Origin of the sequence: Kitasatospora aureofaciens (genome assembly GCF_019192735.1) — a bacterium.
Classification (GTDB): Bacteria; Actinomycetota; Actinomycetes; order Streptomycetales; family Streptomycetaceae; genus Kitasatospora; species Kitasatospora aureofaciens_A.
Genome location: NZ_JAHTKP010000009.1, coordinates 1 through 56,205, shown reverse-complemented (window position 1 = coordinate 56,205; position 56,205 = coordinate 1). Strand labels below are relative to the sequence as shown.

General features: G+C 72.1%; 53 protein-coding genes and 1 riboswitch (1 of these 54 only partly in view). Of the genes, 21 read left to right on the top strand and 32 right to left on the bottom strand.

The genetic code is table 11. The features are described from left to right. From KV557_RS12165 to KV557_RS12150, 4 genes are all read right to left on the bottom strand, one after another. Positions 1-279, bottom strand: the 5' portion of a protein-coding gene (locus tag KV557_RS12165) for an ROK family glucokinase (RefSeq protein ID WP_218199867.1). It extends 828 nt beyond the left edge of the window; 279 of the gene's 1,107 nt are visible here — the first part of the coding sequence; it begins with the start codon at positions 277-279; its stop codon lies off the left edge, out of view. Further along, positions 276-1,166, bottom strand: a complete 891-nt coding sequence (locus KV557_RS12160; protein WP_256177290.1) for an ATP-binding cassette domain-containing protein — start codon at positions 1,164-1,166, stop codon at positions 276-278. Before KV557_RS12160 ends, KV557_RS12165 begins: the two co-directional genes overlap by 4 nt. After that, positions 1,163-2,152 carry an ABC transporter permease gene (locus tag KV557_RS12155; RefSeq protein ID WP_256177311.1) on the bottom strand — a complete coding sequence of 330 codons (990 nt, stop codon included), beginning with the start codon at positions 2,150-2,152 and terminating at the stop codon, positions 1,163-1,165. The genes KV557_RS12160 and KV557_RS12155 overlap by 4 nt, the downstream gene beginning before the upstream one ends. A 68-nt stretch (positions 2,153-2,220) precedes the next feature. Continuing rightward, positions 2,221-3,249 carry a substrate-binding domain-containing protein gene (locus KV557_RS12150; protein ID WP_218199865.1) on the bottom strand — a complete coding sequence of 343 codons (1,029 nt, stop codon included), beginning with the start codon at positions 3,247-3,249 and terminating at the stop codon, positions 2,221-2,223. A 309-nt stretch (positions 3,250-3,558) separates the two neighbouring features. Between KV557_RS12150 and KV557_RS12145 the strand changes: the two genes are divergently transcribed. Next, positions 3,559-4,692: an alpha/beta hydrolase gene (locus KV557_RS12145; RefSeq protein ID WP_218199864.1), complete on the top strand. Its 1,134-nt coding sequence runs from the start codon at positions 3,559-3,561 to the stop codon at positions 4,690-4,692. Between the two features lie 96 nt (positions 4,693-4,788). Here the strand turns inward: KV557_RS12145 and KV557_RS12140 are convergent, their stop codons facing one another. After that, positions 4,789-6,381 (bottom strand): PucR family transcriptional regulator, encoded by a 1,593-nt coding sequence (locus tag KV557_RS12140; protein WP_218199863.1) that lies wholly within the window; start codon positions 6,379-6,381, stop codon positions 4,789-4,791. A gap of 458 nt (positions 6,382-6,839) precedes the next feature. Between KV557_RS12140 and KV557_RS12135 the strand changes: the two genes are divergently transcribed. The 5 genes from KV557_RS12135 (at position 6,840) to KV557_RS12115 (ending at position 13,740) form a co-directional block, all read left to right on the top strand. Beyond that, positions 6,840-7,727: an FAD binding domain-containing protein gene (locus tag KV557_RS12135; RefSeq protein ID WP_218199862.1), complete on the top strand. Its 888-nt coding sequence runs from the start codon at positions 6,840-6,842 to the stop codon at positions 7,725-7,727. Next, the gene (locus KV557_RS12130; protein WP_218199861.1) at positions 7,724-8,212 is read left to right on the top strand and encodes a (2Fe-2S)-binding protein; all 489 of its coding nucleotides are present in this window, start codon (positions 7,724-7,726) and stop codon (positions 8,210-8,212) included. The genes KV557_RS12135 and KV557_RS12130 overlap by 4 nt, the downstream gene beginning before the upstream one ends. Then, positions 8,209-10,581, top strand: coding sequence for a xanthine dehydrogenase subunit D (gene pucD, locus KV557_RS12125; protein WP_218199860.1), 2,373 nt, complete (start codon positions 8,209-8,211; stop codon positions 10,579-10,581). Before KV557_RS12130 ends, pucD begins: the two co-directional genes overlap by 4 nt. 322 nt (positions 10,582-10,903) lie before the next feature. Next, positions 10,904-12,385, top strand: a complete 1,482-nt coding sequence (locus KV557_RS12120) for an NCS2 family permease (RefSeq protein WP_218199859.1) — start codon at positions 10,904-10,906, stop codon at positions 12,383-12,385. Positions 12,386-12,546: 161 nt separating this feature from the next. Beyond that, positions 12,547-13,740: an XdhC family protein gene (locus KV557_RS12115; protein ID WP_218199858.1), complete on the top strand. Its 1,194-nt coding sequence runs from the start codon at positions 12,547-12,549 to the stop codon at positions 13,738-13,740. A gap of 4 nt (positions 13,741-13,744) precedes the next feature. Here KV557_RS12115 and KV557_RS12110 read toward each other — a convergent pair whose 3' ends face one another. Continuing rightward, positions 13,745-14,365: a LysE family translocator gene (locus KV557_RS12110; protein ID WP_218199857.1), complete on the bottom strand. Its 621-nt coding sequence runs from the start codon at positions 14,363-14,365 to the stop codon at positions 13,745-13,747. 51 nt (positions 14,366-14,416) lie between these two features. On the opposite strand from KV557_RS12110, the gene KV557_RS12105 reads away from it, so the two are divergent. Continuing rightward, complete coding sequence (locus KV557_RS12105) at positions 14,417-14,596, top strand: hypothetical protein (RefSeq protein ID WP_218199856.1); 180 nt, start codon at positions 14,417-14,419, stop codon at positions 14,594-14,596. A 23-nt stretch (positions 14,597-14,619) separates the two neighbouring features. Here KV557_RS12105 and KV557_RS12100 read toward each other — a convergent pair whose 3' ends face one another. The 6 genes from KV557_RS12100 to KV557_RS12075 form a co-directional block, all read right to left on the bottom strand. Continuing rightward, positions 14,620-16,401, bottom strand: coding sequence for an SDR family oxidoreductase (locus KV557_RS12100; RefSeq protein ID WP_218199855.1), 1,782 nt, complete (start codon positions 16,399-16,401; stop codon positions 14,620-14,622). Further along, on the bottom strand, positions 16,398-17,300 hold the full coding sequence (locus KV557_RS12095) for a M24 family metallopeptidase (RefSeq protein ID WP_218199854.1): 903 nt from the start codon (positions 17,298-17,300) through the stop codon (positions 16,398-16,400). Before KV557_RS12095 ends, KV557_RS12100 begins: the two co-directional genes overlap by 4 nt. 12 nt (positions 17,301-17,312) lie before the next feature. Beyond that, positions 17,313-18,398 (bottom strand): PDR/VanB family oxidoreductase, encoded by a 1,086-nt coding sequence (locus KV557_RS12090; RefSeq protein WP_218199853.1) that lies wholly within the window; start codon positions 18,396-18,398, stop codon positions 17,313-17,315. Positions 18,399-18,519: 121 nt separating this feature from the next. Further along, positions 18,520-19,440: a metal-dependent hydrolase gene (locus KV557_RS12085; RefSeq protein ID WP_218199852.1), complete on the bottom strand. Its 921-nt coding sequence runs from the start codon at positions 19,438-19,440 to the stop codon at positions 18,520-18,522. 303 nt (positions 19,441-19,743) lie between these two features. Further along, positions 19,744-20,502, bottom strand: coding sequence for a DUF2637 domain-containing protein (locus KV557_RS12080; protein ID WP_218199851.1), 759 nt, complete (start codon positions 20,500-20,502; stop codon positions 19,744-19,746). A 69-nt stretch (positions 20,503-20,571) separates the two neighbouring features. Then, the gene (locus KV557_RS12075; protein WP_218199850.1) at positions 20,572-20,763 is read right to left on the bottom strand and encodes a hypothetical protein; all 192 of its coding nucleotides are present in this window, start codon (positions 20,761-20,763) and stop codon (positions 20,572-20,574) included. 544 nt (positions 20,764-21,307) lie between these two features. Between KV557_RS12075 and KV557_RS12070 the strand changes: the two genes are divergently transcribed. Then, positions 21,308-22,558, top strand: a complete 1,251-nt coding sequence (locus tag KV557_RS12070) for a Mu transposase domain-containing protein (RefSeq protein WP_218199849.1) — start codon at positions 21,308-21,310, stop codon at positions 22,556-22,558. 123 nt (positions 22,559-22,681) lie between these two features. Here the strand turns inward: KV557_RS12070 and KV557_RS12065 are convergent, their stop codons facing one another. The 7 genes from KV557_RS12065 to KV557_RS12035 form a co-directional block, all read right to left on the bottom strand. Beyond that, positions 22,682-23,461, bottom strand: a complete 780-nt coding sequence (locus KV557_RS12065; protein WP_218199848.1) for an IclR family transcriptional regulator — start codon at positions 23,459-23,461, stop codon at positions 22,682-22,684. 247 nt (positions 23,462-23,708) lie between these two features. Then, a complete protein-coding gene (locus tag KV557_RS12060) occupies positions 23,709-25,169 on the bottom strand; it encodes a catalase (protein ID WP_218199847.1) in 1,461 nt (486 codons plus the stop codon). Positions 25,170-25,224: 55 nt separating this feature from the next. Next, complete coding sequence (alc, locus tag KV557_RS12055) at positions 25,225-26,484, bottom strand: allantoicase (protein WP_218199846.1); 1,260 nt, start codon at positions 26,482-26,484, stop codon at positions 25,225-25,227. Further along, a complete protein-coding gene (gene allB, locus KV557_RS12050; protein ID WP_218199845.1) occupies positions 26,481-27,962 on the bottom strand; it encodes an allantoinase AllB in 1,482 nt (493 codons plus the stop codon). Before allB ends, alc begins: the two co-directional genes overlap by 4 nt. A gap of 168 nt (positions 27,963-28,130) precedes the next feature. After that, positions 28,131-29,273, bottom strand: coding sequence for a glycerate kinase (locus KV557_RS12045; RefSeq protein WP_218199844.1), 1,143 nt, complete (start codon positions 29,271-29,273; stop codon positions 28,131-28,133). Between the two features lie 411 nt (positions 29,274-29,684). Next, positions 29,685-30,572, bottom strand: a complete 888-nt coding sequence (locus KV557_RS12040; RefSeq protein WP_218199843.1) for a 2-hydroxy-3-oxopropionate reductase — start codon at positions 30,570-30,572, stop codon at positions 29,685-29,687. 50 nt (positions 30,573-30,622) lie between these two features. Further along, positions 30,623-31,468, bottom strand: a complete 846-nt coding sequence (locus KV557_RS12035; protein WP_218199842.1) for a hydroxypyruvate isomerase family protein — start codon at positions 31,466-31,468, stop codon at positions 30,623-30,625. A 213-nt stretch (positions 31,469-31,681) separates the two neighbouring features. Between KV557_RS12035 and KV557_RS12030 the strand changes: the two genes are divergently transcribed. The 7 genes from KV557_RS12030 (at position 31,682) to KV557_RS12000 (ending at position 37,684) form a co-directional block, all read left to right on the top strand. After that, the gene (locus KV557_RS12030) at positions 31,682-31,927 is read left to right on the top strand and encodes a thiamine-binding protein (RefSeq protein ID WP_218199992.1); all 246 of its coding nucleotides are present in this window, start codon (positions 31,682-31,684) and stop codon (positions 31,925-31,927) included. Further along, the gene (locus KV557_RS12025) at positions 31,924-32,304 is read left to right on the top strand and encodes a helix-turn-helix domain-containing protein (protein WP_218199841.1); all 381 of its coding nucleotides are present in this window, start codon (positions 31,924-31,926) and stop codon (positions 32,302-32,304) included. The genes KV557_RS12030 and KV557_RS12025 overlap by 4 nt, the downstream gene beginning before the upstream one ends. Positions 32,305-32,551: 247 nt before the next feature. Beyond that, positions 32,552-33,055, top strand: a complete 504-nt coding sequence (gene uraD, locus KV557_RS12020; protein WP_218199840.1) for a 2-oxo-4-hydroxy-4-carboxy-5-ureidoimidazoline decarboxylase — start codon at positions 32,552-32,554, stop codon at positions 33,053-33,055. 115 nt (positions 33,056-33,170) lie between these two features. Beyond that, positions 33,171-33,506: a hydroxyisourate hydrolase gene (uraH, locus tag KV557_RS12015; RefSeq protein ID WP_218199839.1), complete on the top strand. Its 336-nt coding sequence runs from the start codon at positions 33,171-33,173 to the stop codon at positions 33,504-33,506. 31 nt (positions 33,507-33,537) lie between these two features. After that, complete coding sequence (pucL, locus tag KV557_RS12010) at positions 33,538-34,458, top strand: factor-independent urate hydroxylase (RefSeq protein ID WP_218199838.1); 921 nt, start codon at positions 33,538-33,540, stop codon at positions 34,456-34,458. Positions 34,459-34,737: 279 nt separating this feature from the next. After that, positions 34,738-36,216, top strand: a complete 1,479-nt coding sequence (locus KV557_RS12005) for a nucleobase:cation symporter-2 family protein (RefSeq protein ID WP_218199837.1) — start codon at positions 34,738-34,740, stop codon at positions 36,214-36,216. Between the two features lie 82 nt (positions 36,217-36,298). Next, positions 36,299-37,684, top strand: coding sequence for an 8-oxoguanine deaminase (locus tag KV557_RS12000; protein WP_218199836.1), 1,386 nt, complete (start codon positions 36,299-36,301; stop codon positions 37,682-37,684). Positions 37,685-37,955: 271 nt separating this feature from the next. Here KV557_RS12000 and KV557_RS11995 read toward each other — a convergent pair whose 3' ends face one another. After that, positions 37,956-38,342 (bottom strand): allophanate hydrolase-related protein, encoded by a 387-nt coding sequence (locus KV557_RS11995; RefSeq protein ID WP_218199835.1) that lies wholly within the window; start codon positions 38,340-38,342, stop codon positions 37,956-37,958. A gap of 184 nt (positions 38,343-38,526) precedes the next feature. Further along, the gene (gene aceB / locus KV557_RS11990) at positions 38,527-40,179 is read right to left on the bottom strand and encodes a malate synthase A (RefSeq protein WP_218199834.1); all 1,653 of its coding nucleotides are present in this window, start codon (positions 40,177-40,179) and stop codon (positions 38,527-38,529) included. A 189-nt stretch (positions 40,180-40,368) separates the two neighbouring features. Between aceB and KV557_RS11985 the strand changes: the two genes are divergently transcribed. Both KV557_RS11985 and KV557_RS11980 read left to right on the top strand, forming a co-directional pair. After that, positions 40,369-41,166, top strand: coding sequence for an IclR family transcriptional regulator (locus tag KV557_RS11985; protein WP_218199833.1), 798 nt, complete (start codon positions 40,369-40,371; stop codon positions 41,164-41,166). 184 nt (positions 41,167-41,350) lie between these two features. Beyond that, the gene (locus tag KV557_RS11980) at positions 41,351-41,956 is read left to right on the top strand and encodes a hypothetical protein (RefSeq protein WP_218199832.1); all 606 of its coding nucleotides are present in this window, start codon (positions 41,351-41,353) and stop codon (positions 41,954-41,956) included. A 33-nt stretch (positions 41,957-41,989) separates the two neighbouring features. On the opposite strand, the gene KV557_RS11975 is transcribed toward KV557_RS11980, so the two are convergent. Further along, on the bottom strand, positions 41,990-43,282 hold the full coding sequence (locus KV557_RS11975) for a glycoside hydrolase family 16 protein (RefSeq protein WP_256177288.1): 1,293 nt from the start codon (positions 43,280-43,282) through the stop codon (positions 41,990-41,992). A gap of 1 nt (position 43,283) precedes the next feature. Then, a riboswitch (cyclic di-AMP (ydaO/yuaA leader) is annotated at positions 43,284-43,453 on the bottom strand. 397 nt (positions 43,454-43,850) lie between these two features. Here KV557_RS11975 and KV557_RS11970 point away from each other — a divergent pair. Beyond that, on the top strand, positions 43,851-44,180 hold the full coding sequence (locus tag KV557_RS11970) for a MoaF-related domain-containing protein (RefSeq protein WP_218199831.1): 330 nt from the start codon (positions 43,851-43,853) through the stop codon (positions 44,178-44,180). Positions 44,181-44,227: 47 nt separating this feature from the next. Here the strand turns inward: KV557_RS11970 and KV557_RS11965 are convergent, their stop codons facing one another. Continuing rightward, positions 44,228-45,376: an alpha/beta hydrolase gene (locus KV557_RS11965; protein ID WP_218199830.1), complete on the bottom strand. Its 1,149-nt coding sequence runs from the start codon at positions 45,374-45,376 to the stop codon at positions 44,228-44,230. Positions 45,377-45,756: 380 nt separating this feature from the next. Between KV557_RS11965 and KV557_RS11960 the strand changes: the two genes are divergently transcribed. Further along, positions 45,757-46,686 carry an FHA domain-containing protein gene (locus KV557_RS11960; RefSeq protein ID WP_218199829.1) on the top strand — a complete coding sequence of 310 codons (930 nt, stop codon included), beginning with the start codon at positions 45,757-45,759 and terminating at the stop codon, positions 46,684-46,686. 40 nt (positions 46,687-46,726) lie between these two features. Continuing rightward, positions 46,727-47,119, top strand: coding sequence for a hypothetical protein (locus KV557_RS11955; RefSeq protein ID WP_218199828.1), 393 nt, complete (start codon positions 46,727-46,729; stop codon positions 47,117-47,119). A 36-nt stretch (positions 47,120-47,155) separates the two neighbouring features. Here KV557_RS11955 and KV557_RS11950 read toward each other — a convergent pair whose 3' ends face one another. The 5 genes from KV557_RS11950 to KV557_RS11930 form a co-directional block, all read right to left on the bottom strand. After that, positions 47,156-47,815: a Pr6Pr family membrane protein gene (locus KV557_RS11950; protein WP_218199827.1), complete on the bottom strand. Its 660-nt coding sequence runs from the start codon at positions 47,813-47,815 to the stop codon at positions 47,156-47,158. Between the two features lie 99 nt (positions 47,816-47,914). Further along, positions 47,915-48,880 (bottom strand): phosphotriesterase, encoded by a 966-nt coding sequence (locus tag KV557_RS11945; RefSeq protein ID WP_218199826.1) that lies wholly within the window; start codon positions 48,878-48,880, stop codon positions 47,915-47,917. Next, a complete protein-coding gene (locus tag KV557_RS11940) occupies positions 48,877-49,359 on the bottom strand; it encodes a carboxymuconolactone decarboxylase family protein (RefSeq protein ID WP_256177287.1) in 483 nt (160 codons plus the stop codon). Before KV557_RS11940 ends, KV557_RS11945 begins: the two co-directional genes overlap by 4 nt. A 17-nt stretch (positions 49,360-49,376) precedes the next feature. Further along, positions 49,377-49,973, bottom strand: a complete 597-nt coding sequence (locus KV557_RS11935; RefSeq protein WP_218199825.1) for a DUF4865 family protein — start codon at positions 49,971-49,973, stop codon at positions 49,377-49,379. Between the two features lie 154 nt (positions 49,974-50,127). Continuing rightward, on the bottom strand, positions 50,128-50,706 hold the full coding sequence (locus KV557_RS11930; protein ID WP_218199824.1) for a TetR/AcrR family transcriptional regulator: 579 nt from the start codon (positions 50,704-50,706) through the stop codon (positions 50,128-50,130). A gap of 283 nt (positions 50,707-50,989) precedes the next feature. Here KV557_RS11930 and KV557_RS11925 point away from each other — a divergent pair, with 283 nt between their 5' ends. Beyond that, positions 50,990-51,979: an aldo/keto reductase gene (locus KV557_RS11925; protein WP_218199823.1), complete on the top strand. Its 990-nt coding sequence runs from the start codon at positions 50,990-50,992 to the stop codon at positions 51,977-51,979. Between the two features lie 156 nt (positions 51,980-52,135). Here the strand turns inward: KV557_RS11925 and KV557_RS11920 are convergent, their stop codons facing one another. The 4 genes from KV557_RS11920 to KV557_RS11905 form a co-directional block, all read right to left on the bottom strand. Next, positions 52,136-52,861, bottom strand: coding sequence for a winged helix-turn-helix domain-containing protein (locus tag KV557_RS11920; protein ID WP_256177286.1), 726 nt, complete (start codon positions 52,859-52,861; stop codon positions 52,136-52,138). Between the two features lie 854 nt (positions 52,862-53,715). Beyond that, positions 53,716-54,264: a GTP-binding protein gene (locus KV557_RS11915; protein WP_218199988.1), complete on the bottom strand. Its 549-nt coding sequence runs from the start codon at positions 54,262-54,264 to the stop codon at positions 53,716-53,718. A gap of 121 nt (positions 54,265-54,385) precedes the next feature. Continuing rightward, positions 54,386-54,922, bottom strand: a complete 537-nt coding sequence (locus tag KV557_RS44845) for a DUF742 domain-containing protein (protein ID WP_218199822.1) — start codon at positions 54,920-54,922, stop codon at positions 54,386-54,388. Between the two features lie 8 nt (positions 54,923-54,930). Next, positions 54,931-55,350 carry a roadblock/LC7 domain-containing protein gene (locus KV557_RS11905; protein ID WP_218199821.1) on the bottom strand — a complete coding sequence of 140 codons (420 nt, stop codon included), beginning with the start codon at positions 55,348-55,350 and terminating at the stop codon, positions 54,931-54,933. Between the last annotated feature and the right edge of the window lie 855 nt (positions 55,351-56,205).

Genomic DNA, 56,205 nt, shown 5'->3' with positions numbered 1-56,205 from the left:
GTGCCGGTCGGCCAGCTCCAGCACCAGCTCGACGATGACGTCCTCGACGACCTGGGCGCTCTTGCTCTTGTGAGGAGTGTCGGTGCGCAGCTTCTCCAGCACCTTGCCCTCGCCGTCGACGACGCCGGCGACGACCTTGGTGCCGCCGATGTCGACACCGATGGTGGGCAGCCGCAGTATCCCGGCGGGCAGGGCGCGGCGGCGGCGCTCGGCGCGCGGGCCGAGGCCGAGCAAGGTGGGCAGGACGGCCGGCCGGGTGCTGCCTTGGGGGCTGGTCACGGCTGCGGACGCTCCTCACGGGGTTCGGCGGTGGTGGTCGGTCCGGTGACGGCCGGACCGGTGACGGCCGGACCGGTGACGGCCGGCCGGGCGAGCTCGTGCGAGAGTTCGGCGAGGTCGGAGCCGCCGGCCATCTCGGTGGTGAGCTGTTCCAGGCCGATCTCGTCGCGCGGGTGGCTGCCGGCCATCCGGCCCCGCTTGAGCAGGGTGAAGTGGTCGCCGACCAGGTACGCGTGGTGCGGGTTGTGGGTGATCAGGACGACCCCGAGCCCGGCGTCGCGGGCGGCGGTGACGTACTTGAGCACCACGCCGGACTGCTTGACGCCGAGCGCGGCGGTGGGCTCGTCCAGGATGAGCACCCTGGCGCCGAAGTGGACGGCCCGGGCGATCGCCACGCACTGGCGCTGGCCGCCGGAGAGGGTGCCGATCGGCCGGTCGACGTCGTGCAGGTCGATGCCCATCCGGGCGAGCGCCTCGCGGGTGGTGGCGCGCATGGCGTCGGCGTCCAGGCGCAGCCCGCCCCAGCGGCGGTGGCCCTGCTCGGAGCCGAGGAAGAAGTTCCGCCAGACCGGCATCAACGGGACGACGGCGAGGTCCTGGTAGACGGTGGCGATGCCGCGGTCGAGGGCCTGGCGCGGGGAGTCGAACCGGACCTCCTCGCCGCCGACGGTGTAGCTGCCCTCGTCGTGGTGGTGCAGCCCGGAGATGATCTTGATCAGCGTCGACTTGCCGGCACCGTTGTCGCCCAGCACGCAGCTGATCTCACCGGCCCGCAGGGTCAGCGAGACGTCCTGCAGGGCACGGACGGTGCCGTAGCTCTTGCCGACGCCCTCTAGGGCGAGCAGTTCGTTGTTCATCGCGTCGTTGTTCATCGCGTCGTTGTTCATCGCGGCCCCCGCTCGGCCCGGCGCTTGACGAAGGCGTTCAGCAGGGCGGCGAGCAGCAGCATCGCGCCGAGGAAGAACTTGAACCAGTCCGGGTTCCACTGGGCGTAGATGATCCCCTTGCTGGCCATGCCGAAGATCAGCGCGCCGAGCGCGGAACCGACCACCGAGCCGTAGCCGCCGGTGATCAGGCAGCCGCCGATGACGGCCGCGACGATGTAGATCAGCTCGTTGCCGACGCCCTCGCCGGACTGCACGGTGTCGAAGGAGAACAGCAGGTGCTGGCCGAGCACCCAGGCGCCGAAGCCCACGCCGAGGTAGAGCGCGGTCTTCGTCCGCGCGACCGGGACGCCGACGGCCCGCGCCGCCGCCGCGTCGCCGCCGACGGCGAAGATCCAGTTGCCGAAGCGGGTGCGCAGCAGCACCCAGGTGCCGACGGCGAGCAGGCCGAGCCACCACCAGACGGTGGCCTTGATGGTCAGCCCGCCGACGGTGACCTCCGAGGCGAACAGCCAGCGGCAGGAGGCGAATCCCTGCATGTCCGAGATCGGCTTGGTGGAGACGGTGCCCGAAACGAGCTTGGTGACGCCGAGGTTGGCGCCGGTCAGCATCAGGAAGGTGCCGAGGGTGACGATGAAGCTGGGCAGCCTGGTGCGGCCGAGCATCCAGCCGTTGAACCAGCCGACCGCCAACGTGACGGCGAGCGAGACGACGACGCCGACCCAGGTCACCGCGGTGAACTGGTAGGAGACCATCGACGAGGTCAGCGCGGCGGTGGTGACCAGCACCCCGGCCGACAGGTCGAACTCGCCGCCGATCATCAGCAGCGAGACCGGCACGGCCATGATCCCGATGGTGGACGCGGCGTAGAGCACGGTGCCCAGCGAGGAGACCCGCAGGAAGGGTTCGGCGACGGCCGCGAAGACCAGGAAGACGACGGCGGCCGCGATCAGGGCGCCGAGTTCGGGCCGGGCCAGGAGCCGGCGCAGGGCGGCCGGCCGGTCCTGGACGAGGGCGTCCTGGACGAGGGCGTCCTGGGCGAGGAGGTCGGGGGTGCTCACCTGGTCCCCCTCGCGACGTACTCGGCGAGGGCGTCGGCGTTGTCCTTGGTGAGGATCTGCGGACCGGTCGCCACCGGCTTGCCGCCGCCGAGCATGTCGAGGTTGGAGCGGTGGAGCCAGAGCAGGTCGACGCCCTCGTAGCCCTGGAGGTAGGGCTGCTGGTCGACGGCGAAGCCGACGCTGCCGGACTTCAGCCCGGCGACCACCTGCGGTCCCAGGTCGAAGGTGTCGAGCTCGATCGCGCGGTGGGCGTCCTGGACGGCCTGGAGCCCGGTGGCCGCCATCGGGCCGGAGAGGGTGAGCACGGTGTCGATGGCCGGGTCGGCTTGGAGCTTGGCGGAGATCGCGGCCCGGGCGTCGGGCATGTTGACGCCGTCCACGTAGACCACCTGGAAGGCGCCGCCGGCCAGTCCGGAGCCAGCCTGGGCGCCGGAGCAGCGCTGCTCCTGGCCGACGTTGCCCTGCTCGTGGATGACGCAGAGCACGTTCTTGCGGCCGCGGTTCGCCAGTTCGGTCCCGGCCGCCTGGCCGGCGGTGGTCTCGTCCTGGCCGATGTGGGTGAGCGCGCCGAACTTGGCGGAGTACTCCTGGCCGGAGTTGATCGTGATCACGGGGATGCCGGCGGCCTTGGCCTTGCCGAGGACATCGGCCATGGCGTCGCCCTTGGCGAGGGTGACCAGCAGGCCGTCGACCTTCTGGTCGATGGCGGCCTGGACGAGCTGGACCTGGTTCTGGGTCTGCGCGTCGTTGGAGTACAGGAAGGTGATGTTGTCCTTGGCGGCGGCCTGCTCGGCGCCCTTGCGCACGCCGTCCCAGAAGGCGTCGCCGGCGCCGGCGTGGGTCACCATCGCGACCTTCCAGCGCGGAGTGGTGACGGCGCGGCCGCCGGCGGCCGCGGCCTTGGCGCGGGCCTCCTCGGCGCGTCTGCCTCCGGTACTGCTGCAGCCGGCCACGGCGACCACCATCGCCAGGGCAGCGAGGGCGGGCCGGAACCGGCGGGACGGGCGAAAGCGGGTTGTGCTCATCCCATGATTCTCTCTGCACGGGTGGCGCGGACTTGCACCGCCTCGCCCGGCGGCGGGGGCGGCGCGGACGGTAAGGTGCCTCGGGGGACCTTCCTGAACGTTCGCTGGACACCCCGTCCGGATGACGGCCGTCCGGGTGGCACACTAGGCGCCGACCCGAAAGCGGAACAGCACGGAAACGTGATGTTCCTCTCAGGTTCCGCACAGATTCGGACGGCAACCGATCGCCGGTTCATTGCCGTCCAATGCCATTGGAGTGCGCGCGGGCGAGTGGGGCCCGGGCGGCTTGCGATCCGGATACGAGAACACATGCAACTGACAGGTACGCCCTTCTTCCTCCTCACGGTCCTCCTCGTACCGGTGTCCATCGCGGTCGCGCTGGTCCTCTGGAGCAAGGTGCGCGGGCCGCAGCCGGTGCAGATCCTGTCCCGGCTGGTCATGATCGTGTTCTGCCAGATCACGGCCGTCCTGATGGTCTTCGTGATGGTGAACAACGCGAACCTGATCTACGGCAACTGGGACGACCTGCTGGGCACCGGTGACCACGTCCGCGCGGTGCCCACCGTGCCGAAGGACGACCAGCCGGCCGGGGAGGGCAAGCCGGGCAGCGGGGACGCCAAGGCCCCGGCCAAGGTGCTGCAGCAGTTCGGCGGTGTGGGCGACCCGGCCGTGCCGGGCGACGTCCAGAAGACCGACCTCAAGGGCCAGGTGTCCGGCGTCGACGGCGAGGTGCTGGTCTGGCTGCCGCCGCAGTACAACGACCCGGCGTTCAAGGACAAGAAGTTCCCGGTCGTCGAGCTGATCCCGGGCTACCCGGGCTCGTCCTCCACCTGGTACGGCACCCTCAAGGTGTCCGAGCAGCTGAAGCCGCTGATGCAGCAGGGCAAGGTCGCCCCGTTCATCCTGGTCTCGCCGCGCACCCTGCTGCTCGGCAACCACCAGGACGCCGGCTGCACCGACATCCCCGGCAAGGTCAACGCCGACGCCTGGGTCACCCGGGACGTGCCGCAGATGATCCTGGACAACTTCCGCGCCGACCCGTCCGCGGACCGCTGGGCGATCGCCGGCTACTCGGCCGGCGCGCACTGCGCGGCCAAGCTGTCGCTCGCCCACCCGAACCGCTACCGCGCGGCGATCAGCCTCTCCGGCTACAACGACCCGGCGGCCGAGAAGGACTCGCTGGTCGGCAGGGACGCCAAGCTGCGCGAGGCCAACAACCCGATCACCATCCTGAAGACCGCCCAGCAGCCGCCCAAGGTCGCGATGTACATCAGCGGCAAGAAGGGCGACGGCCTGGAGGACGCGCAGGCGCTCGCCGCCGCGGCCAAGGCCCCGACCACCATCCAGGTCCAGGAGACCACCGGGCCGCACTCCACCGAGCTGTGGAAGGGCATGGTGCCGAGCATCTTCGAGTGGCTGACCGGGATCATCCCGGCGCAGTAGCCCGACCGCGGAAAGGGCCCGCCGCGGACGTCCGCGGCGGGCCCTTTGGCGTATCTCTTGGGCGGATCCGTGAGGCGTGCCCGTCAGGCGTATCCGTCAGGCCAGTTCGAGGGCCAGGTAGAAGTCCACCCGGTCCTCCAGGCGGGACAGGTCGCGGCCGGTCAACTCCTCGATCCGGCCGATCCGGTACCGCAACGTGTTGACGTGGACGTGCAGCTGCGCAGCGCAGCGCGTCCACGAGCCGTCCGAGCGCAGGAACGCCTCCAGGGTGCGGACCAGGTCCGCCTGGTGCTCGATGTCGTAGCCGATCACCTTGTCCAGCAGGCGGCTGCGGAACGCCCGGCGCACCTCGTCCGGGACGGCCGCCAGCAGCAGCACGTGCGAGGCCAGCTCCTCGGGGCCGGCCACGCAGACCCGGCCGACCCGGGCGGCGGCGATCCGGCGGGCGTGCCGGGCCTCCTCCAGGGCGCCGCGCAGGCCGCCGGCCTCGGCGGCGGGGGCGGAGACGCCGAGGGTGATCCGGCCCTCCGAGCCGAGCCCGGCCTCCAGCGGGGCGAGCAGGTCGCGCAGGGTGTCGGCGGGCACCGCGCTCTCCATCGCGGGCATCACCACGACCGCGCCGGTGCCGGCCCCGGCGACCAGGGCGCGGTCGGTGGTGCCGCCGAGGGCCTCCTCCAGGACGGCCCGCACCGCGCCCTCGGGCAACCCGGTGCCCTCGGCGCTGAGCACCAGCCAGGAGCCCTCCGGGGCCTGCGGCTTGGGCTCGGGGCTCTCGTAGCGGGCAGCCATCGCCGAGGAGGCGTACAGGGTGCGGCTGATCTCGGCCGGGTCGACGTCCCGCCGGAGCCGGTCCAGCAGCTCGTCGGCGAGGCGGCGGCGCAGCCGGCGGCCCTCGTCCCGGCGCTGGCGCTCGGCGGCGACCAGGCGGGCCAGGTTCTCGGCGAGCTGCTGGCGCTTGGTGGTCCACTCGGTGACGTCGCCGGCCACCGCGAGCATCCAGTCGGCGAGCGGCGCCTCGTGGTCGGCGGAGGCGGGGGCGGGCAGCAGGGAGTACGCGCCGACGGCCAGCCGGGCCCGGTGCGGGGGGCGGCGGCGCTGGCGCTGGGCGGCGAGGTGGGCGCGGACCAGCTGGTCGCGGTCCTCGGCGGCGAGCCGCTCGGCGGGCCCGGCGATCACCGAGCCGGTGGGGGTGAGCACCCAGCAGTCGAGGTCGAGGTCGCCGCCGAGCAGGTCCAGGACGGCGTCCAGCCCGCCACCGCCGGCCGCCGAGACCAGCAGCCGGTGCCGGTCGACCAGGGCGGCCAGGTCGGCGGCGCGGTCGGCGGAGACCTGGCGGCCGATGAACTCGGTGACGGTGCCGAAGGCGATGTCGTCGGGGACGGCCAGCAGGGGCATCCGGTGCCGGCGGCAGGCCTCGACGAGGTCCTCGGGCACCGGGCCGACCTCGGCCTCGCCGGCCGCCAGGGCGACCGCGCCGCCGGCCGCGATGGTCCGCACGAACCGCTCGGAGTCGGCCGGGCCGGTGCGCCAGAGCATGCCGGTGAGCACCAGCTCGCCGCCGTGCAGGTACCGGCCGGGGTCGTGCAGGTCCGTGGTCATGACGCCGCTGACCTGCCGGTCCAGCTCGTCCTCGGCCGCGAGCAGGCGCAGTCGCGGGGCGCCGGGGGCGAGCAGGTCACGGACACGCATCCGCGGACTCCTAACGGGGGCTGGGGTGGGGCTGGGGGTGAGGGTGGGGCTGGGCGGGGGCCTGGGGTGGGGCCCGAACACGCGGCCGGGGGTGACAGTGTGCCCGAACATCTGTGCTCGGTGTTACGCACCAGCGGACGGCCGGGTCACAGGGCCGTAGCTCGGGAATCACGGCCGGATTACGGTCGTAGGTAGCGCCCGGTGAACAGCTGGGCTGCGAGATTGTCCTCCTTAGAGGAACGTACAGGATGCCGGGCGGGAGCACAGCCGGGGCTTCATGCCATCGGTGACTCCCAGTGGGCCCGGTCACAGCGGTTCACTGGCCACACGCCGCCGGACACAGCCCGGTGACCGGGATCCGACGCCGAGGCGACGACACGGTAGGCAGGTCCCGAACAACCGGGTTCCGGGCACTGTGCCCACCCGTCCGACCGGCGACGACTTGAGGAGACACCCGCATGGAGTTCCTTCGGCCCGCTACCTGGGACGAGGCACTCGCGGCGAAGGCTGAGTATCCGACCGCGCTGCCCATCTCGGGCGGTACGGACGTCATGGTCGAGATGAACTTCGACGTGCACCGGCCATCCGCGATTCTCGACCTGAACCGCATCACCGAGCTCACGGAATGGACGAACGACGGCAGCGTCGTGCGGCTCGGCGCCTCGGTCCCGTACGCCCGGATCATCGACGAGCTGTCCGGGCCGCTGCCCGGGCTGGCGCTGGCGGCCCACACCGTCGGCTCCCCGCAGATCCGCAACCGCGGCGGCGTCGGCGGCAACCTCGGCGGCGCCTCCCCGGCCGGCGACGCGCACCCCGCGCTGCTCGCGGCCGGCCGCGACGTGTTCGTCGAGGCGGCCTCGGTGCGCGGGACCCGGATGATCCCTATCGACGAGTTCTACGTCGGCGTGAAGCGCAACAGCCTGGCGGCCGACGAGCTGATCCGGGCCGTGCACATCCCGGTGGCGGACGGCCCCCAGCAGTTCTCCAAGATCGGCACCCGCAACGCGATGGTGATCGCGGTCTGCGCCTTCGGTTTCGCCCTTCACCCGAAGAACGGCACCGTCGGCACCGGTATCGGTTCGGCTGCCCCCACGCCGCGCCGCGCCGTCGAGGCCGAGGAGTACCTGCAGGGCGTGCTCGCCGAGCGCGGGCTCTGGGAGTCCGGCGACCTGCTGGGCGCCGAGGTGATCCAGAAGTTCGGCGAGCTGGTGAAGGCCGCGGCCTCCCCGATCGACGACGTGCGCGGCACCGCCGACTACCGGCGCCACTCGCTGGCCGTGATGGCCCGCCGCACCCTCACCTGGTGTTGGAACGACTACAGCAAGCAGATCAGGAGCGCGGCATGAGGGTCACTTTCACCGCCAACGGCAAGCCGGTCGAGGCGGACGACGTCTGGGAGGGCGAGAGCCTCCTGTACGTGCTGCGCGAGCGGGTCGGCCTCCCGGGCTCGAAGAACGCCTGCGAGCAGGGCGAGTGCGGCTCCTGCACGGTCTACCTGGACGGCGTGCCGGTCTGCTCCTGCCTGGTCGCGGCCGGCCAGGTGCAGGACCGCGAGGTGCGCACCGTCGAGGGCCTGACCGACGAGAACGGCGAGCTGGGCCTCGTCCAGCAGGCGTTCATCGACGCCGGCGCCGTCCAGTGCGGCTTCTGCACCCCCGGCCTGCTGGTGCAGACCGACGCCCTGCTGGAAAGCGACGCCCAGCCGAGCGACAACGACATCCGCGAGGCGCTGTCGGGCAACCTGTGCCGCTGCACCGGCTACGAGAAGATCATGGACGCGGTGCGGCTGGCGTCCGCCCGCAAGTGCGCCGGGAAGGCGGAGTCCGAATGAGTACTCGTACCATCCAGGGCCAGAAGAACCTGCAGAACATCAACCAGGCGTCCAAGGACGGCATCGGCGGCTCGCCGCTGCGCCCGGACGGCAACCTGAAGGTCAAGGGCGAGTTCGCGTACTCGTCCGACATGTGGCACGAGGACATGCTCTGGGGTATGGCGCTGCGCTCGCCGCACCCCCGGGCCAACATCCTCTCCGTGGACATCTCCGAGGCGCTCAAGGTGCCCGGCGTCTACGCGGTGCTCACCCACGAGGACATCCCCGGCTCGAAGTACTACGGCCTGGAGATCCAGGACCAGCCGGCCCTGGCGATCGACAAGGTCCGCTACCACGGCGAGGCGATCGCGCTGGTCGCCGCCGACCACCCGGAGACGGCCCGCCGCGCGGTGAAGAAGATCAAGGTCGAGTACGAGGTGCTCACCCCGATCGTCACCGAGGAGCAGTGCCTCGACCCCGAGACCCACGGCTACGTGCACGAGCCGCACGAGTACAAGTCGCACGGGTACGGCAACATCTGCCACGAGCAGAAGCTGGTCTCCGGCCTCGGCGTGACCGACGAGGTGCGCGCGCTCGCGGACGTCATCGTCAGCGGCGACTACGAGGTCGGCATGCAGGACCAGGCCTTCCTCGGCCCCGAGTCCGGCCTCGCCGTACCCGCCGAGGACGGCGGCATCGACCTGTACATCGCCACCCAGTGGCTGCACGTCGACCGCCAGCAGATGGCCCCGGTGCTGGACCTGCCCGAGGAGAAGGTCCGGCTCACCCTGGCCGGCGTCGGCGGCGCCTTCGGCGGCCGCGAGGACCTGTCGATGCAGATCCACGCCTGCCTGCTGGCCCAGCACACCGGCAAGCCGGTCAAGATCGTCTACTCCCGCGACGAGTCCTTCTTCGGCCACGTGCACCGCCACCCGGCGAAGATGCACTACGAGCACGGCGCCACCCGCGACGGCAAGCTCGTCTTCGCCGACTGCCGGATCGTGCTGGACGGCGGCGCGTACGCCTCCGCCTCGCCGGCCGTCGTCGGCAACGCGGCCTCGCTCGGCCACGGCCCGTACGTGATCCCGAACGTCAAGATGCACGCCATCGCGCTCTACAGCAACAACCCGTCCTGCGGCGCGATGCGCGGCTTCGGTGCCGTGCAGGCCGCGTTCGGCTACGAGACGCAGATGGACAGGCTGGCCGCCGCCCTCGGCATGGACCCGGTCGAGCTGCGGCAGCTCAACGCCATGGCGGAGGGCGACTTCATGCCCACCGGCCAGCAGATCGACTCGCCCGCCCCGGTCGCCGAACTGCTGCAGCGCGTCAAGGACATGCCGCTGCCGCCGCCGCTGGACACCGAGCACCTGGACGTGCGCCAGATCCCCGGCGCGCTGTCCAACACCTCGCACGGTGAGGGCATCGTGCGCGGCGTCGGCTACTCGGTCGGCATCAAGAACGTCGGCTTCTCCGAGGGCTTCGACGACTACTCCACCGCCCGGGTGCGCCTGGAGGTGATCGGCGGCGAGCCGGTCGCCATGGTGCACACCGCGATGGCGGAGGTCGGCCAGGGCGGCGTCACCGTGCACGCCCAGATCGCCCGCACCGAGCTCGGCGTCGAGCAGGTCACCATCCACCCGGCCAACACCGAGGTGGGGTCGGCCGGTTCGACCTCCGCGTCCCGGCAGACCTACATGACCGGCGGTGCGGTCAAGCTGGCCGCCGAGGCCGTCAAGCGGGCGCTGATCGAGAAGGGCCGGCGCCGCTACGGCTGGACCCACCACGACATCACGCTGGTCGGCGGCAAGGTCGTCTCCGAGAGCGCCGGCCCGCTGGTCTCCATGGTCGACCTGCTCGGCGACGAGGCCATCGACCTCACCCGCGAGCACCACCACCGCCCGACCGTCCCGTTCGACAAGGAGACCGGACAGGGCTTCGGCCACGTCCAGTACACCTTCTGCGCCAACCGCGCGGTGGTCGACGTCGACGTCGAGCTCGGCCTGGTCAAGGTGGTCGAGCTGACCGCCGTCCAGGACGTCGGCAAGGCGCTCAACCCGCTTTCCGTCGTCGGCCAGATCCAGGGCGGCTGCACCCAGGCGCTCGGCCTCGCCGTGATGGAGGAGATCATCGTCCGGGACGGAAAGGTGCGCAACGCCTCCTTCACCGACTACCTGATCCCCACCATCCTCGACACCCCGCCGATCCCGGTGGAGATCCTCGAACTGCCCGACCCCCACGCCCCGTACGGGCTGCGCGGGGTCGGCGAGGCCCCGACCGTCTCGGCGACGCCGTCGATCGTGGCCGCCATCCGCAACGCCACCGGTCTCGCGCTCAACCGGATCCCGGTCCGGCCCGAGCACCTGACCACCGAGCGGCCCGGGGAGCTGTAGACCCCGGACGGCAAGACCTCCCCGGGGCGGCGACCGTCTTCCCCGCCGCCCCGGGGCAGCACCACCCCCCACCCGCACCACCTGCCCCACCCACCCCCTCGCAGTAACAGGCAACTCCCATGCACCACCTGCCGATACGCGAACGCACCATCCCGCTGCCTCTCCCACGCCGGGGTTCTGCAGCGGTGCGCCCCATCCACGCACCGCAGGCACCGCCACAGAGTGCGCCCAGTGAGTCGATTAGTCCCCCTGCGCCAACCTCGTTGACTGGCAGTCAGGTCGGCTCGCCCACCCCAACCCCCTTTGACACTTGGGAGTGGACATGACCCGGATCCCCACGGAGCCCGGCACCACCGAAGACAGACCCACCGAGGACGACACCCCCACGTCGGTCCCGGCCGCCCGGCAGAAGAACGCGCTGGACGCGTACTTCAAGATCTCGGCCCGGGGATCGACGCTCGCCAACGAGCTACGCGGTGGTCTCACCACCTTCATGGCGATGGCGTACATCATCCTGCTCAACCCGCTCATCCTGAGCGGCGCCGACGTCACCGGCGTCAAGCTCGACCACGCCGCGCTGACCACCGCCACCGCCCTCGCGGCCGCCGTCACCACCATCCTGATGGGCGTGGTCGGCAACGTACCGTTGGCCCTCGCGGCCGGACTCTCGGTGTCCGGAGCGGTCTCCGCCCTCGTCGTACCGCACACCACCTGGCCGCAGGCCATGGGCCTGTGTGTGATCTACGGCCTCCTGATCGTGCTGCTGGTGGTCTCCGGCCTGCGCGAGAAGATCATGAACGGCATCCCGCTGCCGCTCAAGCACGCGATCACCATCGGCATCGGCCTGTTCGTCACGGTCATCGGCCTCTACAAGGCCGGCTTCGTGCACACCGGCGGCCCCACCCCGCTGTCGCTCGGCCCCTTCGGCGAACTGTCCGGCTGGCCCGTCCTGATCTTCTGCGTCACCCTGCTGTCGATCTTCGTCCTGATGGCCCGCAACGTCCGCGGCGCGATCCTGATCGGCATCGCCGGCGGCACCGTCCTCGCGGTGGTCGTCAACAAGCTCGCCCACGTGCCCGCCGACGCCTGGAAGAACTCCGTCCCGGTCTGGCCCGGCAGCCCCGTCTCGGCGCCCGACTTCAGCCTCTTCGGCCACGTCGACCTGTTCGGCGCCTTCGGCGGCAAGGGCATGGGCGCGATCAGCGCCTCGGTCGCGGTCTTCACCCTCGTGCTCGCCGGCTTCTTCGACGCGATGGCCACCATCATCGGCGTCGGCACCGAGGCGGGCCTGGCCGACAAGCAGGGCCGGATGCCCGGCCTGTCCAAGGCGCTGTTCATCGACGGCGCCGGCGGCGCGGTCGGCGGCCTGGCCGGCGCCTCCGGGCAGACCGTCTTCGTCGAGTCCGCGACCGGCGTCGGCGACGGCGCCCGCACCGGCCTCGCCTCCGCCGTCACCGGCGGCCTGTTCGCCCTGATGCTGTTCTTCTCGCCGCTCGCCGGCATCGTCCCGGTCGAGGTCGCCTCCGCCGCCCTCGTCGTCATCGGCTCGATGATGATGAGCCAGGCCCGGCACATCGACTGGTCCGACCGCGAGATCGCCATCCCGGCCTTCCTCACCTGCGTCCTGATGCCGTTCACCTACAGCATCACCGCGGGCGTCGCCGCCGGCGTCATCTCGTACACCGTCATCAAGGCCGGCCAGGGCAAGTGGCGCGAGCCCGGCGTGCTGATGTGGATCCTCACCGCGGTCTTCGTCGTGTACTTCGCGCTCACACCGATCAAGTCCTGGCTGGGCGTGCACTGACGCCGGTCCCGCGGCACTGACGCTGTTGCCGTGGCACTGACGCGGTTGCGCGGCACTGGCTCGGCTCACGCGGGACCGCCGCCGTACGGGATCGTTTCCCGTACGGCGCGCACCCGGTGTCGTGCCCCACTACCCTCGAAAGCGACAAGGAGCCCTCCGACATGCAGGACATCGCCGAGCAGCTTCAGGCCTGGCACGCGTCCGGGCGCTCCTTCGCCGTGGCCACCGTGGTCGGCGTCTCCGGCAGCGCGCCGCGCGACCCCGGGGCGGCGCTGGCCGTGGACGCGGCGGGCGAGGCGATCGGCAGCGTCTCCGGGGGCTGCGTCGAGGGTGCGGTGTACGAGCTGTGCCAGGCCGCCATCGAGAGCGGCGAGCCCGTGCTGGAACGGTTCGGCTACAGCGACGAGGACGCCTTCGCGGTGGGTCTGACCTGCGGCGGCATCCTCGACGTGTTCGTCCAGCCGGTCGTGCCCGGGGCGGACGCCGGGCTGGACGCCGGCATTGCGTACATCGCCTCCGGCACGCCGGTGGCACTCGCCCGGGTCATCGCCGGGCCGGGCGGGCTGGTTGGCGCCACGGTCGCCGTCACCGCCGACACGCATCACGGGGCGCTCTCCCCCGCGCCGTCCACGGTGGGTGCCCTGGAGCGCGCCATCGTCGCGGAGGCCCGGGCCATGCTCGACGCCGGGCGCACCGGGCGCGTGGTGCTCGGCCTCGACGGACGCCCGTGCGACGAGCACGAACAGGGCACCGTCACCTGCTTCGTCGAGTCCTACGTGCCCGCACCGCGGATGATCGTCTTCGGCGCCATCGACTTCGCCGCCGCGGTGGTCCGGATCGGCAAGTTCCTCGGCTATCACGTCACCGTCTGCGACGCCCGCCCCGTCTTCGCCACCGCGCGGCGCTTCCCCGACGCCGACGACGTCGTCGTCGACTGGCCGCACCGCTACCTCGACAGCCAGCTCGACCGGATCGACGGACGCACCGTGCTCTGCGTCCTCACCCACGACGCCAAGTTCGACATCCCCCTGCTGGAACGCGCCCTGCGGCTGCCCGTCGGCTACGTCGGCGCCATGGGCTCCCGCCGCACCCACCGCGACCGCAACGCCCGGCTGCGCGAGGTCGGCCTCACCGACGCCGAGATCGCCCGGCTGCGCTCCCCCATCGGCCTCGACCTCGGCTCCCGCACCCCCGAGGAGACGGCGGTCTCCGTCGCCGCCGAGATCATCGCCCACCGGCGCGGCGGCAGTTGCCTGCCGCTCAGCGCCGGGGACGGTCCGATCCACCACGACGTGGCGCGGGCGGAGGACGCCGCCGTCCAGGACGGTGACACCCCCCGCCCACACGCGGCGTGACCGTCTATTCGGAGAGCGCCAGCTTCACGCCGAACCCGACCACCACCGCGCCCGTCACCCGGTCCAGCAGCCGGCGCGCGGACGGGCGGCGCAGCCAGCCGCGCACCGCCTGCGCGAAGCCCACCAGGACCGCCGACCACAGCACGCCCTCCACGACGTGGACGCAGGTCAGCGCCACGCCGGCGGCGAAGTGCGGCACCCCGGCGGGGATGAACTGCGGCAGCACGGCGACGTAGAACACGCCGACCTTCGGATTCAGCAGATTGGTGAGCGTCCCCCGCCGCCACCCGTACCCGAACCCGCCGTCCGCCGGCCCTTCCTCCACGGCTGCCTCGTCACCACGGCTGCGCAGCATCCCGATCCCCATCCACACCAGGTACGCGGCTCCGCCCCACCGCAGCACCTCGTACGCCACCTGCGAGGCGGTCAGCAACGCCGTCACCCCCGCCGAGGTCAACGTCCCCCAGACCAGCGTCCCCGTCTGGATCCCCAGCACCACCCCCCACGCCTGCCGCCGCCGCCCGAGCGCGGCCGTCCGCAGAATCAGGGCAGTGTCGAGCCCGGGCGTGAGGGTGAGCAGCCCCACGACGAGGGCGAAGGACCACAGAGCTGTCGTCATCTCCATGGGCCGTCATGCTACGGACCCCCCACAGACGGACACGGGTACCCTGCGCACATGGCTCACGAGCACACGGAAGCCGAGACCGACCGCCTGGCCGCCCTGTCACAGCGCACCTGGGACGAGCCCTTCTTCACCGCCGTCCACAAACCCGTGGGGACCGCCACCGCGGACGACGTCCGGGCCGACATGGCCGAAGCGTACGAGCGCGCCGGACGGGAGCGGGGCGCCGTGTGATCCCGGCCCGGTGAGGTCGGGCCTCAGGTGACGTTGAGGCGGGCGGCCAGGCGGAGGAGGGCGGGGCTGAGGCGGCTGAGGAGGCGGGCGGCCTTGGCCTCGGGGGTGACGGGGACGACGGGTTTGTTGGTGCGGACGGCGTGGAGGATGGCGGTGGCCACCTTCTCCGGGGGGAAGCCGCGGCGGGCGTAGAGCTTGGCGGCGCGGGCCCGCTTGGCGGTCTGCTGGTCGGCGGTGGTGGCGGAGAAGGTGGAGGTGCGGGTGATGTTGGTGTTGACGATGCCGGGGCAGATCGTGGAGACACCGATGCCGTGGCCGGCGAGTTCGGCGCGCAGGCAGTCGGAGAGCATGAACACCGCGGCCTTGCTGGTGGCGTACGCGGTGAGCGCCTTGGACGGCAGGTAGGCGGCGGCGGAGGACACGTTGACGATGTGGCCGCCCTCGCCGCGGTCGGCCATCAGGGCGCCGAAGGCGCGGCAACCGTGGATCACGCCCCACAGGTTGACGTCCAGGACCCGCTGCCACTCCTTCTCGGTGGTCTGCAGGAACGTGCCGGAGTGGCCGATGCCCGCGTTGTTGACGACCACGTCGGGCACGCCGTGCTCGGCGGCGACGGTCTGCGCGAAGGCGTCCATCCCGGCGCCGTCGGCGACGTCGACGCTGTAGGCGTGGGCCACCGGGCCGATCAGGGAGGCGAGTTCGGCGGTGCGCTCGGCGGCAGCGAGGTCGAGGTCGCAGACCACCACCCGGGCGCCGTCCTCGGCGAAGGCGAGCGCGGTGGCCCGGCCGATGCCGCTGCCGCCGCCGGTCACGACGACCAACCGGCCGTCGCCCTGGGCGGGTTGGGCGGTGATACCTTCGGCGTTGCCCGCCTCGATGCGGGCCGTGAACTCGCGGACCATTCCGGCCACTTGGGTTCCCTTCTCCAGCAGCGCCGACCAGTGGCCGGCCCGCAGCGTCCGTCGGGTGAGGTTCGGCACCCAGCGCTCCAGGCCCTCGGAAAGGTAGGTGCCGACGTAGCGGTCCTCGGCGAGGGTGATCAGCTGGACCGGCACCTCGGTCGGCCGCTCGCGCGGACTGCGCAGCGTGGGGCGGAAGTTGGCCCGGTACAGCTCGATGCCGCGGACCGCGTCCCGGCGCAGGCTGGGCTGCGGGTGGTCGGGGCGCGGGGTGACGTGCTCCAGGTCGCGCAGCACCCGCGGCCAGGCGCGGGCGAGCCCGAGCCGCCAGACGCCGGGGGCGAGGTAGGGCAGGTGGAATGCGGTGATGTACCAGGAGTGCAGGCCCTGGTGGAGCAGTTGCCTGAGGTGGCGCGGGGTGGGGCGGCGCATCCGTTGGCGCAGCCAGTACCCCATGTGGTCGAGGCAGGGGCCGGACATGGTGGTGTAGGAGGCGAGCCGCCGCTCGGCGCCGGGCGAGGTGACGGCCTCCCAGGACTGCAGCGAGCCCCAGTCGTGGGCGACGACGTGCACCGGTCGGTCCGGGCTGACGGCGTCGGCGACCGCGAACAGGTCGTCGGCCAGCTGCTCCAGCCGGTAGCCGTCCCGGGTGGCGGGGACGCCGGACTCGCCGGCGCCGCGGACGTCGTAGCGGACCACGTGGTGGTCGCGGGCGAGGTCGGCGGCGACGTCGTCCCAGACCGCGTGGGTGTCCGGGTAGCCGTGCACCAGGAGGACGGTGGGGGCGTCGGGGTCGCCCTGCTCGAAGACGGCGAGCGGGAGGCCGCCGGAGTGGACGGTCCGGCGGCGGACGGTCTGGAGACTGGTCCGGTCGGGGGCGGTCCGGTCGGGGGCGGGGGGCGTCATCGGGTGGCCTCCTGGGTGACGGGCGCGGCGGTCGGCTCGGCGGTCGGCTCGGTGTTGGTCGACGCCGCGTCGGCGGGCCAGCGGCGGACGTGCGGCAGGTCGTCGTCGAGCCAGTAGGCGTCGTCCTCGGTGACCACCAGCAGCTCCTCGAACTTGATGCCGACGCCCCGGAACGCGATGTGCGGCTCGACCGCCCACAGGCCGGGGGTGGGCGCGTGCCGGGACGAGCGGCCGTCCGCCCACAGCGGCGAACGGCCGTGCAGGCGCTCGGAGATGAGCTCGCGGCCGAGGGTCTGCAGGGTGCGCACGCCGAAGCCGAACAGGGTGACCCCGGCCGGGCCGCGGGCGGTGGTGCGGGTGACCTGGTGGCCGATCACCCGGCCCGGGTAGACCCGGTGGCGGTTGTCGTAGCCGTGCGCGGCGATCTGCGCGTCCACGGCCGCGTACACCTCGTTCAGCGGCCGGCGGGCGCGCACCTCGGCGAGGATCAGCTCGCGGTAGACCCGCAGGTCGGCGGCGAGGCGGTCCCAGACCGGGTTCTCGCCGATCCTGCCGCCGTAGCCGATGTCGGCGGTGTAGCCGTCCACGATGGGCGCGCAGTCCAGGACGAACGGCATGCCCTCCTCCAGGCGGCGGTTGCCGGCGAAGAACTGGAGCGGGGTGTGGAAGTGCCGGAACGCCGTCCGGTCGCCGAACCAGGCGAACGGGACGTGGAAGAAGTCCTGCACCCCGGCGGCCACCAGACGGCGGCGCAGCTCGGCGGTGGCCTGCCGCTCGGTGACGCCCGGCTCGATCCAGGCGGCGACCTCCTCGGCGCAGGCGTAGGCGAGTTGCTGGGTCTCGCGGAAGCGGGCGAGGTCGTGCTCGCCGAAGGGGAAGGACGGGGTCGCATTCGCCATCGGGGGCTCCTTCTAGAGGTCGAGCACGAGGGTCTCACCCTCGGCGGCCCGGGAGACGCAGGGCAGCAGGGCGCCACCGGCGCGCTGCTCGGGGGTGAGGCGGCGGTCCCGGTGGTCGGGGGCGCCGGCCAGCAGGCGGACCTCGCAGGTGCCGCAGAAGCCCTGGTGGCAGGAGTACGGCAGGTCGGGGCGGGCCTCACGCAGGACGTCCAGGGCGGACCGGTCGGCGGGGACTTCGAGGGTGGGGCCGTCCACGCCGAGGCGCACCGCGAAGGGCTCGCCGTCGGTGACCGGGGCGGCGCCGAAACGCTCGAAGTGCAGGGCGCCGGCCGGGGATCCGTCCAGGGCGCGCTGGACGGCGGTGAGCATCGGGGCGGGGCCGCAGCAGTAGACGGCGGCGCCGCGCGGGGCGTGGGCGAGCAGCTCGGCGCCGGTCGGCACGCCGTGCTCGTCGTCGGCGCGCAGCACGACCCGGTGCGGGTCGAGGGCGCGCAGCTCGTCCGTGTACGGGAGGGTGTCGGCGCTGCGGCCGACGTGGACGAGGCGCCAGTCCAGGCCGTGGCGCTGCGCCTCGCGGGCCATCGGCAGGAGGGGGGTGATGCCGATGCCGCCGGCGAGCAGGAGGACGGCGGGCTCGGCGCAGAAGGCGAAGCCGTTGCGTGGGCGGCGGGCGGTGAGGCGGGCGCCGGGGTGGAGGGTGTCGTGGATCTCGACGGAGCCGCCGCCGCCCTCGGGGAGCCGGCGGACGGCGATCCGGTAGGCGGTGCGGTCGGCGGGGTCGCCGCTGAGCGAGTAGTGGCGCTCGCGGCCGGAGGACAGGGCGAGCCTCAGGTGGGCGCCGGGCTGCCAGCTCGGCAACGGGCCGCCGGAGGGGTCGGCGAGCAGCAACTCGACGACGTCGGTGGCGAGTTCGCTGCGGGCGGTGACGACCAGCTGCAGCTGCGGGGTGGGCCTGCTGTAGGGCCGTCGGGGGTTGCGGCGCAGCAGCGGGCCGCCGAGGGCCGGGGAGTAGCGGTCGCCGAAGGCGGTGAGCCGCCGCATGAAGGCGTCGGCGCGCGGGCGGCCGTAGAGGTCGGGGGGCGGGTTGTGCAGGTCCATCCGGCGGTCCTTGGTCCTTCGATCCTGGGGCGGCAGGGGTGGTGGGCAACGGGTAACAGGTTTCAGCGAACAGATGACAGATGACGTTTTCTGTTGTCTGAAAGCTGTCATCTGTCACCCGTCACCTGTTCGCCGCAGCGGCCGCCCGCGCGGCCGGGGAGGTGGCGAGGTAGCCGAGGGCCTGGCTGGAGGAGCCCTCCTGGGTGGGGTGGTAGCCGGGCCGCAGGTAGCGCAGGCCGGAGCGGATCGACCTGACCGGGCCGGGCAGCAGGCCGCGCCTGGCGATCCGGCCGGCCTCGCGCCAGGTGGGCTTGAGCCGCCCGTCCAGCGTGGGGTCGGCGGCGAGCAGGAAGCGGGCGCCGCGCACCCAGAGGTGGACGAGCAGCGGGCCGGAGACGGCCATGCCGCGGACCCGGCGCAGGTAGCCCGGGTCGAGGTGGACCATCAGGTCGTAGGCGACGCTGCGGTGTTCGACCTCCTCGGCACCGTGCCAGCGCAGCAGGTCGAGCATCGTCGGGTCGGCCTTGGCGCGGTCCAGGCCGGGCGAGTTGAGCGCCCAGTTGCCGAGGAACGCGGTGAAGTGCTCGATGGCCGCGATGAAGGCGACCCGCTCGATGATGTTCTCGCGCCGCCGGGCGGGCGTGAGGCCGGGCTTGTCGCCGAGGACGCGCTGGAACAGCCAGGCGATCTGCCGGACGTACGGGCGCGGGTCGAGCCCCTGGGCGAGCAGGTGGTCGAGGACCTCCTGGTGGGCCTCCGCGTGGATGGCCTCCTGGCCGATGAACCCGAGTACCTCCTCCCGCAGTTGCTCGTCCCGGATCAGCGGCAAGGCCTCCTTGAACACCTTGACGAACCAGCGCTCGCCCTCGGGCAGCAGCAGGTGCAGCACGTTGATGACGTGGGTGGCCATCGGCTCGTCCGGGATCCAGTGCAGCGGCAGCTCGGCCCAGTCGAAGCGGACGTCCCGGGGCTCCAGGACGAGGCTCTCGTGCACACGCGCAGCGGGGGCGGCGAGGGCGGGGACGGGGGTGGAACGGGGCATGGCAGGCCCTCCTGACCTGGGGGCGGCGGCTCGGCTCAGGGAAACGTACTCGCGGGTAGCGGCGGGGACAAGGGTTTCGGCGACAGTTATCGACATCGAGTCTAATAACTGCGCGCCCGGCCTCACCCGGGCGCCCACGCCTCGCCCTCGCCGAGGTCGCGTACTCATCGACCGGCCACACCTGGTCACCTTCGCCCGACTCGCCGTCAGCATCGGTCGGAGAGACTACCGACCAGCCCCGAGTCCGGTCGGTCTGCTGTCAGCGCTACGGATGACCAGGGCAGTCCGATGGGTGCGAGCCGCTCAGCCGCGCACCTTGCGGGAGGCCTTGTGCGAAGCCCGACGAGCCGCCTGACCCGAAGGAGTCCGGCACAGTCTGCGGCCGGCGATCAGCTGACGCGTGAGCTGTTGCAGAGAGACCACAGCGGTGATCGGCGGCAGGCCGGCCACCACAAGGTCCGGCATCGTTCGCGACACGCCGGCTGCGCACAGCCAGGTCGCGACACCGGCGAACAGGATCACGACGACCCAGGAGTGCACGGCCCGGCGGCCGTCCAGGGCCGCCCGCAGCACCGACAGGCAGCCCACGAGCCACGGACCGATGACGATGGCGGGCCACAGTCCCGACAGGTCGCGCGGGACCCTGGAAATCGCCAGACCCTGCAGCGGATCGTAGGAGAGAGCCCAGCCCAGCAGGCACACCGCGGCGAACGTGGCGGCCGTCATCGCCCCGAACAGCGGGCCGATCAGCTGTGCCCGCACCGCGCCGGGCGGCCTCGGTCGCCGCCGAGGCCTCGACGGCAGCGCGGCGGCCACGCCGACCGAGGTCAGGGTCGACTCCTCTGCCGCGACACGGGGTGGTGGTACGAAGACCCCGGCCGATTCCCAGGCGCCCAGCGCCTCGGCACTCGGGAAGAACCACCCACCACCGGAAGCATCGTCCTCGTCGCACCAGCCCTGCTGGCCGTAGGACGCAGGCGGCTGGCAGTCCTCCGCGGGGCCGTACCAGGTGGCTCCGTAACCGTGCGGGGCAAAGTACTCGCTTGTCCAGTCATACGCCATGGGCTGCTCCGCACACTCGACGCCTCACGGGTCCGCCGACTATCGCCGTCCCGCACCGTACCGGGGACGTCACGCTCCGGTCTCCACTTGCCTGGAACCGCACCGCGCGGTGAAGTCGCCCTCAAGCTGACGGATCGTCCGCACGAAGTCGGCCAGGAGGCGGGAGCAGTGCTTCAGGACAACCCGCTCGCCGTTGCGGGACAGGTAGCCGACGTTCACATCGCCCGCAGCGTTCATTCGATCAGGGACGAAGAACCACACGCCTAGACGACAGACGGGGTCGTGGGGTGGTGGAGCCGTTGGACGGCACGTTGCAGTCATGCCCCATCAACGAGGCGCGCCCCGGCCGGCATGTACAGCGTTCGGGCGTCTTTCTATATTCAACAGAATATCGCTCAGTGAAACTCCCCGACGGCGCACGCCGCCCCCTCGCGCCACCCCCAATAATCCTTTCATTCCCCCCTCGCCAGGCCGACTGCACCAAGCCAAGGAATGGATTAGACCAAATCAGTACCGCATTCATGACAATGGCGCTCGATGAAACTCCCAGGGCGCGCCAAATCATCCCAACAGATCGCCCACCTGGACGTCCCAGCTGGCCATGGGCCTGACAGGACCCCGACACGGGTCTCGCGCCACCGCCCACAATCCCGCTCCGTGAAATTCCCCACCGCCATTCATCGACAGCAGGAACGTTTCTTCATGGCGAGCCGTCCAGCGTCATGCTATGTTTCCGGGCACTCGTTGGAGAGGCAATTGCTTCAGAGTCCGCATGGGCAGGGGAACGGATTGCGAGGGGGTTTGGATGCTCACCAAGGAGGAATTCGACGAGGCTCACTCACGTCGCGCACAGGGGTGGTCGATCTCGGCGATCGCCCGCCACCTGGGCCGCGACCGCAAGACTGTGCGGTCCTACCTCGACGGGGAGCGGATCGCGGGCGTGCGGAGCTGCTCGCAGGACGACTTCGCCCCGTTCTCGCCGTACTGTCGCCAGCGTCTGGCCGATGATCCGCACCTGCGGGCGAGCACGCTGTTCGAGGAGGTCGTCGAGCTGGGCTACCCCGGCGGCTACTCCACCTTCACTCGCGCCGTGCGAAAGCACCAGCTGCGGCCACGCTGCGGGCAGTGCCAGCGCCTTGCCGGCGATCACAGTGCCGATCACAGTGCCAAGGCGTCGCACCCGGCGAGCGAGGAGGTGCGCTTCGACTGGCTCACCCTCCCCAACGCCCCAGCGCGGTGGGGCGGCGGTGGTCGCGCACATCTGCTGCTGGGCTCGCTCACCCGCACGGGCCGCTGGCGCGCGGTACTGGCCGAGAACGAGGAGTTCCCGCAGGTCGTGGAGGCCATGGACCAGCTGCTGAGACGACTGGGCGGTACCGGCGCGCGGTGGCAATTCCACCGGACGCCCTCGGCCTGCTGTCCCGAGACCGGCCGGGTGACGCCGGCCTTCAGCGAGGTCGCCAAGTACTACGACGTCGCGATCACGTGCCCGCCCTGCTGGGACGACCGAGACGGGGTTCCAGACGAGACCGTCTGCTCGACCACTCGCCACTGGTGGCGCAGCGTGCGCAACGAGACGCCGCTGCGAGCAGCGCAGGACCGCCTCGACGGACTCGCGGCGAGGATGGACTGCGTCCGGCCGACGGGCAGGGAGCCGGGCGCCGCTCGTGACGGCGCGAGCGGCCTCCTGGACTTGCCGAGCACACCCTTCCCGGCGCGGATCTGCGTCACCCGCGAGGTCACCGCTCAAAACGTGGTCCCCTTCCGCGGCAACCTCTACGCCGTCCCGCCCGAACTGTCCGGCGCCTCCGTGCAGGTCTGCTGGCGCCTTGACGAACCGTACGTGTCGATCTCCACAACACGCGGAGCGGTGATCGCCCGGCACGCCGTCGCCCCACGGGGAGCGGGTGTGGCGGTGACCGGACGCGGCCACAGCATCGTCCTGGAGCGTCCGCTTCCCATCCGAGCCGCACCCTGTCCGGCCAACACGTACCACCCGCCGTCGGCGGCGGCCCTCGCCGAGGCCGAGGCTCTGGGCGCACGCGACCCGGCGTAGGAGCACCCCGCTGCCAGAGGGCGTCCGACGCCCGCCCGGAGATCGTCGACGGCCGGCCATCGACGATCTCCGACGAATGACATCCCGTCCCACCCGAAGGCGCGGTGGGCGTTCGAGCGGGAATCAAACGGCCATCGCCAGCATCAGCGGCGCCGCCCGCGCCGCGAGCAGCTCGGCCGCCGCCTTCAGCCGGTGCACGTTGTCCACCGGCATCGACGTCGCCAGGCAGCCGACCGTGCTGCCCGCCGTCACCGGGACCGCCGCGCACACTGTGCCGAGCGCGTACTCCTGCATGTCCAGCACCGGGACGGTGGCCGGCTGCCGCTCCAGCCGGTGCATCAGCTGGTCGGCGTCGGTGACCGTCCGGGAGGTCAGCCGGGCGACCGGGTGCCGGGAGAGGTGGTCCCGCCGGGCATCCGAATCGAGCTGGCTGAGCAGGCACTTGCCGATCGCGCTGGCGTGCGCGGTGGCCCGGAAGTCCACCCACTCGTGCACCGCCGGGGCGTACTCGGACTCCGAGACCGCCTCCACCGACAACTCCCCGTCGTGGTACCGGCTGAAGTACACGGCTGCGCCCAACTCGTCGCGGAGCTCGGCGAGTTTGCGGTTCAGCCGGGCCCGTACGAGCTGCTCCCGGTTGTGCTGGCCGAGCAGCGCGAAGGTGCCGCCGAGCACCCAACCTCCGTCCTGGCACTGGAGATAGCCCTCGATCTCAAGGATCTCCGCCAGCTGCCGGACGGTCGGCAGGCCGAGCGAGGTCTCCCGCGCGAGGGCGACCAGGGTGGTGCCGTCGGGGTGCCGGTCGACGGCTTCCAGCAGTCTGAGGGCGTGCTGCAGGGAGGTGAACGGACCGGTCAGGCCCTGGTCCAGCGCGGCGTGACGACCCGGGGCTGGTGTCGACATGTCGTCCCCTTCCGATATCCCCCACGGAGCGACCGCGGGCACCCACCAGCGTATCCATCCGGGGGCCTCGGCAACTGCTCTCCGTGAATATTCGGTGCAGCTGCGTATTCACGGAATACCCGGGGCAAATAAGCACGATGGGCTCCTCCCCCACTGCCCAGGGGGGAGAGGCCCGTCGTGCGGCCGCCGGGGTGCGGGCCCCGGCAGCCGGTGAGGGGGGTCAGTCAGTACCTCAGAGCCTGAGGCGTCAGCCCTCTTCGCCCGCGCGGAGCTTGGCGACGGCGGCCTCCAGACGGGCGCCGTACTCCTCGTCGGCGGCGTGGAAGTGGGCCAGGTTCTTCTCGACGATGTCGTCGCGCGTCACCTGGGCCAGGAAGCCCGCGATGTTGTTGATCAGGCGGGTCTTCTCGCCGGCCGACATGAGGCGGTAGAGCTCGCCGGCCTGGAAGAAGTCGTCGTCCTTGGTGTGCGCCGGCGTGGTGTAGGTGCCGGTGTAGCCGTCCAGCTTGACCGGCGCGGCGAGCGCGTTGTCGGTCTGGGCGGGGCCGTCGTACGAGTTGGGCTCGTAGTTCCTGCCGCGGCCGGACTTGTTGACGGCGTGGAGGCCGTCCCGGCCGTAGTTGTTGGCCTCGGTGGCGCGCGGGGCGTTCACCGGCAGCTGGGTGTGGTTGACGCCGAGGCGGTAGCGCTGGGCGTCGGCGTAGGCGAACAGGCGGCCCTGGAGCATCTTGTCCGGGGACGGGCCAATGCCGGGCACGAAGTTGTTCGGCGAGAACGCGGACTGCTCGACGTCGGCGAAGACGTTCTCCGGGTTCTTGTTGAGCACCAGGCGGCCGACCTTGACCAGCGGGTAGTCGGCGTGCGGCCACACCTTGGTGAGGTCGAAGGGGTTGAAACGGTAGTCGGCGGCCTCGGCGACCGGCATCAGCTGGACGTAGAGGGTCCAGGACGGGAACACGCCGCGCTCGATGGCCTGGTGCAGGTCGCGCTGGTGCGAGTCGGCGTCGGCACCGAGCACCTCGGCGGACTGCTCGCCGTCCAGCGAGCGGATGCCCTGGTTGGTCTTGAAGTGGTACTTCACCCAGTACGCGTCGCCCTCGGCATTGACCCACTGGTAGGTGTGCGAGCCGTAGCCGTTCATGTGGCGGTACGAGGCCGGGATGCCGCGGTCGCCGAACAGCCAGGTGATCTGGTGGGTGGAGGCGGGCGAGTGGGCCCAGAAGTCCCAGACGTTGTCCGCCTCCTGCACGCCGGTGAACGGGTCGCGCTTCTGCGAGTGGATGAAGTCCGGGAACTTGAGCGGGTCCTTGATGAAGAACACCGGGGTGTTGTTGCCGACGAGGTCGTAGTTGCCGTCCTCGGTGTAGAACTTCAGCGCGAAGCCGCGCGGGTCGCGCACCGCGTCGCTGGAGCCCAGGTTGCCGGCCACGGTGGAGAAGCGCAGGAAGACCTCGGTGCGCTTGCCGACCTCGGACAGGAAGCCGGCCCGGGTGTACTGCGAAACCTCGTCGGTGACCTCGAAGTAGCCGTACGCGCCGGAGCCGCGGGCGTGCACGACGCGCTCCGGGATGCGCTCGCGGTTGAAGCGGGCCAGCTTCTCCAGCAGCTGCTGGTCCTGGATCAGCAGCGGGCCGTACTCGCCGGCCGAGGCCGAGTTCTGGTTGTCGGCGACCGGGGCGCCGGACTCCGTGGTCAGGATCTTGGACATGGAGGGTCCTTCAGGTGTCGATACAGGCGGTGCGTGGAGGGGAAAGCGGCGAGTCTCAGACGCCGAGCAGGCGCCAGAGCGCCGAGCGGCGCCGGGAGGAGTGCTCGCCGTCGGGGCCGTCCGCCGGCTGGAGCGCGGCGACGGCGGCGGTGGCCGCGGCCGGGTCCGCGAGCGGGCGGGCGGCGGCCAGCGCGGCGGCCTCGTCGGCCGACAGGCCCGCCTCGGCGAGCGCCGCGGCGGCCTCGGCGGCCGGGACGGCGTTGAACCAGCGCAGCGCGAGGGCCGCGCGGCCGGCCTCGGTGAGGCGGCCGGTGAGCCGGAGCCGGGCCAGGCCGCCGTCCGGGTAGACGTTGATGCGCACGTGCGTCACCGGGCGGCCGACGTCGAGCCGGAAGCGGTGCCGGGTGTCGGGCTGGAGGCGGGTGCGCGGCAGGATCTCGAACCACTCGCCGTCCGCCGGGTCCTGCCCGGTGGAGGCGTCGAAGCCGATCAGGTCGGCCCAGCCGGGAGCATTGGCGACGAAGTGGGTGGTGTCCACCTCGGCGGCCAGGACCTCACCGCCCCCGGCCAGGGCGATCTGCACCCAGTCGTTGGCCTTGTCGCGCCGACGCCGGGTCTCCCAGCCCTCGCCCATGACGGAGGCGCGACCGGGAGCGTTCAGGTTGTGCGGGGAGGAGAAGTAGCGGTCGGACGCCGCCTCGGCCACGCCGCCGTACTCCTGGGCGGCCAGGTCGAAGGTGAGGCCGTCCAGTTCGCGCGGGTCGGGCAGCACCTCGCCGTGCACGCGCAGCCGGGCGACGCCGCCGTCCGGGAAGATGCTGAGCCGCACGTGGGTGTAGCGGGCGTCGTCCTCGACGGCGAACTCGTGGGCGGTGTCGCCCTGGAGCGGGGTGCGCGGTACCAGCGTGGTCCACTCGGCGACCTGCAGTTCCTCGGGCGAGGGGTGGCCGGGGACGGACGCGGCCTCGACCGAGGCGCTCTCCGGGTAGTTGCCGGTGAAGTGGGCGGTGTCGACGATGACGCCGCGGATCGCGCCGCCGGCGCCGAGCCGGACGATCGTCCAGTCGTGGTCCTGGTCGGTGGGGTGCGGCTGGTCGGCGGAGACGCCGCGACGGCGCTTGGACTCCCAGCCGTCCATGATCTGGCCCTTGTGGCCGAAGGTGTGCGGACGGAACTCGGCGGGCTTGGCGACCAGCAGGTTCTCCGCGTCGGCGAAGGTGTCCTCGTTGGTGGCGACGACGCCCGCGCCCAGCAGCCGGGAGGCCAGGTTGACCAGCTCGGTGAAGGGAGCGCTCGGGGTGTCGGCGGTGGTCACGGAGTCTCCTCGGATCGAGTCGGACGAGTGGTCGGGGCGGACGCGTGCTCGGGACTGGGGGCGGCCGAGGCGGACGAGCCGCCGGGGCGGGGGCCGGCCGGCCGGGTGAGCTGCCGGCCGAAGGGCTCGGCGGCGGTGTCCACCACCCGGCCGCGCAGCCAGGTGGTGCGCACGGCCCCGGTCAGCGTCCGGCCGGCGTACGGGGTCACCGGGTTGCGGTGGTGCAACTCGGCGGCGTGGACGGCGAATTCGCCGTCGGGGTCGAAGGCGACCAGGTCCGCGTCGCAGCCCACCGCGATGGCGCCCTTGGTGCCGGTGAGGCCGACCAGCTCGGCCGGTCCGGCGGACATCCAGCGGACGACGTCGGCGAGGGTGTGGCCGCGGCGGCGGGCCTCGGTCCAGACGGCGGGCAGGCCGAGCTGGAGGGAGGCGATGCCGCCCCAGGCGGCCGCGAAGTCGCCGCTGCCGCCGTACGCGGGCAACAGCTTCAGGTCGGGGGTGGACGGCGAGTGGTCGGAGACGACGGCAATGAACTCGCCGTTCGCCAGGGCCTCCCAGAGCGCGTCGCGGTTGGACTCGTCACGGATCGGCGGGCAGCACTTGAAGGCGGTGTCGCCGTCCGGCACCTGCTCGGCCGCGAGGGTCAGGTAGTGCGGGCAGGTCTCCGCGGTCACCCGCACACCGTCCGCGCGGGCCTGGCGCAGCAGCGGCAGGACGGCGGCGGAGGAGACGTGCAGGATGTGGACGCGGGCGCCGGTGCGCCGGGCGCCAGTCTTGTACAGCGCAGTGAGCAGCCGGGCGACAGCCGCGGTCTCCGCGTCGGCGGGGCGGGAGGCGAGGAAGTCCCGGTAGTGGACGCCGGGTTGCTGCGGCGCGGCCTCCAGGACGGCCGGGTCCTCGGCGTGGATGATCGCCAGGGCCCCGATCCGGGCCTGCTCGGCCAGCGCGGCCTCCAGGTCGGCCGGTTCGACGTGCGGGAACTCGTCGACGCCGGAGGGGGCGAGGAAGCTCTTGAAGCCGAACACGCCTTCGCGGTGCAGGGGTTCGAGGTCCGCGACGTTGCCGGGGATCGCGCCGCCCCAGAAGCCGAGGTCGACCCAGGCCTGGCCCTCGGCGATCTTCCGCTTGGCGGCCAGTCCGTCCACCGTGGTGGTGGGCGGGATCGAGTTGAGCGGCATGTCGATGATCGTGGTGACGCCGCCGGCCGCGGCGGCCCGGGTGGCGGTGGCGAAGCCCTCCCACTCGGTGCGGCCGGGCTCGTTGACGTGCACGTGGGTGTCGACCAGGCCGGGGAGCAGGGCGGTCTCGCCGAGGTCGGTGAGACCGCCCTCGATGTCGGGGCGGTCGCCGGCGAGGAGCGAGCCGTGCGCGGCGATCTGCTCGATCTTCCCGTCCCGGATCAGCACGTCCGCGGGGCGCTCGCCGTCGGGCAGGACCACCCGCCGGGAGCGGATCACCGTCGGCTGGCTGATGGGCATGGGGGCCTCCGAAACCTGGGAGTTGGGGGATGCGGGTACGCCGCGGAGGGCGGTCGGAGAAGGAAGGAACCGAAGGATTGCCGGGAGCCTAGGCCCGCCTTCAACAAAACGTCAATGGAGGAATGTACGAGGGCTCGAACGCCCGACGGGTTTCCGGCCGGCAGCGCCTCAGCCGGTCAGCAGCGCCTCGGCCAGCCGCTCCCCCGCCGTCTCGGCGAGCTCGGCGGCCCTGGTCATGCTGTCCCCCGGCTGCTCGGCCAGGTCGGTGAGCGCGATCGCGGCGGTGAAGCCGGCCTCCCGCCACTCACTCTCGGACAGCTCCAGCCGCCCCGCCACAGCGGCCACCCGAACCCCCGCCCGAGTGGCCGCCGCGGCGACGCCGGCGGGGGCCTTGCCATGGAGCGTCTGAGCGTCCAGGCAGCCCTCACCGGTGACGACGAGGCGTGCCCCACGCACGGCCTCGTCGAAACCCAGCAGTTCGAGCAGCAGCTCGATACCGGGTCGCATGGTGGCGCCGAGCAGGGCGAGGGCGGCGAAGCCCACCCCGCCCGCGGCCCCGGCGCCGGGGGCCTCGCGCACGTCCCGTCCGGTCGCCTCGGCGACCTTGTCCGCGAAGCGGGTCAGGCCGTCTTCGAGGATCACCAGGTCGTCGCGGTCCGCGCCCTTCTGCGGGCCGTAGACGGCGGTGGCGCCGCGCGGCCCGAGCAGCGGGTTGTCCACGTCGCAGGCGACCACGATCTCCACGCCGGCCAGCGCGTCGGCCAGCGGGCCGAGGTCGATCCGGTCGAGCTTGCGCAGCGCGGCCCCGCCGGGCGCGAGTTCGGTGCCGTCGGCGTCGCACAGGCTGACGCCGAGCGCCTGGACCATGCCCGCGCCGCCGTCGGTGCAGGCGCTGCCGCCGAGGCCGAGCACGATCCGCTTGGCGCCGAGCGAGACCGCCCGGCCGATCAGCTGGCCGACCCCGTACGAGCCGGCCGCGAGCGGGGCGGTCCGGCCGCCGGGGAGCCGGGCGAGTCCGGAGGACTGGGCCAGCTCGACCACGGCGGTGTCGCCCTGGACGGCGAGCGCGGCGTCCACCGGCAGGCCGGTCGGGCCGGCCACCTTGGCCGGGACGCGGGTGAAGCCGGCCGCGAGCGCGGCGGCCAGGGTGCCCTCGCCGCCGTCGGCGACGGGCAGTTCGCGCACCTCGGTGCCGGGCGCGGCGCGGCGGATGCCGGCGGCGATCCGGGCGGCGACCTCGGCGCCCTCCAGGGTGCCCTTGAACTTGTCGGGAGCTACGACCACATGGCCCTGGTGGGGGGTGGCGGGCATGGCGCGGTCCTCACTTCCGTACGGGTGTGGCTGGTTCATCAAGCTTGTGCCCGGGTGGTGCGGGGGTGCGACCCCCCACTCGCTCCCGGACGGCCCGGGGTGCGACCCCCTCCCGCCGTTCCCCTCGTCCCGCTTCCGACGTACGAGGGGCTCCCCTCGGCAGGGAGGGGGCCGGGCGACGCGCAACAGGCACGACCGAAGTGCCCCCGACAGGGAGTGCGCGCCACCGGCTGGGTCGACCGGCGGGCGGGCGGATGAGCCCCAGCCCGGCCGCCGGTCGGAACTGCCCTCCTGGTGGCGCGGGCACGACCGGATAGGTACACGCCACCAGGAGGAGACTGCCCGGGCCCGTGGGCCCGGAGCGGGTTGGCCCGCAGTGGGTCAGCCCGGAGTGGGTCAGCCCGGAGTGGGTTACTTGACCTCGCGGCCCGACAGCCGCTCGACGCCGCGCAGCAGCGCCGAGTGGTCGAGCGAGCCGTCGCCGTTGGCCCGGGCGGAGGCGACCAGCTGGGCCACCACGGCGCCGACCGGCAGCGCGGCGCCCACGGCGCGGGCGGCGTCGGTGACGATGCCCATGTCCTTGTGGTGCAGGTCGATCCGGAAGCCGGGGGCGAACTCGCGGTTGAGCATGTTCGCCTTCTTGCGGTTGAGCACGGTCGAGCCGGCCAGGCCGCCGCCGAGCACGTCCAGCGCGGCGGCGAGGTCGACGCCGGCGTTCTCCAGGAAGACCACGGCCTCGGCCAGGACCTGGATGTTCACGGCGACGATCAGCTGGTTGGCGGCCTTGACGGTCTGGCCGGCGCCGTCCGGGCCGACGTGGACGACCGTGGTGCCCAGCGCGTCGAACAGCGGCTTCGCCTCGGCGAAGTCCTCGGCGGCGCCGCCGACCATGATCGACAGGACGGCCTCGATGGCGCCGGCCTCGCCGCCGGAGACCGGGGCGTCCAGGGTGCGGACGCCCTTCTCCGCGGCGGCCTTGCCGACCTTGATGGAGGTCTGCGGGGTGATCGAGGACATGTCGATCACGAGGGTGCCGGCCTTCACGTTCTCCAGCACGCCGCCCTCGCCGAGGATGACCGCCTCGACGTGCGGGTCGGCCGGGACCATGGTGATGACGACCTCGGCGTCCTTCACCGCGTCGGCGATGCCGGCGGCACCGTGGCCGCCGGCCGCGATCACGGCGTCGATCGAGGCCTGGGACAGGTCGAACCCGGTGACATCATGGCCGGCCTTGACCAGGTTGACGGCCATGGGCTTGCCCATGATGCCGAGGCCGACGAAGGCGATCTTGCGGCTCATCGCGTCGTTCCTTTGTGCGTAGGGGGGTGGGCTTGGCGTGGCGTGGGGGCTTACTTCGCGGCGCGGTGCTCGCGCGGAAGCCACCCGAAGCTGTCGGCGCTGACGCCGGTGGAGGGGCGGTACTCCAGGCCGATCGGGCCGGTGTAGCCGGCGGCGGTGAGCCGGGCGAACAGGTCCTCGAAGTCCAGCTCGCCGGTGCCGGGCTCGTTGCGGCCGGGGTTGTCGGCGATCTGCACGTGGCCGAAGCGGTCGGCACAGGTGTCGATGACGGCCGCCAGGTCCTCACCGTTCTTGGCCAGGTGGTACAGGTCGCAGAGGAACTTCGCGTTGCCCAGGCCGGTGGCGGCGTTGACCTTGTCGACGATCTCGACCGCGGCGCCCGCGGAGACCAGCGGGTAGTCCGGGGACTCGACCACGTTCAGGGCCTCGATCAGCAGGATCGCGCCGATCCCGTGCGCGGCCTTCGCGGCCAGCACCAGGTTCTCCAGCGCGAGTTCGTCCTGCTCGGCCGGGTCGACGCCCTCGATCCGGTTGCCGTACAGCGCGTTGAGCGCCTTGGTGCCGAGCGAGGCGGCGAGCTCCGCGGCGACCGGGACGTTGGCGCGGAACCGGTCCTTCTCGGACGGTACCGAGACCGTACCTCGGGCGCCCTTGCTCAGGTCGTCCAGGAAGTTGAGGCCGGTGAGCTGCACGCCCGCGTCGGTGAAGGCCTTGCGGAGCGCGTCCAGCTCGGCCTCGGACGGGCTGTGCTCCTCGCCGAAGGGCCACCACAGCTCACCGGCGGTGAAGCCGGCGGCGGCGGCCGCGGCCGGGCGCTCCAGCAGCGGCAGCTCGCTGAACAGGATCGACAGGTTGACCGTGAAGCTGTGCTGGGAAGCGGCCGTCACGTCAATCACCTCTCACTCTCTTCCGACATCCTCAACTTCCACGATCCGGAAGAGGGATTCTGCTTGGTGGAAGCATCTCCGGACCGCCGAGCGACTGTCAAGGCCGCCGCAACAATTTGTTGAAGAAGACCGGAAACCTCCGCCGACCAGGTCCTCGCCTGTTCGATCGACCAGCCCCTGCCCCGCCCGACCCCCGCTCGCTACAGTGAGCAGGTGCGATTGATGGTGGAGTTCACGACAGAACCGTTCGAACTGGACACGTTCCCCGAGCACGCCGCGACGGCCCGCAAGGTGGTCGACGAGGCCGGCCTGGCCGTCTCGGTCGGCCCGTTCGGGACCGGTGCCGAGGGCGAGGCCGAGCAGGTCCTCGCCGCGGTGACCAGGCTGCTCCGGGAGACCCTGGACGCCGGCGCGACCCGGATCTCGGTCCAGGTCAGCGTGCTGGGCGAGGAGGGCGGTACGCCGTGACCGAGCACGTGGAACACCCGCTCGCCGCCGCGATAAAGCCACTGCTGGACGCGATCGGCGCGACGCCCGTCAGGCTGGAGGAGGCGAAGGCCGAGGACGTCGTCCTGGAGTGGGAGGGCGCCCCGGCGCTCGCCGTCCGGCTGCCGCACCTGAGCAGCGCGCTGGACCGGCTGCTGGCCGAGATGACCCGCCAGTTCGACGGCCGCCCGCTGGCCGAGCTGGACCGCTGGGAGAAGCAGCGGGTCGTCGCCCTCCTGGAGGAGCGCGGCGCCTTCACCGTCCGCCACGGGGTGGAGACGGTCGCCTCGGCGCTCGGCGTCAGCCGCTTCACCGTGTACAACTACCTCAACCGCCAGGACGGCTCGAAGACCTCCTGAGTCGGGCCTTGTCGCGGCTCTCGCGGTAGGCCTTCTTGTACGGAGGACCTGCCGATCGGGTGAACCCCGCCGGTGCGGCCAGTCTGGACCAGCCCCCGGCGGGGCACACTTGGCGAATCGCACACGAAACGGCCCGGCAACGGGGGCCGGTCCAAAACGTAACCACCAACCGTTCAACAAAGTGTTGACGGCCGGGTGGGGTCGATCTAGCTTGTGCGGGTGGCACCACTCTTCAGGAGGTCCACCTGTGACCAACCACCCCCACGCCCTTGACGCCCTGGCCGCGGCCGACGCCGCCGAGCTGGAGGCGATCCTGCTGGAGATCTGCTCCAGCCCCCGCTGGGCCGCCGCCGTCGCGGAGGCCAAGCCCTGGTCCGACCGCAGCGCCCTGCTCGCCGCCAACGCGGCGGCGATGGCGGCGCTGACGGTCGCCGACCTGCACGACGCGATGGCCGGCCACGCCCGGATCGGCAAGCCCAAGGCGGGCGACGCCACCTCCGAGCGGGAGCAGGCCGGCATCCAGGGCGTGGACCGAGCGCTCCTCGACGAACTGCACGAGGCCAACGCCGCCTACGAGGCGAAGTTCGGCCACGTGTTCCTGATCTGCGCGACCGGCCGTACCGCGGCCACCATGCTCGCCGCCCTGCGCGAGCGCCACCCCAGCGACCCCGCCACCGAGGCGGAGATCGTCCGGGGCGAGCTGCGCAAGATCAACGACATCCGCATCAACCGGCTGCTCGACGAGTCCTGACGTATCGTCAGTTCGTTGTTCGCCCCTCCCTCGGGGCGTTTCGCTTCGATTCTGACGTTCAGTCGGCATTCGTCGACGCACCATCATATCTGCCATCAGTAAGGTCACTTCACCCATGACTGGCATCTCCACCCACGTGCTCGACACCAGCCTCGGCCGCCCGGCCGAGGGTGTCCCGGTCGAGCTCGCACTGCACACCGAGGGTGGCTGGAAGGTGCTCGGCACCTCCGCCACGGACTCCGACGGCCGGGCCAAGGACCTGCCGGCCGTGGAGGCGGGCTCGGTCGTCCGGCTGCTCTTCGACACGAGCGCCTACTACGCGCTCAAGTCCGCGGAGACGCCGTTCTTCCCCGAGGTCTCGATCGTCTTCACGGTCGCGCCCGCGCAGCACCACTACCACGTGCCGCTGCTGCTGAACCCGTTCGGATACTCGGTCTACCGCGGAAGCTAGTAGACCGACCTGGAAGCTTAGGAGCCAAGTCATGGCCCACGTGCTCGGTCAGAACCAGTACGGCAAGGCGGAGAACCGCATCGTACGCGTCTACCGCGACTCCACCCGGCACGAGATCAAGGACCTGAACGTCTCGGTCTCCCTCCAGGGCGAGTTCGAGGACGTCCACCTCACCGGGTCCAACGCCAACTGCCTCCCCACCGACACGACCAAGAACACCGTGTACGCCTTCGCCAAGGAGCACGGGATCGAGTCGGCCGAGGCCTTCGGCATCATCCTGGCGCGCCACTTCGTCGACGACACCGAGCGCGGCGTTGTCCACAGCGCCCGCATCCGGATCGAGGAGTACGCCTGGGACCGGATCAAGACCCCGGACAACTCGGCCCGCTTCATCGGCTCCGAGGAGGTCGGCCACTCCTTCGTCCGCCAGGGCCAGGAGACCCGCACCACCGAGATCGTCTACGACGGCGAGACCGTCCAGGTCATCTCCGGCCTCAAGGACCTCATCGTCATGAACTCCACCAACTCGGAGTTCTGGGGCTACATCAAGGACAAGTACACCACCCTGCAGGAAGCCTACGACCGGATCCTCGCCACCCAGGTGACGGCCCGTTGGAAGTACGGCTACAGCGGCAAGGACGACGAGGCCCAGCCCAACTGGAACCGCTCCTACAGCCACGTGAAGCGGCACCTGCTGGAGGCCTTCGCCGAGACCTACTCCTACTCGCTGCAGCAGACCCTGCACGCGATGGGCACCCGGGTCCTCAACAACCGGGCCGAGGTGGACGAGGTCCGCCTGGAGCTGCCCAACAAGCACCACTTCCTCGTCGACCTGGAGCCGTTCGGCCTCAAGAACGACAACGAGGTCTACTACGCCGCGGACCGCATGTACGGCCTGATCGAGGGCACCGTGCACCGCGAGGGCGTCGTCCCGGTCATCCCGGTCGTCTGACCCCCCCACCCCATGAACACCGCCCGGAATCGCCGCACCCTCCGGCCCCCTGTGGCCGGCCGAGTCCGGGCGGGCAGCAGTACCGGTAACACCCGCACCACCTGTTTCTCCACCCCCACCCACCGGAGTTCGTGTCTGCCTCGCGGCGGCCGGCCCGGGGCACTGGAGAGGCCGGCCGAGGGACTCTTGCACCGCCGTCCCGCCCTCGGCCAGGAAAGTACGCGCCAGACTCCAGCGCCACGGGCGCGCCGGGAGCCACGGGCACAAGAGGGGCTCGACATGGCACCCAGCAACACCAGCACCAACGACGGCGGTTCCACCCCAGCAAGAACCCCCGGCCCGGACGGCACGCCTCCCAACCTCCCCGGCAGGCCGTCCGGGCCGGAGATCCACCCCGTGGACGAGTTGCTGTCCCCGGTGAAGCTCGTCTCCACCGGACTGCAGCACGTCGCCGCGATGTACGCGGGAGTCGTCGCACCCCCGCTCATCGTCGGCGCCGGCGTGGGGCTCTCCCCCACCGAACTCGCCCTGCTCATCTCGGCCAGCCTGTTCACCGCCGGACTGGCCACCCTGCTCCAGACCCTCGGCTTCTGGAAGATCGGCGCGCGGCTGCCGTTCGTGAACGGCGTCTCGTTCGCCGGCGTCGCGCCCATGATCGCCATCGCCAAGGGCTCTATCGACAGAACAGGGGGACCGAAGGACGCCCTCCCGGTGATCTTCGGCGCGGTGATCGTCGCGGGGGTCCTGTGCTTCCTCGCGGCGCCGTACTTCTGCAAGCTCATCAGGTTCTTCCCGCCGGTCGTCCAGGGCACCGTGATCACCCTCATCGGGGTGTCCCTGCTCCCGGTGGCGGTGAACTGGGCGCGCGGCGGCTCGCCGTCCGCGCCCGGTTACGGCTCCATGCGGGCCATCGGCCTCGCCGCGATCACCCTCGCCGCGGTGGTGCTCTGCAACCGGCTGCTGCGCGGCTTCTGGCAGCAGCTCTCCCTGCTCGTCGGCCTGGCGATCGGCACCCTGATCGCCTTCCCGCTGGGTCTGGCCGACTTCGGCGCGGTCAAGGACGCGAAGATCTTCGCGCTCCCCTCCCCGTTCCACTTCGGCGCGCCCCAGTTCGACGCCGCCGCGATCATCTCGCTCTGCATCGTCATGGTGGTCTCGATGACCGAGTCCACCGCCGACATGCTCGCCCTCGGCAAGATCGTCGAGCGCGAGGCCGACGAACCCACGCTCGCCGCCGGCCTGCGCGCCGACGGCCTGGCCACCGCGCTCAGCCCGGTCTTCAACGGCTTCGCCGCCAGCGCCTTCGCCCAGAACATCGGGCTGGTCGCGCTGACGAAGATCCGCAGCCGCTACGTGGTCGCGGCCGGCGGAGGCATCCTGATCCTGCTCGGGCTCTTCCCCGTGCTCGGGTCGGTCGTCTCCCTGGTGCCGCAGCCCGTCCTGGGCGGCGCCGGGATCGTGCTCTTCGGCACGGTCGCGGCGAGCGGCATCCGCACCCTCGCGGAGGCCGGTATGGAGTCCAGCTCGCACACCATCCTGGTGTCCGTCGCGCTCGGCGTCGGCATCGTCCCGATCGCCGTGCCGACCTTCTACGACTCCTTCCCGGAGGCCGTCCGCACCCTGATGCACTCCGGGATCTCGGCCGGCACCGTGATGGCCGTCCTGCTCAACCTGCTCTTCCACCACGTCGGAGCCGCCCGCCGGTCCGCCACCGGCGAGGAACCCGGCGCGACGGTGCCGACGGCGACACCGTCCTGATCGGCCCGGGAGAGGCGCACGCCGCTCTGCAAACACCGCGCGGCGGACGCCTCTCCCGGCCCTCCCCCATAGGAGTAACACCATGGCAGTCCAGCCCCCACCCGCCGACCAGCGGATCGTCATCGAGAACGTCGCCATCGCGACGGTCGACGCCGACGACACCGAGTACGCCCGCGGCCACGTCGTCATCCTCGGCAACAAGATCGAGTCGGTCGGCAACGGCCCCGCCCCGCAGTGGCTGGACAACGTGGTGCGCCGGATCAACGGCGAGGGCCACCTCGTCACCCCCGGCCTGGTCAACACCCACCACCACTTCTACCAGTGGATCACCCGCGGCCTCGCCCAGGACAACATCCTCTTCGACTGGCTGGTCGCCCTCTACCCCACCTGGGCCCGCATCGACGAGAAGCTCGTCCACGCCGCCAGCCAGGGCTCGGCCGCCGCGCTGCTCAAGTCCGGCTGCACCACCGCCTCCGACCACCACTACGTCTTCCCCAAGGACGGCGGCGACGTCCTCGGCGCCTCCATCGAGGCCGTCCAGGAGCTCGGCCTGCGCTTCACCGCGCTGCGCGGCTCCATGGACCGCAGCAAGAAGGACGGCGGCCTGCCGCCGGACCACGCCGTCGAGGAGCTCGACGACATCCTGACCGCCTCCGAGGCCGCGGTCGACAAGTACCACGACGCCTCCTTCGGCTCGATGCTGCACGTCGCCATCGCGCCCTGCTCGCCCTTCTCCGTCTCCACCGACCTGCTCCGCCAGTCCGCCGAACTCGCCCGCCGCAAGGGCGTCCGGCTGCACACCCACGGCTCGGAGACCGCCGAGGAGGAGCAGTTCTGCAAGGAGCTGTTCGGCATGGGCCCGACCGACTACTTCGAGTCCGTCGGCTGGCTCGGCGAGGACGTCTGGATGGCGCACTGCGTCCACATGAACGACTCCGACATCGCCAAGTTCGCCGAGACCGGCACCGGCGTCGCCCACTGCCCGTCCTCCAACGCCCGCCTGGCCGCCGGCATCGCCCGTGTGCCCGACATGCTCAAGGCCGGCGTCCCGGTCGGCCTCGGCGTCGACGGCACCGCCTCCAACGAGTCCGGCGAACTCGGCACCGAGCTGCGCAACGCCCTGCTGATCAACCGCCTCCACGGCTACCCCACCGCCCTCACCGGCCGCCAGGCGCTGCGCCTCGGCACCATGGGCGGCGCCCGGGTGCTCGGCCGCCACAACGAGATCGGCTCCATCGAGCCCGGCAAGCTCGCCGACCTCGCGCTCTGGAAGATCGACGGCATCATGCACTCCTCCATCGCCGACCCGGTCGCCGCCCTCACCTTCGGCGCGCTGCCGCCGCTGGCCGTCCTTTTCGTCAACGGCAACGCCGTCGTCGAGAAGGGCCAGCTGACCACCGTCAACGAGGACCGCATCGCCCGTGACTGCGCCCGCGCCGCCAAGGAGCTCGCGGCCCGGCCGGTCTGAGCCTCCGGTGTGATCCCTTCGAGCTCCGGGCCGCCCAGGGACGGTGCGTGACCCGGACTCCGCGCGACCGGCCGCTCCAGGCCGGCCACGCGGACCACGGCCCCGAACCCACGGCGAGGGTTCGGGGCCGTGGCGTGCCCGGGCGCGGACGACAGACAGCAGTGGACAGCGAACAGCGGACAGATAACAGATGATGAAAGTTGCCATCTGTTATCTGTCCGCTGTTCGCTGTCCACTGTCAGTTGCCCCCGTCAGCCGCCGACCCCGCCCGTCAGGCCGTGCGCCCGAGGGTGGCGAGGTAGGCGCGCCAGCCGCCGTGGTGGGTGATCTCGCGGTGGATGCCGCGCTCCAGCTCGCCGCGGGCGAGCAGCATGGAGAGGCACGCGGAGCCGTCGTCGAGCTCGATCACGCCGAGTTCGAGCTCGCGCGGCTCGCCGGGGAGGATGACGTCGCGCAGGTGCTCCAGGGTGATGTCGTACAGCTCGCCCTCGATGGCGGTCTCGACGGTCGGGTCGGCCAGCAGGCCCGGGCAGACGTCGTCGATGGAGAAGAAGCGGTAGCCGGGGGCGGTGCGGGCCGGGCCGACCAGCGCGTCGGCGACCTTGGCGTGGAACGGGCCGCCGACCATGGCCTGGCCGTTGAAGAAGATGCGGGGCACGGGTGAACTCCTTACCGATGACCGGGAAGCCGGGAGACCAGGAAGCCGGAACCCCGGGGAAAAGACCGTTCCGCACGGCGACGAGAGGACAGGTGGATTCGTCGCCGTACGGAACGGAGTATTGGGCCGCCGGGATGCGCCGCCCCGGCAGGAGGCGGCGTCGGTCCCGGCGGATAGATTGGGCTCAGCCCAGCAGGGGAAGCGCGGGGAGGGTCAGGAAGTCCGCGAACTCCTCGGCCAGGGCGACCTGTTCGAAGAGCTGGGCGGCCTCGCGCCAGCGCCCGCCGGCGTAGCCGTCCGCGCCCCGCTCGGCCCGGAGTTCGGCCAGCTCCGCGGCGACCAGGGTGCGCACCAGCTCGGCGGTGGCCTTCTCCCCGGTGTCGGAGAGGACGACGCCGTTGTGGATCCACTGCCAGATCTGCGAGCGGGAGATCTCGGCGGTGGCGGCGTCCTCCATCATGTTGAAGATGCCGACCGCGCCGAGGCCGCGCAGCCAGGCCTCGATGTAGCGGAGGCCCACCTGGACGGCGTTGTGCAGCCCGGCGTGCGTGCAGGTGCCACCGGCGCCGGCAATGTCGAGCAGCTGCTCGGCGGTGACCGGCTCGGACGGTCCGGGGTTGTCCTTCTGGTTGGGTCGCTCGCCGAGCACCGCGTCGAAGGAGGCGCGGGCGACCGGGACGAGGTCCGGGTGGGCGACCCAGGAGCCGTCGAAGCCGTTGCCCGCCTCGCGGTCCTTGTCGGCCTTGACCTTCTCCAGGGCGGCGGCGTTGACCTCGGGGTCCTTGCGGCTGGGAATGAACGCGGCCATGCCGCCGATCGCGTGTGCGCCGCGCCTGTGGCAGGTCTGCACCAGCAGCCGGGTGTAGGCGGCCATGAACGGCGAGGCCATGGTGACGGTGTTGCGGTCCGGCAGGATGTAGTGCTCGCCGGCGTCGCGGAAGTTCTTGACGATGGAGAACAGGTAGTCCCAGCGGCCCGCGTTGAGGCCGGCCGCGTGGTCGCGCAGCTCGTAGAGGATCTCGTCCATCTCGAACGCGGCGGTGATGGTCTCGATCAGCACGGTCGCGCGGATGGTGCCGTGGGGGATGCCGAGCTGGGCCTGGGCGTGGGTGAAGACGTCGTTCCAGAGCCGGGCCTCCAGGTGGCTCTCGGTCTTCGGGAGGTAGAAATAGGGCCCGGAGTTGGGGTCCTCGGCACCCTTGGCGAGCAGCCGGGCGGCGTTGTGGAAGAAGTAGAGGCCGAAGTCGAGGAACGCGCCGGCCACCGGGTTGCCGTCGACGAGCAGGTGGTTCTCGTCCAGGTGCCAGCCGCGCGGGCGGACCACGACGGTGGCGAGTTCGGCGGCGGGCTTGAGGGTGTAGGCCTTGCCGGCGGAGGTGGCGAAGTCGATCCGGCCCTCGAAGGCGTCGATCAGGTTGATCTGGCCGCTGACCACGTTCTCCCAGGTCGGGGAGGTGGCGTCCTCGAAGTCGGCGAGCCAGATCTTCGCCCCGGAGTTGAGGGCGTTGATGACCATCTTGCGGTCGGTGGGGCCGGTGATCTCGACGCGGCGGTCCTGGAGGGCGCGGGGCGCCTCGGCGACCGTCCAGTCACCCGCCCGGATCTCGGCGGTCTCGGGGAGGAAGTCCAGCGTGCCGGCCCGCGCGATCTCGGCGCGCCGGGTCTTTCGCCGGGCGAGGAGCTCCTGCCGGCGGCCCTCGAACGCGCGATGGAGGCCGACGACGAAGGCGACCGCCTCCGGAGTGAGCACCTCCTCCGCCCGGTGGACGCGCGGACCGGCGACAGTGACGACCGGAGCGGCAGGGGAGGTGCCGACGGGTCCCTGATCTGCAGCCATGAGCAGGACACTCCTAAGACGGTTGAGCCTGGCGAAGGGAGCTCCGGTGGGAACTTCCTTGATCCGAACCCACCTGTCGGCGAGCTCGATTCTGTAAGGTGGAGACTAGTTTCCGCGATACAGAATTTCAACGGTTTGTTGAGGTGATCGCGGGGACTCTACTCCTCCCCGACAGCGAAGGGAACGCCGGTGGTTGCGACCCCCGACACAGCATCGACGACAGGCGCCGACCGCGCGAGCGGCGGCGTGCAGTCCGTCGAACGCGCCTTCCAGCTCCTGGAGGCGCTGGCCGACTCCGGTGGCGTGGCCACGCTCAGCGAGCTCTCCACCAGCTCCGGGCTGCCGATGCCGACCATCCACCGCCTGGTTCGTACCCTCGTCCAGCAGGGTTACGTCCGCCAGGACACGGCCCGCCGCTACACCCTCGGCCCCCGGCTGATCCGCCTCGGCGAGACCGCCGGCCGCCTGCTCGGCAGCTGGGCCCGCCCGTACCTGTCCGAGCTGATGGAGGCCACCGGCGAGACCGCCAACCTCGCGGTGCTGGAGGGGGGTGAGGTGGTCTACGTCGGGCAGGTGCAGTCGCGCCGCTCGATGCGAATGTTCACCGAGGTCGGCAGGCGGGTGCAGCCGCATTGCACCGGCGTCGGCAAGGCACTGCTCGCCCAGCTCCCCGAGGACGAGGCGCGCGCCGTCCTCGGCCCCAACCCGCTGCCCGCGCACACCGAGTACACCGTCACCGACCCGCAGGAGCTGCTGCGCCAGCTCGCGGAGGCGCGCGAGCGCGGTTACGTCGTCGACGACCAGGAGCAGGAGATCGGCGTACGCTGCATCGCCCTCGCCGTACCGGGCGCGCCGACGCCGACAGCACTGTCGGTCTCCGGCCCGGAGGCCCGCATCCGGGCGCTGGAGGAGCAGGCCGGCGCATCCTCGCTGGTGCCGGTGATGCGCCAGATCGCAACCCGGCTGGGGCAGGTCCTCGCACCCTGACGGTCGGTCAGTTTGCGTGCTGCGCACGGGAGGCCGGTTCGGTCGACTTCCCGCGCACGCGTTCCTCCGTTCGGGCGGACCGAGGGCGGGTTGCACCGACGGCCGTCCGCCGCTCGGCCACCCTGGTGCGGACGCGGTCCGCGATGGCGCGGGCGGCCGGAGTGCGAGGGCACGGTGAGCGGCGATGGAGCGCAGGCGTTCGGGACATTCAGGCGGGGTCGGCGCAGCCGGGAGCAGGGTCGGCGCGGACGGGAGCGGGACGAGCGGGGCGTGGCTGATCGCGGCCGTGGCGGCGGGTTGTGCGGTGGCGGTGCTGGTCTCCGGCCCGTCCTGGGCGCTGCGACGGCCCGAGCCCCGGCCGGCCGTCGACCTCTCGGCGATGGCGGCTCCGTCCCGTTCCGACCTGGAAGTCGTCCGCCTCGATCCGGACGCCGCCCCGCCCGGCGGCACCACCACCGTCCACGCCTTCGTCGCGAACCGCGGCCCGGAGACGACCGCCTCGCCGTTCACCGTCGTCGTCACGCTCCCGCGCGGAGTGGCGCCGGAGGGCCCGTACTTCCCCGCGGACTGCGAGGTGCTCCGCGGCGGCCACCGGGTGCGCTGCGTCTTCGGGCCCGGGCTGAAGGAGGGGCGCAGCGCGACCGCGCTCGTCCCGGTGCGGCTCTCCCCCGGCCTGCCGCTGGGCGCGCTCACCGGCGGGTCGGTCGCGGTGCGCAGCGCGGACGACCCGGACGAGAGCAACAACCGGCAGCCGTTCGACATCAAGGTGGTCGAGACGGCTGCCGGCTGATTGCTGTGGCTGTTGGACCTTTACCGACGCCTTTTAGCGGTACACGCGGACGTAGTCGGCGGAGAAGGTGATCGGGGCGGTCCCCTGCGGCGCGGGGTGGTACTGCCCCGCGCACACCGACAGGTTGAGGATCAGGTACGCCGACCAGTTCGCGCCGACGCCCTTGCCGTCCGAGAACACCTTGACGCCGTTGACGTACCAGTCCACCGAGTTGGCGCCGTAGTAGGTGCCGATGGTCACCCACTGGTCCTTCGCGACCGCGCTCGCGTCGGTGTAGTACTTGGGGTTGCCCGGGTTGACGTGGTTGGTGAGCTCCAGCAGGTTCGGGTTGTCGGGGTGGTACTCGAAGGAGTCGATCTCCCCGTTGCCGTTCTTCCACGTCCAGAGCGCCGGCCAGGCGCCGGAGCCGGACGGCAGCTTGACCCGGGTCTCGGCGTAGTCGCCGGTCTTCACCTGGAAGCCCTCGCTGGAGCCCTCGGTGGTGAGGAAGCCGGTGTTCCAGGCCTGCTTGCCGTTCTCCAGCGTGGTGCCGCTCGGCGTGGCGGTGAACGTGGCGACGCCGTTGGCCACGGTGACGTTGTTCTTGTTCAGCCAGTCGAGCTTGTTGTCGTCCGGGTTGTGGTTGCCGTACTTGTACGAGCTGGTCTTGTCGCCGACCCAGCGGGTGCCCCACGCGATCGGGCCGTTGAACTCGTCGGACCAGGTCAGCGACTTGCCGGCGATCGGGGAGGCCGGGGCCGGGGTGCTCGGGCTCGCGGTGGCGCTCGGGCTGCTGGTGGGGGACGGCTTCGGGGTGGCCGTGGGCGTGGGCGTGGTGGGCTTGGCCGTGGGCGACGGGGTCGTGGTGGGCGTCGGCGCCGGGGTGCTGGAGACCACGAGCTGCTGCGACGGCAGGTTGTGCCAGGTACCGCCGAAGTCCTGCCAGAAGCCGAACTGGGTGTAGGTGCCGGTCTGCAGGGTGCGCGCACCGCTCGTGAAGGTCTGTCCCCACGGGCAGATCTGCACGTTGGTGGCGTTGCCCGGGAAGTCGAGGTTGTTGCCGGCCGCGTCGCGCACGCCGACACCGAGGGTCTTCGCGATGAAGCAGGCCGAGGAGTGGACGGTGAGGGAGGCGGTGGTGGCCTTGCCGGCGACCATGGCGGCCGGGGCGAGCCGGTCCTGGGTGACGGTCGGGCCGGTGGCGGCCTGGGCGCCGGCCACGGTCGGCAGGCCGAACAGTCCGGCGCCGGTGATGGCGAGCGCGCCGGTGGCGGCGAGGGCGGCGTTACGGCCGCGGTGGGACGGGCGGGCGTGGCGGGGCGCGCGGCGCCGGGCAGGCTGGTGCATGGGGTGTCCTCTGCGACGCCTGCGAGGTGAGCTGTCGGGTTCGGACTGAGAGGTCGCCCGGCCGCCTGCGGGAGCGGCTTCACCCCTAGCCGCGGCCCGGACGCGGGAGCGTACGGGCCGGGGCGCTGACCTTGGTTCCCCCGCTCCCGTCCGCTGTGGTGCTCGGTTGCGCGCCGACGGGTGGACGGGACTCGGCGTCCCGGCGGCGGGGTCCGCGAGGGCGGACGACCGTTGCAGGCTAGGCAGGCCGTCCGTGAACGGACAACTCGTCCGGGCCGGTTGTCGTGCAGCTCACAGTCGTGTCGATCAACTACGGTGCGGAGTGGATCAGTTGGGAGGGCTGCGGGGACGGGTGCGGGGATCAGCCGAGCCGGGCGTCAACCCGGCCGTCGGCGCCCGGCGCCCGGCGGGCGACATGGTGGCCGCCGGTGGCGTGGCGGAGTGTGGCCGAGTGCACCCGGTCGGCACGCCCGGTCGGATAAATTGGAGGTCCGAGATTCACCGCAGTGCACAAGAGCACCGCGGACAGCCAGCCGCACATCCCAGAGAGACGAGGAACCGCCCCGCCATGACCGCGCCCCTGCCCGCCTTCGCCGGCCGCACCTACCTCTTCCGGGCCGACAACGGCGCGGCCTTCCGCAACGCCTACTCGGCCGACGGCAAGCGGCTGCGCTGGGAGGGCCTCGGCGAGTCGGCGGGCCAGTGGGAGGACGTGGAGCTGCACGTCGCCGAGGTCGCGCCGGAGGTGTACTTCGTCAGCTGGACCGAGCAGAGCGGCATCACCGTCAGCCACGTGATGGACCTCGGCCGGCTGATCGTCCGCGCGTTCTGGACCTTCGAGGGCGAGGGCGGGCGGGTCGGCGAGCTGCACACCGGGACGCTGGAGCGGGTGGCCTGAGCGGCCGACCCGCCCGCCGTCCAGCCGGCCCGCTCGCGGTCCCGTCGTCAGACCGTCGGGTTCGGCACCTTGAGGTGCTGGGACAGCCACTCCAGCGAGGACGGCAGCAGCTTGCTCCAGGTCTCGAAGTTGTGGCCGCCGGTCTCCAGCATGCTGTAGGAGACCTTCATCGGGCCCGGGCTCTGCACCGCGTCGATGAAGGCCTCGGTGTCGTGCTTGTAGTTGCCGTCGCCCTGCTTGGTGCCGGCCAGCAGGACGTTCACCTTCGGCTGGGGCACGTTCTTCAGCCGCCACATCAGGTCGGCCTCGTCGCGGCGCTGCTTGCTGCCGCCGAAGAGGTCACCGGTGGTCGGGTCGTCGGCGGCCTGGTAGTAGCCGGAGAGGGAGACGGCGGTCGGGAAGACGTCCGGGTGGCGCATGGCCAGCTTGAGCGCGCAGTAGCCGCCGGTGGAGTTGCCCATGAAGGCCCAGGCCTGCGGGTCGGTGGACACCCGGAAGCTCGCCTGGATCGCCGACGGGACGTCCTTGGTGAAGTACGTGTCGGACTGGGCGCCGCCCGGGATGTCCTCGCACTCGGTGTCCTGCGGGAGGGCCGGCGAGGGGCGCATCAGGACCATGACGGTCGGCTGCATCTTCCCGTCCTGGAGCAGCTTGAGTGCCGCGCCCGGGTAGTTGAAGCGGGTGATCAGGTTCTCGGCGAGCCCGGGGAAGCCGGTGCTGACGATCACCACCGGAAACTGCTTCTGCGCGTACTCCGGCTGGAAGTACTGCGGCGGCAGGTAGACGTACCCGTCGGTGGACAGCCGGGTGACCGCGCCGTCGATCCGCACCTTGCGGATCTCGCCGGACTTGCCCGGCTCGCGGCCCATCGCGCCACCGCCCTGGACGGAGGCGTGGCCGATCGTCTCCACGAGCAGGCGGCCGGAGGCGTCCGCCTTGTTGTGGATCACCACCGGGCCGTTGTCGCCGCTGCCCAGCAGGTCGTCCCAACTGCTGTAGAAGGAGAAGTAGTTGTTCGAGACGAGACCGAGCGCGGCGAGCACGGAGAGCTGGGTGACGAGCAGCATACCGATCCGGCCGAGCACCGCCTGCCAGGTCTTCTTCGCGAGTCTGGGCCACAGCCAGACCGTGCCGGCCATCATCACGACGGCGATCAATACGGTCAGCGCCAGCACCTTGTGGCTCGTCAGACCCATGTCCTACTTGCTCCCACGCCTCGAACTCCCCGCCCCTCGCCGCTAGGACATCCAGGGTGCTTCCCCCGGTTCCCCGTCGGGGCGCGCGATCACCCACCCTAGCGGGCCGGGCCGGGAGACGACCGGGGCGGTCCCGGGGTGGCCCTGGGCGCCGCCCGGGAGCGAGCGGGGACGGCGGCGGGTTTACGGATGACAGGTGACAGATGACAACCTTCAGATGACAGAGTTTGAAATCTGTTATCTGAAACCTGTTCGCTGTCTGCTGTCCCCAGCGACACCGTCGCCGCGCCTCGCCACGACCGCCGCGGCAGGGGCTGTGCTCCCGGGATGGCTTGGCCTTTACTGGAGGTGAGGGGGTTCCCTCGGCAGGAGGTCGTGCCATGCGCCCGGCTCCGCAGCAACAGCCCTTACCGCGTCTCGTCGTCGACAGCCCGGAGCCGCTGCGCGGCCAGGTGTACGTCGTCGCCGACCGGCCGCTGATGGTCGGCCGGGACGCGGGGTGCCAGATCCACGTGGGCGATCCCGGGATCAGTCGCCGCCACGCCGTGGTGTGGCGGTCGGGCGGGCACACCACGGTCGAGGATCTGGCCTCCACCAACGGCACCCGCCTGAACGGTCACCCCCTGCACGGGCAGGAGGTGCTGCACACCGGGGACGTGATCGACTTCGGGCCGTTCGAGGTGCACTACGAGGAGCCGCGCGACCCGGCCGACACCGTCCCCGGGCCAGGGGCGGCGGGCCGGGGCACGTCGGCTCTCACGCAGACGCTCGGGCCGGTGCCGGCGCGCGACCTGCCTCCGCCGGAGCCACCACAGCCACCTGAGCCGCCGAAGCCGTGGGTGCCGCCAGAACCGTCAACGCCACCGCAGCCCCGGTACGACGTCGAGCGGCAGGAGGCCCGCGGGAATCTCAGCAATGTCGCCGGGAACCAGTACAACTACGTCATGCAGGCCCGGCGGGAGAGCTTCTTCCGCGAGATCGCGGCCACCCGCACCCGGGCCCGGCACCTCGTGCTGACCGGGTTCCTGATGTTCATCGGCGGTAGCGGGGTCTACGGCTGGGCACTGTTCAGCTTCATCTCGAAGACGAACGACCTCGCGCAGTCCGGCAACGCGAACTACTCGGTGCCCGACCTCCTCGGGCCGAAGGTCGGCGGCGTCCCGGTCGGGGCGATCGGCTTCGCGGTGGCGGCGATCGGCCTCGTGCTCCTCGTCGTCGGGATCGTCCTGCACATCGTGACCACCTCGCGGCGTCGGCGCTTCGAGGACGAGGAGTCCCGGCAGTTGCGGTACCCACCGCCACCGCAATAAGTCGCAGTGAGTCCGGAGGACTCGGACGGGAGGCGCGCCCATGGTCTTCAACATCGGCAGCCAGCAGGCCGGGGCGATCAACAACGTGGCCGGGAACCAGAGCATCCACGGCGGTCAGTCGGGCCGGTTCACCGTCGGCGCCCAGGAGTTGAGCGGGCTGGTCGGGGACCTGCGCACGGCCGTCGAGGCGGAACCGCTGCCGGAGTCGGTGGCGCCGCAGGTCCGGGCGGAACTCGACGCGATGGAACGGGAGGCGGACCGGCCCGAGCCCGACAAGGCGGCGGTCGCGGACCGGCTCTCGCGGGTCACCCGGCTGCTCGGCGCGACCGGGGCCGCGCTCAAGGTCGGGACCGGCCTGTTCGGGGCCGTCTCGGCGCTGGCCGGCTGGCTCGGTTCGGCCGGGCAGCCGATCCTGCACGCGATCGGCCTGTGAGGCCCCAGCCGCTCAGCCGCCCGGGCATGGGGTTGCTCAGCTCGTCCGGGCGTGGGCGCGACGGCCCCTCGGCGCCGCGCCGTGGCGTGCGTCGCGGCGGGCAGCGAGGGCGTTTCCCGCCCACAGCAAAGCGGCCCCGACCAGCACGAATGCCGCCGTCATCAGGCAGGACGCCCCGGCGACCCGGCGGTAGCTGCCGTGCAGGTCCGGGTCGAGGAACGGGTACGGGTACCAGTCGACTGCCAGCCCGCGGAGCAGCGCGTAGGCCAGGTAGACCAGCGGGAACGCCAGCCACCACAGCGCCGCCACCGGGCGGATGCGGCGCGCCGGCGGGTCGATCAGCCAGTCGGCGAGGACGACCAGCGGCATGGCGCGGTGGACCACGTCGTTCACCCACGGGATCGTCAGCTGCTCCGGGTACTTCGCGAGCAAGGTGCCGTAGGCCAGTCCGGTGATCGCCAGGTAGAGCACGACCGCCCCGCGCACCAGGTCCGGCACGGGGCGACGGCCAGTCAGGCCCGCCCAGCCGCCGAGCGCCAGGACGACGACCGCGGCCATGTTGCTGAGGTTGGTGAAGTAGCTGAAGTAGTTCGGCACCCCGGTGGCGTCGGTCGCGGCGTGGTAGCCGGAGAAGCCGAGGGCGACCGCCGTGAGCGCGGCGACGGCGAGCCGGGCGGGAGCGAGCCACGAGTGCATCGTCGGGGCCGCCTCTCTGTGGGGGGCGTGGTCCGTCGGGGCTACTCGGATTCAAACCCGGGCGGGCGGAGTCGGCCACAGGAGCGGGGATCGCTCGGCTCAGGGAGTCCGCCACAGGGTGGCGAAGGCGGCTGCCGGGTTGGTGGTGAGGAGGAGCTCGGGGAGTTCGGGGCCGAAGGTGCGGGCGAGCCTCGGGGCCAGGTCGGTGAGCAGCCGGGTGGGACCGGCTGCCCGGCGGGCGGTGCGGGTGGTGGTGTCGGCGCCGAGAAGCAGTTGGGCGGCGTGGCCCGCCTCGACGAGGTCGGCGATGAGGTCGAAGGCCTGGTGGTCGGCCGGGTGGCCGGCCCGGGAGGGGCTGTCCAGGGCGAGGAAGACGCCTTCGGCCGCGAGTTCGCGATGGAGCCGCACGTCGGGCAGGCGGGTGAGGTGGCCGAGGATGATCCGGTGGCGCGGGACCTGGTGTCGGGTGTGGAGCCAGTGCAGCACGAAGTGCGGGTCGGCGCCCGGTTCGAGGTGGACGGCGATCGGGGCGCCGGTGGCGTGGTGCGCGTCGGCGGCGGCCGTCATCACCCGGCGGGTGTGCGCGGTGGTGACGCTGACGTCGCACGCCACCTTGATCAGGCCCGCGCGGACGGGTTCGGGTTCGTCGCGCGGGCTGGTAGTGAGCCCGGTGGTCGACTCGGTCGTCAGCCCGGTGGTCAGCTCGGCGGTGAAGCGTTCGGCGAGGCCGTCGTACAGGGCCGGGAACGTGTCCGGGGCGTAGTGGGCCGCCTGGTGCACGCCGGTGGCGGCGACCACGTGAACGCCGGTGGCGCGGGAGAGCTTGGCGAGGGAGTCCGCGCCGCGCCCCATGCCGTACGGGGTCCACTGGACGAGCGACCGGCCGCCGGCCGCCGCGAAGGCGTGCAGGACGTCCTCGGCGGCGGCCGGGTCGTCGAGTTCCTCGCCGGCGAGGAGCGGGCTGCGGATGAAGAGGTGGTCATGGGAGTCGGTGACGCCGAGTTCGGCGGGGTCGAGGTCGCCGAGGATGGTGCGGACGGCCGGGCGGGGGTGGCTGGGGGTCATGCCTGGGCCGCCTCGGCCGACTGCTGCTCCTGCTGTGTCGGCTGCGCCTGCTGCAACTCGGCGAAGGTGGCGGTGGCGACGCGCAGGCCGGCCAGCGCCTTGGGGACCCCGACGTAGGGGGCGAGGTGGACCATCACCTCGGTGATCTCCTCCCTCGTCATCCCGATCCGCAGGCTGTTGCGGACGTGGTCGGCGAGCTGCGGCTCGACGCCGCCGAGAGCGGTGAGGGCGGCCAGGTTGGCCACCTGGCGGTCGCGCAGGGCGAGGCCGGGGCGCTGGTAGGTGCCGCCGAACAGGCTTGTGACGATCCAGTCGGCGAAGCCGGGGGCGACGCCGTCCAGGCCGCCTAGCGTGCCGGCGGCGACCGGACCGGCGAGGTCGGCGAGGAGGGCGTAGCCGGCCTCGCGGTCGAGCGGGGCGGGGGTGAGGTCGGCGGGCGTCATCGGGGCGGGGGCGGTCATGGGGGCGGGGGCGGTCATGGGGGTGGCGAATCCTTTCACCAGTGGCGGCCGGCGGGCAGCCGGTCGAGTTCGGGCCGGGACAGGTGCAGCACCCGGTAACGGGTGCCGGGCGCGTCGTCGGGGACGGGACCGCGCCAGAGGGCGAGCTGCAGCAGCTCCCACCGGCTCGGGTCGACCGCCACGGCGGCGGTGTGCAGCGCGGGGTGGACGGGCAGGTCGGCGAGCGCCCGCTCGACGGCCTCGGCCGGGTCGGCGGTCTCGGGGAGACTCAAGGTCCGGCGGGTGGCGGTGGTGGGCGCGTCGGTGGTCGATGCATGGGCGGCGGACGCGGTCCCGTGGGACAGGCCCACGCCGAGCCAGTGGCGGACGTCGGGGCGGCCGAAGTCGGCGCTCAGGCCGCGGAAGCCCGGGCCCCAGAGGAAGCTGTTCATCCCCTCGGGGGTGCGCCAGAGGTAGAACGGCGCGTACTGGTTGACCGGCGAGTTGTCCTGGCCGCGCTCCCGGACCAGGTACGCCTTGAGGCCGAGGCCGGGGTAGGCGTCGAGGAGGTGGCCCTTCTCGGCGACCCGCTTGTGGATGATCCCCATGTCGTAGTCGGCGGGGAGGGTGATCTCGTACTGCATGGCGTGCACGGGCGGTTCTCCTCCGTTGGGCGGCCGGGTCGGCGGCGCGTCGGGTCTGCAGCGCGTCGGGCTCGCGCGCCGGGTCTGCGGCGCGTCGGGTCTGCGGCGCGTCGGGTCTGCGGCGCGTCGGGTCTGCGGCGCGTCGGGCTCGGGGCGTGGGACGTCAGGCGGTGCCGGGCGCGGTCCGGTGAGCGGCGAGCAGGCCGAGGGCGCCGCGTACGGCCTGGTCGAAGGGCTCGGCGCGGCCGGCCGCGCGAGCGAGCACGTAACCGCCCTGGACGACGGCGACCAGCGCGGCGGCGGTGTCGGCCGGGTCGACGCCCGGGGTGAGTTCGCCGGCCGCCTGGCCCTCGGCGACCAGCTCGGCGATCCGGCCGCGCAGCCAGTCGAAGGTCGCCTCGACCGGGGCGCGCAGCTGCGGGTCGGCGATGACGTCCGGGTCCTGGGCCATCCGGCCGATCCGGCAGCCGCGCAGCACGTCGCGGTCGCGCTGCAGGTAGGCGGCGATGCGGTCGTAGGCGGTGCCCGGGGCGGCGAGGTCGGCCGCGGCGACGGCGCGCATCTGCTCGGCACTGCGGCGCAGGGCGGTGGCGGCGAGGTCGGGCTTGCCGGTGAAGTGGTGGTACATGCTGCCCTGGCCGACGCCTGCGCGCTGCTGGATGGCCTTGGGGCTGGTGCCGACGTAGCCGCGTTCCCAGAGGAGTTCCTGGGTGCTCTCGATGAGACGGTCCTGGGTTGCCATGGGGATCACTGTACATACCAGTAGGTACAGTGCGCCAGAGGGTTCCGGGAACGGCAGAAGCATCCCGGAACGACCCGGGCTCCCCGGGACGACCGAGGGCCGTGCGCCGCCCCCCCGGCGGCCACGGCCCCTCGCCCGTTCGTCTCCCCCACACCGTCGGGCGGCATTCCGCTGCGCCCGGTGGCGCGCGTCACGTCGCCTCACATCACACCGCGTCACATCAGCACCCGGGCGACGGCCTCGGTCCGGGCTCCCGGGCTCCCGGGCTGGCAGGATGTCCGGCATGAGCTACCTCGCCTCGGATGACCGCTATGCCTCGATGACCTACCGCAAGGCCGGGCGCAGCGGCGTGCAGCTGCCCGCCGTCTCGCTCGGCCTCTGGCACAACTTCGGCGACGCCCAGCCGCTGGACGTGCAACGGGCGGTGCTGCGCCGGGCCTTCGACCGGGGGATCACCCACTTCGACCTGGCGAACAACTACGGCCCGCCGTACGGCAGCGCCGAGCGCAACTTCGGGTACCTGTTCGCGCAGGACTTCCGCCCGTACCGGGACGAGCTGTTCATCGCCACGAAGGCCGGCTGGGACATGTGGCCCGGCCCGTACGGCAACGGCGGCAGCCGCAAGTACCTGCTGGCCAGCCTGGACCAGTCGCTGGGGCGGATGGGGCTGGACTACGTCGACGTCTTCTACTCGCACCGCTACGACCCGGACACCCCGGTCGAGGAGACGATGGGCGCGCTGGACAGCGCGGTCCGCTCGGGGAAGGCGCTGTACGCGGGCATCTCCAACTACCCGGCGGAGCAGCACCGGGAGGCGGTGGCGATCCTGCGCGAGCTGGGCACGCCGGTGCTGATGAACCAGTCCGCGTACTCGATCCTCAACCGGTACGTGGAGGAGGGCGTGCTGGACGCGGTCGGCGACACCCAGACCAGCCTGATCGCCTACTCCCCGCTCGCCCAGGGCCTGTTGACCGACCGTTACCTGTCGGGCCAGGTGCCGGCGGGCTCGCGGATGTCGATCGGGAAGTTCCTGAACGAGGAGGCACTCAGCGGGCCCAAGCTGAAGCAGCTGCGGGCGCTGAACAAGGTGGCGGAGCGGCGCGGGCAGACGCTTGCCCAGCTCGCGTTGTCCTGGGTGCTGCGCGACCTGCGGGTGGTGTCGGTCATCATCGGCGCGAGCAGTGTCGCGCAGCTGGACCAGAACATCGACGCGCTGAACGGCGGGCCGCTGACGGCGGAGGACCTGGCGGAGATCGACCGGCTCAGCCGCTGAGTGGCGGGGTGATGGCCGACGAGCACAGCTGACAGATAACAGATTTCAGAGTTTGTCATCTGTTATCTGCCAGCTGTTCTCGGAGCGGACGAAAGAAGAACGGCGGTCGCCCGTTCCCCACGAACGGGCGGCCGCCGTTTGGCCAGGAAGCCGCGATCACGCCACCGGCGTGTACTTGTAGCCGACCCGACGGACCGTCACGATGCTGTCCCGGTAGGCCGATCCGAGCTTCCGGCGCAGCCGCGCCACGTGCACGTCCACCGTGCGGCCGTCGCCGACGTGGCCGTAGCCCCAGACGGCGGAGACCAGGTGGTCCCGGGTGTGCACCCGCTGCGGGTGCTCGGTGAGGTGCGCGAGCAGCTCGAACTCCAGGTACGTGAGGTCGAGCAACCGCCCGTCCACGTAGGCGTTTCGCCGCTCGGTGTCGACGGTGATGCCCTGGTCGGCCGGACGGACCGGGCGGACGGCGGCGGGCACGGCACCCGGGGCGGCTGCTCCCGGGTTCTCTGCCGGCACGAGCACCAGGTACCCGACCATCGGGTGCCCGGCCGCACCACCGGACTGACCGCTGAACTGCGCACCGTACTGGGCGAGAAGAGCCTGCGTCAGCGCGCCCTGCGGCAGAGCGGCCACGACGGCCGCCCCTTCCGGCAGCGCGGCCAGCAGCGACTGCGGCGCCGACGGGAGAACGCCGCCCGCCTGGGAGACGGCGGGCGGCACCGGGGTCGGGGCCTGCGTCGATCGGGGCGGGAGGACGTGCGGAGGTACGGAATGGGCCGGACGGCCCGCCGGGTTGGGAGAGGCGGACGGAACGGAGCGGACCGCGCGCAGGTGCGGGGTCGCGGTGGGCAGGGGCAGGGTGGCCGTGGAGGAGGAAGACATGGTGTGCCGCTCATTTCGCGCGTGACGGACGGGGTGGAGTCGTCTGCGCGTCGACCGGGCGTACTGCCGGGGCTGATCCGGGGTCAGCGGGCGGAGAGCCGGGACGCGCTGGGCGAGCCCGGACACGTCTGATCGAACAGGTGCGGCTGCCGGGACGGCCAGAACGGCTCCAGGTCGGCAGGACCGACGCTGCTGTCCGCGGAGCCGCAACTTGCTGCGCGCAAAAGCCGGTTCGGCCGTCCGCTCGACCGCCCGGACGGCACGCCGCAGCGCACCGCGGGGGATTCTCGGGCTATACGGGGGCGCCCGGCGGCTCCGGGGGTGGGGTTTGGGAAGGCGAGGTTCACAGGTGGCCTCTCTGCGGGGCGGGGGCCGGATCGCCGGTCACGGGCGCGCCGGTGTCCGGCGTACCGTGTCGGCCTGGTGGACGGATTGACGGTACGTCAGACCGCAGCCGGGCAGGGGCCATGGGCGGGTCGGACGTACCGGGGAAGGGGCCGGCCGGTCAGCGACAACACGCGCTGCAGATCAGCGCGTGGTCGATGTAGCGGCGGACGGTGAGCACCGGCGTGATCGGGGCGGGCCCAGCCGTATCGCATCGCTGGCCGACGGTCATCGTGCTGCCCTCCCCCTCGGTCCGTGCTCGGCGGCGCAGGGTGCGCGCCGAAGGTGCGTGATCGAAAGGCCTGCCGCCGGACGTGCGGCCGGGCGGCCTTCGTCCACAGAGCCTTCCACGCCCGACCGGTCTAGGCAACCTTCAGCGCGCCGAACGTCCGGGATACGGACGTCAGGATGAGACGCCGGTCGGGATCAGGAGCGGATCAGCGGCGGATGAGGCCCGAACCAGGCCCGGATCAGGCCTGAACGGCAGTCGGCCGGCGCCGGGCGGCGGCGTGCTCGACGAGCGCGACCAGCAATTCCTTCCCGTCCTCCCGCAGCCGCGCGTCGCACAGCAGCACCGGGATGTCCGGGTCGAGGTCGAGCGCGTCCCGGACCTCCTCGGGGGCGAACCGCTCGGTGCCGTCGAAGCAGTTCACCGCGACGACGAACGGGATGCCGCGCTGCTCGAAGAAGTCCACCGATGGGAAGGAGTCGGCCAGGCGCCGGGTGTCCGCGAGCACCACCGCGCCGAGCGCGCCGCGCGCCAACTCGTCCCAGACGAACCAGAACCGGTCCTGCCCGGGGGTGCCGAACAGGTAGAGCGCGAGGCCGGGCCGCAGGTCGATGCGGCCGAAGTCCATCGCCACCGTGGTGGTGCGCTTGGCCTCCACGCCCGAGGTGTCGTCCACCGGGCGGCCCAGCTCGCTCAGCTCCTCCTCGGTGCGCAGCGGCCGGATCTCGCTGACCGCGCCGACCAGGGTGGTCTTGCCCGCGCCGAACCCGCCCGCGACCAGGATCTTCACCGCGACGGCCGGACCGCCACGCCAGCGCGGGTCGTTGGCGGTGCCCCGGCCCGGGCCCGAGCCCGAGCCCGCGTCCGCCGGACGGGGGCGGGGAAGGCCCCGGTCCGGGCCCGGGTGGTGGTCAGAGCGCACGGAGTCCATTGATCACGTCTCGCAGCAGGCGCTCGTCCGGCAGCTCGGCGAGCGGAACGGGTCGGGTGACGCTGATCAGCTCGGCGTCGTAGAGGTCGCCGAGCAGGACGCGGACGACGCTGACCGGCAGGTCGGTGTAGGAGCCGAGTTCGGCGACGGACAGCGGCTCCCGGCGGCACCAGGCCAGGATGGTCTGGTGCTCCGGGTCGAGCACGTGCGCGGGCACGGCCCCCGCGTCCGGCCCGGGCTCGGCGGCGGTGATCAGCGAGATCAGGTCGAACAGGCCGTCCTCGACCGGCCGGGTGCGGCCGCGGGTCATCGAGTACAGCCGCACCACCGGCCCGGCCTCGTCGTCGAACCAGCGGTTGTCGACCGGGGTGCGCGCCCGGAACAGGTCGACCTCGACCTCGTCGGGTCCTGCCTCGTCCGCGCCCACCCCGACCTCGTCCGGGTCCACCGCGTCCGCACTCACCTCGTCCGCACCCGGACCGGGCCGTCCCGCCGCCTCCGCCTTCGGATCCGCCATCGGCCCGCTCATCTCCCCGGCGGCGCGGTTTCGGTGCGCGGCTCGGCGGCCAGGTGCTCGCCGACCCGCTTGACCAGCAGGGCCATCTCGTAGGCGATCTGGCCGATGTCCGCCTCGGCCTCGCTCAGCACGGCCAGGCAGCTGCCGTCGCCGGCCGCCGTGATGAACAGGAACGCCTCGTCGAGCTCCACCATGGTCTGCCGGACTCCGCCGACCTTGAAGTGCCCGCCGGCGCCCTTGGCGAGGCTGTGGAAGCCGGCGGCGACGGCGGCCAGGTGCTCGGCGTCCTCGCGCTCCAGGTCGCGGGAGGCGCCGGTGGCCAGGCCGTCGCCGGACAGGATCACCGCGTGCCGCAGGGCCGCGACGCGCCCCACCAGGTCGTCCAGGAGCCAGTTGAGGTCTCCGGACGGCTGCGTCGAGATGGTCATGAATCAGTTCCTTCCGCTGGAGCGGGTGGTACGGGTGGTGCCGGTTGTGCGGGTGATGCGGGTCGTGCGGGTACTACGGGTGCTTCGGGTGCTTCGGGTGCTTCGGGTGCTTCGGGTGCTTCGGGTGCAACAGGCGGTACCAGGCGGACCGGTGGCCCCGCCGGGACGCGCCGGACGAGCGGCGCCCGGGTGCCCTCGGGCGGCGCGGGCAGCGCTGCCGGGGCGGGCGCCGGGCTGATCGCCCGTCGGGACGTGTCCGGCGGCTGCCAGGCGGGGACGGCGGCGGGCCGGGCGTTCGCCGACGCTGCCGGAGCCGCCGGGGCGGTGGCGCCACGGCCCCGTGTGAAGCCGCGTTGGAACGACGCGAACGTGGCCCGCGCCTCCTCGGGCGAGCGCTCCCGCACCGGCTCGGCGTCCGGAGCCTGCGGCGCGGCCCGGTTCTCGGGCACGTCCTCCCCCGGGCCCCGAAGCCGTTCCTTCATCCGCTCCTTCAGCTGCGGCGCGAGGTTCGCCTGCCGGACCCGCCGGGGCAGCCCTCCCCGGGTCCACAAACCCGCCTCCACCGGCGCGTCGGCAACGGGCACTTCCGTAACAGCCCCAGTAACAACCGCAGCAACAGTCCCAGTTGCAGCTTCAGCAACGGCTTCGGTAACAGCTTCAGCAACGGCTTCGGTAACAGCTTCAGCAAATGCTTCGGTCACAGGGTCAACGGCAGCCGCCCGCCGATGCCTCCCGTTCCCCGACCCGGCCTCGCCGTCCGGCCCCGGCGCGGGCGCCGGCACCAGCACCGGCCCGCCCGTGGCCCGCGACGCCCGCCGCGGCAGCCCGCCCGGCGTCCGAGCCGGCCCGGAGATC

Coding starts and splice junctions, on each gene's coding strand:
- KV557_RS12070 (WP_218199849.1), top strand. CDS start 21,308: ATGCTCACCAAGGAGGAATTCGACGAGGCTCACTCACGTCGCGCACAG.
- uraH (WP_218199839.1), top strand. CDS start 33,171: ATGACTGGCATCTCCACCCACGTGCTCGACACCAGCCTCGGCCGCCCG.
- KV557_RS12110 (WP_218199857.1), bottom strand. CDS start 14,365: ATGGAGATGACGACAGCTCTGTGGTCCTTCGCCCTCGTCGTGGGGCTG.
- KV557_RS12000 (WP_218199836.1), top strand. CDS start 36,299: ATGGCAGTCCAGCCCCCACCCGCCGACCAGCGGATCGTCATCGAGAAC.
- KV557_RS11920 (WP_256177286.1), bottom strand. CDS start 52,861: ATGTCTTCCTCCTCCACGGCCACCCTGCCCCTGCCCACCGCGACCCCG.
- KV557_RS12130 (WP_218199861.1), top strand. CDS start 7,724: ATGAGGGTCACTTTCACCGCCAACGGCAAGCCGGTCGAGGCGGACGAC.
- pucD (WP_218199860.1), top strand. CDS start 8,209: ATGAGTACTCGTACCATCCAGGGCCAGAAGAACCTGCAGAACATCAAC.
- KV557_RS12030 (WP_218199992.1), top strand. CDS start 31,682: ATGGTGGAGTTCACGACAGAACCGTTCGAACTGGACACGTTCCCCGAG.
- KV557_RS11975 (WP_256177288.1), bottom strand. CDS start 43,282: ATGCACCAGCCTGCCCGGCGCCGCGCGCCCCGCCACGCCCGCCCGTCC.
- aceB (WP_218199834.1), bottom strand. CDS start 40,179: ATGGCTGCAGATCAGGGACCCGTCGGCACCTCCCCTGCCGCTCCGGTC.
- KV557_RS11930 (WP_218199824.1), bottom strand. CDS start 50,706: ATGGCAACCCAGGACCGTCTCATCGAGAGCACCCAGGAACTCCTCTGG.
- KV557_RS12100 (WP_218199855.1), bottom strand. CDS start 16,401: ATGACGCCCCCCGCCCCCGACCGGACCGCCCCCGACCGGACCAGTCTC.
- KV557_RS11955 (WP_218199828.1), top strand. CDS start 46,727: ATGGTCTTCAACATCGGCAGCCAGCAGGCCGGGGCGATCAACAACGTG.
- KV557_RS12105 (WP_218199856.1), top strand. CDS start 14,417: ATGGCTCACGAGCACACGGAAGCCGAGACCGACCGCCTGGCCGCCCTG.
- KV557_RS11980 (WP_218199832.1), top strand. CDS start 41,351: ATGGAGCGCAGGCGTTCGGGACATTCAGGCGGGGTCGGCGCAGCCGGG.
- KV557_RS11970 (WP_218199831.1), top strand. CDS start 43,851: ATGACCGCGCCCCTGCCCGCCTTCGCCGGCCGCACCTACCTCTTCCGG.
- KV557_RS11945 (WP_218199826.1), bottom strand. CDS start 48,880: ATGACCCCCAGCCACCCCCGCCCGGCCGTCCGCACCATCCTCGGCGAC.
- KV557_RS12090 (WP_218199853.1), bottom strand. CDS start 18,398: ATGGACCTGCACAACCCGCCCCCCGACCTCTACGGCCGCCCGCGCGCC.
- KV557_RS11965 (WP_218199830.1), bottom strand. CDS start 45,376: ATGGGTCTGACGAGCCACAAGGTGCTGGCGCTGACCGTATTGATCGCC.
- KV557_RS12060 (WP_218199847.1), bottom strand. CDS start 25,169: ATGTCCAAGATCCTGACCACGGAGTCCGGCGCCCCGGTCGCCGACAAC.
- KV557_RS12005 (WP_218199837.1), top strand. CDS start 34,738: ATGGCACCCAGCAACACCAGCACCAACGACGGCGGTTCCACCCCAGCA.
- KV557_RS12120 (WP_218199859.1), top strand. CDS start 10,904: ATGACCCGGATCCCCACGGAGCCCGGCACCACCGAAGACAGACCCACC.
- KV557_RS12135 (WP_218199862.1), top strand. CDS start 6,840: ATGGAGTTCCTTCGGCCCGCTACCTGGGACGAGGCACTCGCGGCGAAG.
- pucL (WP_218199838.1), top strand. CDS start 33,538: ATGGCCCACGTGCTCGGTCAGAACCAGTACGGCAAGGCGGAGAACCGC.
- KV557_RS11940 (WP_256177287.1), bottom strand. CDS start 49,359: ATGACCGCCCCCGCCCCCATGACCGCCCCCGCCCCGATGACGCCCGCC.
- KV557_RS12140 (WP_218199863.1), bottom strand. CDS start 6,381: ATGCGTGTCCGTGACCTGCTCGCCCCCGGCGCCCCGCGACTGCGCCTG.
- KV557_RS12095 (WP_218199854.1), bottom strand. CDS start 17,300: ATGGCGAATGCGACCCCGTCCTTCCCCTTCGGCGAGCACGACCTCGCC.
- KV557_RS11960 (WP_218199829.1), top strand. CDS start 45,757: ATGCGCCCGGCTCCGCAGCAACAGCCCTTACCGCGTCTCGTCGTCGAC.
- KV557_RS12145 (WP_218199864.1), top strand. CDS start 3,559: ATGCAACTGACAGGTACGCCCTTCTTCCTCCTCACGGTCCTCCTCGTA.
- allB (WP_218199845.1), bottom strand. CDS start 27,962: ATGCCCATCAGCCAGCCGACGGTGATCCGCTCCCGGCGGGTGGTCCTG.
- KV557_RS12115 (WP_218199858.1), top strand. CDS start 12,547: ATGCAGGACATCGCCGAGCAGCTTCAGGCCTGGCACGCGTCCGGGCGC.
- KV557_RS11925 (WP_218199823.1), top strand. CDS start 50,990: ATGAGCTACCTCGCCTCGGATGACCGCTATGCCTCGATGACCTACCGC.
- KV557_RS12085 (WP_218199852.1), bottom strand. CDS start 19,440: ATGCCCCGTTCCACCCCCGTCCCCGCCCTCGCCGCCCCCGCTGCGCGT.
- KV557_RS12080 (WP_218199851.1), bottom strand. CDS start 20,502: ATGGCGTATGACTGGACAAGCGAGTACTTTGCCCCGCACGGTTACGGA.
- KV557_RS11950 (WP_218199827.1), bottom strand. CDS start 47,815: ATGCACTCGTGGCTCGCTCCCGCCCGGCTCGCCGTCGCCGCGCTCACG.
- KV557_RS12065 (WP_218199848.1), bottom strand. CDS start 23,461: ATGTCGACACCAGCCCCGGGTCGTCACGCCGCGCTGGACCAGGGCCTG.
- KV557_RS12040 (WP_218199843.1), bottom strand. CDS start 30,572: ATGAGCCGCAAGATCGCCTTCGTCGGCCTCGGCATCATGGGCAAGCCC.
- KV557_RS11905 (WP_218199821.1), bottom strand. CDS start 55,350: ATGACCATCTCGACGCAGCCGTCCGGAGACCTCAACTGGCTCCTGGAC.
- KV557_RS12160 (WP_256177290.1), bottom strand. CDS start 1,166: ATGAACAACGACGCGATGAACAACGACGCGATGAACAACGAACTGCTC.
- KV557_RS12150 (WP_218199865.1), bottom strand. CDS start 3,249: ATGAGCACAACCCGCTTTCGCCCGTCCCGCCGGTTCCGGCCCGCCCTC.
- KV557_RS44845 (WP_218199822.1), bottom strand. CDS start 54,922: ATGGCGGATCCGAAGGCGGAGGCGGCGGGACGGCCCGGTCCGGGTGCG.
- KV557_RS12045 (WP_218199844.1), bottom strand. CDS start 29,273: ATGCCCGCCACCCCCCACCAGGGCCATGTGGTCGTAGCTCCCGACAAG.